Source organism: Streptomyces sp. NPDC003077 (assembly GCF_040611095.1).
Lineage (GTDB): Bacteria > Actinomycetota > Actinomycetes > Streptomycetales > Streptomycetaceae > Streptomyces.
In genome coordinates, this window is record NZ_JBEXNM010000055.1 from 1 (window position 1) to 57,671 (window position 57,671).

Annotated in this window: 45 protein-coding genes (1 of these 45 running past the window's edge); 11 read left to right on the top strand and 34 right to left on the bottom strand. The window is 71.4% G+C overall.

Features of this window, described 5'->3' with window-relative positions:
* Positions 1–425: 425 nt before the first annotated feature.
* The 3 genes from ABZX96_RS28565 to thyX form a co-directional block, all read right to left on the bottom strand.
* Positions 426–2,111 carry a ribonuclease J gene (locus ABZX96_RS28565; RefSeq protein WP_355549917.1) on the bottom strand — a complete coding sequence of 562 codons (1,686 nt, stop codon included), beginning with the start codon at positions 2,109–2,111 and terminating at the stop codon, positions 426–428.
* A 153-nt stretch (positions 2,112–2,264) separates the two neighbouring features.
* Complete coding sequence (gene dapA, locus ABZX96_RS28570; RefSeq protein WP_355549919.1) at positions 2,265–3,164, bottom strand: 4-hydroxy-tetrahydrodipicolinate synthase; 900 nt, start codon at positions 3,162–3,164, stop codon at positions 2,265–2,267.
* A gap of 221 nt (positions 3,165–3,385) precedes the next feature.
* Positions 3,386–4,147 carry an FAD-dependent thymidylate synthase gene (gene thyX / locus ABZX96_RS28575; RefSeq protein WP_355549921.1) on the bottom strand — a complete coding sequence of 254 codons (762 nt, stop codon included), beginning with the start codon at positions 4,145–4,147 and terminating at the stop codon, positions 3,386–3,388.
* Positions 4,148–4,381: 234 nt separating this feature from the next.
* On the opposite strand from thyX, the gene ABZX96_RS28580 reads away from it, so the two are divergent.
* Both ABZX96_RS28580 and ABZX96_RS28585 read left to right on the top strand, forming a co-directional pair.
* Positions 4,382–4,627, top strand: coding sequence for a hypothetical protein (locus tag ABZX96_RS28580; RefSeq protein WP_355549923.1), 246 nt, complete (start codon positions 4,382–4,384; stop codon positions 4,625–4,627).
* 122 nt (positions 4,628–4,749) lie between these two features.
* Positions 4,750–5,310, top strand: a complete 561-nt coding sequence (locus ABZX96_RS28585; protein ID WP_355549925.1) for a hypothetical protein — start codon at positions 4,750–4,752, stop codon at positions 5,308–5,310.
* 311 nt (positions 5,311–5,621) lie between these two features.
* Here the strand turns inward: ABZX96_RS28585 and ABZX96_RS28590 are convergent, their stop codons facing one another.
* The 6 genes from ABZX96_RS28590 to eccD all read right to left on the bottom strand — a co-directional run bounded on the left by ABZX96_RS28590 (position 5,622) and on the right by eccD (position 12,823).
* The gene (locus ABZX96_RS28590; RefSeq protein ID WP_355549927.1) at positions 5,622–6,074 is read right to left on the bottom strand and encodes a hypothetical protein; all 453 of its coding nucleotides are present in this window, start codon (positions 6,072–6,074) and stop codon (positions 5,622–5,624) included.
* Between the two features lie 14 nt (positions 6,075–6,088).
* Positions 6,089–6,844 carry a 4-hydroxy-tetrahydrodipicolinate reductase gene (dapB, locus tag ABZX96_RS28595; protein ID WP_355549929.1) on the bottom strand — a complete coding sequence of 252 codons (756 nt, stop codon included), beginning with the start codon at positions 6,842–6,844 and terminating at the stop codon, positions 6,089–6,091.
* 143 nt (positions 6,845–6,987) lie between these two features.
* A complete protein-coding gene (locus tag ABZX96_RS28600) occupies positions 6,988–8,367 on the bottom strand; it encodes a pitrilysin family protein (protein ID WP_355549930.1) in 1,380 nt (459 codons plus the stop codon).
* Positions 8,364–10,583: a polyribonucleotide nucleotidyltransferase gene (locus ABZX96_RS28605; RefSeq protein WP_355549932.1), complete on the bottom strand. Its 2,220-nt coding sequence runs from the start codon at positions 10,581–10,583 to the stop codon at positions 8,364–8,366. The genes ABZX96_RS28600 and ABZX96_RS28605 overlap by 4 nt, the downstream gene beginning before the upstream one ends.
* Positions 10,584–10,876: 293 nt before the next feature.
* Complete coding sequence (rpsO, locus tag ABZX96_RS28610; RefSeq protein ID WP_355549934.1) at positions 10,877–11,164, bottom strand: 30S ribosomal protein S15; 288 nt, start codon at positions 11,162–11,164, stop codon at positions 10,877–10,879.
* Between the two features lie 183 nt (positions 11,165–11,347).
* Complete coding sequence (gene eccD, locus ABZX96_RS28615) at positions 11,348–12,823, bottom strand: type VII secretion integral membrane protein EccD (RefSeq protein WP_355549936.1); 1,476 nt, start codon at positions 12,821–12,823, stop codon at positions 11,348–11,350.
* A gap of 326 nt (positions 12,824–13,149) precedes the next feature.
* Between eccD and eccCa the strand changes: the two genes are divergently transcribed.
* Positions 13,150–17,103, top strand: coding sequence for a type VII secretion protein EccCa (gene eccCa, locus ABZX96_RS28620; RefSeq protein ID WP_355549938.1), 3,954 nt, complete (start codon positions 13,150–13,152; stop codon positions 17,101–17,103).
* 150 nt (positions 17,104–17,253) lie between these two features.
* Here eccCa and ABZX96_RS28625 read toward each other — a convergent pair whose 3' ends face one another.
* Positions 17,254–18,111, bottom strand: coding sequence for a WXG100 family type VII secretion target (locus ABZX96_RS28625; protein WP_355549940.1), 858 nt, complete (start codon positions 18,109–18,111; stop codon positions 17,254–17,256).
* Positions 18,108–18,416, bottom strand: a complete 309-nt coding sequence (locus ABZX96_RS28630; protein WP_355549941.1) for a hypothetical protein — start codon at positions 18,414–18,416, stop codon at positions 18,108–18,110. The genes ABZX96_RS28625 and ABZX96_RS28630 overlap by 4 nt, the downstream gene beginning before the upstream one ends.
* Positions 18,417–18,754: 338 nt before the next feature.
* Here ABZX96_RS28630 and ABZX96_RS28635 point away from each other — a divergent pair, with 338 nt between their 5' ends.
* Both ABZX96_RS28635 and ABZX96_RS28640 read left to right on the top strand, forming a co-directional pair.
* On the top strand, positions 18,755–19,168 hold the full coding sequence (locus tag ABZX96_RS28635; protein WP_355549943.1) for a hypothetical protein: 414 nt from the start codon (positions 18,755–18,757) through the stop codon (positions 19,166–19,168).
* Between the two features lie 122 nt (positions 19,169–19,290).
* The gene (locus tag ABZX96_RS28640; protein WP_355549944.1) at positions 19,291–20,817 is read left to right on the top strand and encodes a hypothetical protein; all 1,527 of its coding nucleotides are present in this window, start codon (positions 19,291–19,293) and stop codon (positions 20,815–20,817) included.
* Positions 20,818–20,884: 67 nt separating this feature from the next.
* On the opposite strand, the gene ABZX96_RS28645 is transcribed toward ABZX96_RS28640, so the two are convergent.
* From ABZX96_RS28645 to ABZX96_RS28680, 8 genes are all read right to left on the bottom strand, one after another.
* Entirely contained in the window at positions 20,885–21,184 is a 300-nt protein-coding gene (locus ABZX96_RS28645) for a hypothetical protein (protein ID WP_355549946.1), read from the bottom strand.
* 659 nt (positions 21,185–21,843) lie between these two features.
* Positions 21,844–23,169, bottom strand: a complete 1,326-nt coding sequence (mycP, locus tag ABZX96_RS28650) for a type VII secretion-associated serine protease mycosin (RefSeq protein ID WP_355549948.1) — start codon at positions 23,167–23,169, stop codon at positions 21,844–21,846.
* Between the two features lie 92 nt (positions 23,170–23,261).
* On the bottom strand, positions 23,262–24,713 hold the full coding sequence (locus tag ABZX96_RS28655; RefSeq protein ID WP_355549950.1) for a hypothetical protein: 1,452 nt from the start codon (positions 24,711–24,713) through the stop codon (positions 23,262–23,264).
* Positions 24,714–24,715: 2 nt separating this feature from the next.
* Complete coding sequence (locus ABZX96_RS28660; protein ID WP_355549952.1) at positions 24,716–25,045, bottom strand: hypothetical protein; 330 nt, start codon at positions 25,043–25,045, stop codon at positions 24,716–24,718.
* A gap of 31 nt (positions 25,046–25,076) precedes the next feature.
* Positions 25,077–26,279 (bottom strand): type VII secretion-associated serine protease mycosin, encoded by a 1,203-nt coding sequence (mycP, locus tag ABZX96_RS28665; protein WP_355549954.1) that lies wholly within the window; start codon positions 26,277–26,279, stop codon positions 25,077–25,079.
* Between the two features lie 322 nt (positions 26,280–26,601).
* Complete coding sequence (locus ABZX96_RS28670; protein WP_355549956.1) at positions 26,602–26,895, bottom strand: WXG100 family type VII secretion target; 294 nt, start codon at positions 26,893–26,895, stop codon at positions 26,602–26,604.
* Positions 26,896–27,034: 139 nt separating this feature from the next.
* Complete coding sequence (locus tag ABZX96_RS28675; protein ID WP_355549958.1) at positions 27,035–27,358, bottom strand: WXG100 family type VII secretion target; 324 nt, start codon at positions 27,356–27,358, stop codon at positions 27,035–27,037.
* A 430-nt stretch (positions 27,359–27,788) separates the two neighbouring features.
* Positions 27,789–29,435 carry a type VII secretion protein EccB gene (locus ABZX96_RS28680; protein ID WP_355549960.1) on the bottom strand — a complete coding sequence of 549 codons (1,647 nt, stop codon included), beginning with the start codon at positions 29,433–29,435 and terminating at the stop codon, positions 27,789–27,791.
* A 348-nt stretch (positions 29,436–29,783) separates the two neighbouring features.
* On the opposite strand from ABZX96_RS28680, the gene eccE reads away from it, so the two are divergent.
* From eccE to ABZX96_RS28695, 3 genes are all read left to right on the top strand, one after another.
* Complete coding sequence (gene eccE, locus ABZX96_RS28685) at positions 29,784–31,004, top strand: type VII secretion protein EccE (RefSeq protein ID WP_355549961.1); 1,221 nt, start codon at positions 29,784–29,786, stop codon at positions 31,002–31,004.
* A complete protein-coding gene (locus ABZX96_RS28690) occupies positions 31,004–31,849 on the top strand; it encodes a hypothetical protein (RefSeq protein WP_355549963.1) in 846 nt (281 codons plus the stop codon). Before eccE ends, ABZX96_RS28690 begins: the two co-directional genes overlap by 1 nt.
* Positions 31,850–32,363: 514 nt before the next feature.
* The gene (locus tag ABZX96_RS28695; RefSeq protein ID WP_355549964.1) at positions 32,364–35,891 is read left to right on the top strand and encodes an SCO5717 family growth-regulating ATPase; all 3,528 of its coding nucleotides are present in this window, start codon (positions 32,364–32,366) and stop codon (positions 35,889–35,891) included.
* Between the two features lie 193 nt (positions 35,892–36,084).
* Here ABZX96_RS28695 and ABZX96_RS28700 read toward each other — a convergent pair whose 3' ends face one another.
* From ABZX96_RS28700 to rimP, 8 genes are all read right to left on the bottom strand, one after another.
* Positions 36,085–37,044, bottom strand: coding sequence for a bifunctional riboflavin kinase/FAD synthetase (locus ABZX96_RS28700; RefSeq protein WP_355549965.1), 960 nt, complete (start codon positions 37,042–37,044; stop codon positions 36,085–36,087).
* A 694-nt stretch (positions 37,045–37,738) separates the two neighbouring features.
* Positions 37,739–38,665 carry a tRNA pseudouridine(55) synthase TruB gene (truB, locus tag ABZX96_RS28705; RefSeq protein WP_355549967.1) on the bottom strand — a complete coding sequence of 309 codons (927 nt, stop codon included), beginning with the start codon at positions 38,663–38,665 and terminating at the stop codon, positions 37,739–37,741.
* Complete coding sequence (rbfA, locus tag ABZX96_RS28710; RefSeq protein WP_355549969.1) at positions 38,662–39,111, bottom strand: 30S ribosome-binding factor RbfA; 450 nt, start codon at positions 39,109–39,111, stop codon at positions 38,662–38,664. Before rbfA ends, truB begins: the two co-directional genes overlap by 4 nt.
* Positions 39,112–39,165: 54 nt before the next feature.
* Entirely contained in the window at positions 39,166–39,462 is a 297-nt protein-coding gene (locus tag ABZX96_RS28715) for a DUF503 domain-containing protein (RefSeq protein ID WP_355549970.1), read from the bottom strand.
* Positions 39,463–39,652: 190 nt separating this feature from the next.
* The gene (infB, locus tag ABZX96_RS28720; protein ID WP_355549972.1) at positions 39,653–42,742 is read right to left on the bottom strand and encodes a translation initiation factor IF-2; all 3,090 of its coding nucleotides are present in this window, start codon (positions 42,740–42,742) and stop codon (positions 39,653–39,655) included.
* Between the two features lie 149 nt (positions 42,743–42,891).
* Positions 42,892–43,179, bottom strand: coding sequence for a YlxR family protein (locus ABZX96_RS28725; protein WP_355549974.1), 288 nt, complete (start codon positions 43,177–43,179; stop codon positions 42,892–42,894).
* 342 nt (positions 43,180–43,521) lie between these two features.
* A complete protein-coding gene (gene nusA, locus ABZX96_RS28730) occupies positions 43,522–44,514 on the bottom strand; it encodes a transcription termination factor NusA (RefSeq protein WP_355549976.1) in 993 nt (330 codons plus the stop codon).
* A 2-nt stretch (positions 44,515–44,516) separates the two neighbouring features.
* Positions 44,517–45,077 (bottom strand): ribosome maturation factor RimP, encoded by a 561-nt coding sequence (gene rimP, locus ABZX96_RS28735; protein ID WP_355549978.1) that lies wholly within the window; start codon positions 45,075–45,077, stop codon positions 44,517–44,519.
* Positions 45,078–45,195: 118 nt separating this feature from the next.
* Between rimP and ABZX96_RS28740 the strand changes: the two genes are divergently transcribed.
* From ABZX96_RS28740 to ABZX96_RS28750, 3 genes are all read left to right on the top strand, one after another.
* Positions 45,196–45,780, top strand: coding sequence for a hypothetical protein (locus ABZX96_RS28740; RefSeq protein ID WP_355549980.1), 585 nt, complete (start codon positions 45,196–45,198; stop codon positions 45,778–45,780).
* 244 nt (positions 45,781–46,024) lie between these two features.
* Positions 46,025–46,609 (top strand): DUF4439 domain-containing protein, encoded by a 585-nt coding sequence (locus ABZX96_RS28745; protein ID WP_355549982.1) that lies wholly within the window; start codon positions 46,025–46,027, stop codon positions 46,607–46,609.
* A gap of 218 nt (positions 46,610–46,827) precedes the next feature.
* A complete protein-coding gene (locus ABZX96_RS28750) occupies positions 46,828–47,739 on the top strand; it encodes an aminoglycoside phosphotransferase family protein (RefSeq protein ID WP_355549984.1) in 912 nt (303 codons plus the stop codon).
* A 262-nt stretch (positions 47,740–48,001) separates the two neighbouring features.
* Here the strand turns inward: ABZX96_RS28750 and ABZX96_RS28755 are convergent, their stop codons facing one another.
* The 7 genes from ABZX96_RS28755 to ABZX96_RS28785 form a co-directional block, all read right to left on the bottom strand.
* A complete protein-coding gene (locus ABZX96_RS28755) occupies positions 48,002–49,702 on the bottom strand; it encodes a proline--tRNA ligase (RefSeq protein ID WP_355549985.1) in 1,701 nt (566 codons plus the stop codon).
* Positions 49,703–49,839: 137 nt separating this feature from the next.
* On the bottom strand, positions 49,840–50,376 hold the full coding sequence (locus ABZX96_RS28760; protein ID WP_355549987.1) for a GNAT family N-acetyltransferase: 537 nt from the start codon (positions 50,374–50,376) through the stop codon (positions 49,840–49,842).
* A gap of 287 nt (positions 50,377–50,663) precedes the next feature.
* Positions 50,664–51,509 (bottom strand): GNAT family N-acetyltransferase, encoded by an 846-nt coding sequence (locus tag ABZX96_RS28765; RefSeq protein ID WP_355549989.1) that lies wholly within the window; start codon positions 51,507–51,509, stop codon positions 50,664–50,666.
* A gap of 240 nt (positions 51,510–51,749) precedes the next feature.
* Positions 51,750–52,907 carry a flavodoxin-dependent (E)-4-hydroxy-3-methylbut-2-enyl-diphosphate synthase gene (ispG, locus tag ABZX96_RS28770; RefSeq protein WP_355549991.1) on the bottom strand — a complete coding sequence of 386 codons (1,158 nt, stop codon included), beginning with the start codon at positions 52,905–52,907 and terminating at the stop codon, positions 51,750–51,752.
* 134 nt (positions 52,908–53,041) lie between these two features.
* On the bottom strand, positions 53,042–54,346 hold the full coding sequence (locus ABZX96_RS28775) for a site-2 protease family protein (protein ID WP_355549993.1): 1,305 nt from the start codon (positions 54,344–54,346) through the stop codon (positions 53,042–53,044).
* Positions 54,343–55,653, bottom strand: coding sequence for a 1-deoxy-D-xylulose-5-phosphate reductoisomerase (dxr, locus tag ABZX96_RS28780; RefSeq protein WP_355549995.1), 1,311 nt, complete (start codon positions 55,651–55,653; stop codon positions 54,343–54,345). The genes ABZX96_RS28775 and dxr overlap by 4 nt, the downstream gene beginning before the upstream one ends.
* 489 nt (positions 55,654–56,142) lie before the next feature.
* Positions 56,143–57,671, bottom strand: the 3' portion of a protein-coding gene (locus tag ABZX96_RS28785) for an acyl-CoA dehydrogenase family protein (protein WP_355549997.1). It continues 391 nt past the right edge of the window; 1,529 of the gene's 1,920 nt are visible here — the last part of the coding sequence; the start codon falls outside the window, past its right edge; the stop codon is at positions 56,143–56,145.

Here is a 57,671-nt window from a genome sequence, read left to right on the forward strand (position 1 = left end):
TCTCACCGGGTTCTCGGGGCGCTTCCCTTCGGTCTTGCGTTTCCGACTCTATCAGATCCTCGCGGCCCTGATTTTCGCCGGTTCGCGGTCCGGGCGGGCCTTTCGGCCGCCTTTCTCGCGGTTTCCGACTCTATCAGATCCGGATTCCCGGGCCGCTTTCTCGTTACCGAGTCGCGGTCTCCGTGAATTCGTTTCCGAATTCCCGTCGGAGGGGTTTGGCCTTTCGGCCGGGCCCGACATTATCAGATTTCTCTGGGTCGGATTCCGCCTCGAATCGGGGCGCTCCGTACGCGCTGGCGTTCCGGGTTCCCCTTCGGCGGAGACGTAAACGTACTGGAGCGGGGCGCCCGGATGCAAATCCTGGCGCCCCGCTGCCGCTGAGCGCGGCACGGGCCATGACGGCCCGTCAGGTCACGGCACGTCCGTCAGACCTCGACGACCACAGGAAGGATCATCGGGCGCCGGCGGTAGTTGTCGGAGACCCACTTGCCGACCGCGCGGCGGACCAGCTGCTGGAGCTGGTGGGGTTCGGCGACGCCGTCCTGGGCCGCGCGGGAGAGCGATTCGTCGATCTTCGGAATCACGGCGGCGAAGTCGGCGTCGTCGATGCCCGAGCCGCGGGCCTGGATGTGCGGGCCGCCCACGATCTTCCCCGTGCTGCTGTCCACGACGAGGAAGACGGAGATGATGCCCTCGTCGCCGAGGATGCGGCGGTCCTTGAGGGAGGACTCGGTGACGTCGCCGACCGAGAGGCCGTCGACGTAGACGTACCCGGCCTGGACCTTTCCGACGATCTTGGCGACGCCGTCGACCAGGTCGACGGCCACGCCGTCCTCGGCGATGACGATCCGGTCCTTCGGGATGCCGGTCAGCGCGCCCAGCTCCGCGTTGGCGCGCAGGTGGCGCCACTCGCCGTGTACCGGCATGAGGTTCTTGGGCTTGCAGATGTTGTAGAAGTACAGCAGCTCGCCGGCCGAGGCGTGGCCCGAGACGTGGACCTTGGCGTTGCCCTTGTGGACGACGTTGGCGCCCCAGCGGGTGAGGCCGTTGATGACCCGGTAGACCGCGTTCTCGTTGCCGGGGATGAGCGACGAGGCCAGGATCACCGTGTCGCCCTGGACGATGCGGATCTGGTGGTCGCGGTTGGCCATCCGGGACAGCGCGGCCATCGGCTCGCCCTGGGACCCGGTGCAGACCAGCACGACTTCCTCGTCCGGGAGGTCGTCCAGCGCGCGGACGTCGACGACCAGGCCGGCCGGCACGCGCAGGTAGCCCAGGTCGCGGGCGATGCCCATGTTGCGGACCATCGAGCGGCCGACGAAGGCAACCCGGCGGCCGTACTCGTGCGCCGCGTCCAGGATCTGCTGGATGCGGTGGACGTGGCTGGCGAAGCTGGCGACGATGATGCGCTTCTGGGCGCCGGCGAAGACCTGGCGCAGCACGTTGGAGATGTCGCGCTCGGGCGGGACGAAGCCGGGGACCTCGGCGTTGGTGGAGTCGACCAGGAGCAGGTCGATGCCCTCCTCGCCGAGCCGGGCGAAGGCCGGCAGGTCGGTGAGGCGGCGGTCCAGCGGGAGCTGGTCCATCTTGAAGTCGCCGGTGTGCACGGCCATGCCCGCGGGGGTGCGGATGGCGACGGCGAGGGCGTCCGGGATGGAGTGGTTGACCGCGATGAACTCGCAGTCGAAGGGGCCGACGCGCTCGCGGTGGCCCTCTTCCACCTCAAGGGTGTAGGGGCGGATGCGGTGCTCCTGGAGCTTGGCCTCGATGAGGGCGAGCGTCAGCTTGGAGCCGATCAGCGGGATGTCGGGCTTCTCCCGCAGCAGGTACGGGACGCCGCCGATGTGGTCCTCGTGGCCGTGCGTGAGCACGATGCCGTCGATGTCGTCGAGGCGGTCCCTGATGGACGAGAAGTCCGGCAGGATCAGGTCAATTCCGGGCTGCTCCTCCTCGGGGAAGAGCACTCCGCAGTCGACGATCAGCAGCCGGCCGCCGTACTCGAACACGGTCATGTTGCGGCCGATCTCGCCCAGGCCGCCGAGGGGGGTGACCCGCAGGCCGCCCTTGGGAAGCTTCGGCGGTGCGCCGAGCTCGGGATGCGGATGACTCAAAAGACTCTCCTCACCACACGCGCCACGTCACCCTGAGGCACGTGGCGCGCATGACATTCGTGCACTTGCTGTTGTGTGGTCGTGCTAGGGACTGTTTCGGTCTGCTGTTGTGCGATGAACCGGCAGTACCGGTGGTTTTTCAGAAGTTCGTGGTCACAGGTGGACGCCACCGGCGACGAGATCCCGCTTGAGCTGCTCGGTCTCCTCCGGGGTCAGCTCCACGAGCGGCAGCCGCAGCGGGCCGCCGGGCAGCCCCTGGAGCGCGAGCGCGGCCTTCGTCGTGATGACGCCCTGCGTGCGGAACATGCCCGTGAAGACCGGCAGCAGCTTCTGGTGGATCTCGGTGGCCTTGGTGACGTCGCCGTGCAGGTGGGCGTCCAGGAGGGCGCGCAGCTCGGGGGTGACCAGGTGGCTCACGACGGAGACGAAGCCGACCGCGCCGACCGACAGCAGCGGCAGGTTCAGCATGTCGTCGCCGCTGTACCAGGCGAGCCCGGAGCGGGCGATGGCCCAGCTCGCCCGGCCGAGGTCGCCCTTGGCGTCCTTGTTGGCGACGATGCGCGGGTGCTCGGCGAGCCGGACGAGCGTCTCCGTGCTGATCGGCACGCCGGTGCGGCCGGGGATGTCGTACAGCATGACCGGCAGGTCGGTGGCGTCGGCGATGGCCGTGAAGTGCCGGAAGAGACCTTCCTGCGGGGGCTTGCTGTAGTACGGCGTGACCGTGAGCAGGCCGTGGGCGCCGGCGTCCCGCGCGGCGCGGGCGAGCTCCAGGCTGTGCTGGGTGTCGTTGGTTCCGACTCCGGCGACGACATGGGCGCGCTCGCCCACCACATCGACCACGGCGCGGACGAGCTGCGCTTTCTCCGCGTCACTGGTGGTCGGGGACTCTCCGGTGGTGCCGTTGACGACGATGCCGTCGTTGCCGGCGTCCACCAAGTGGGCGGCGAGCCGCTGCGTGCCGTCGAGGTCGATCGCGCCATCCTCCGTGAACGGCGTGACCATCGCGGTCAGCACCCGTCCGAAGGGGGTCTGCGGTGTGGATGTCGGAGCCATGGGTCCCACGCTACTCGTAGCTCACCGCGGGTTGCGCCCCTGGGAGCGGAGTTGTGGACTCCGGCACTGCCTGCTCGGGGGTTCAAGCAGTGCCGGGTCCGTTTCTTCAGCGTAGATGAAGTTCGTAAAACGCTGCAATCCGGACACCTGCCGGGGTGCCGTGCGGGTGGCACCCCGGCTGCCCGGCGCCCCTGACCGGCCGCCCGGCCTGGGGCATCGCCTTACGGGGCGATGCGGCCGTTGGCGTTGAAGGCGGCGTAGGTGAGCGGCATGAGCTTGGCCCATTCGGCCTCCATGCGCTCGCCGACCATCTCGATCTCGCGCTGCGGGAAGGAGGGGACGGCCGCGAGCTCGTGCTGCGTGCGCAGGCCGAGGAAGTGCATGAGGGAACGGGCGTTGCAGGTGGCGTACATGGAGGAGAACAGGCCGACGGGCAGCACCGAGCGGGCCACCTCGCGCGCCACGCCGGCGGCGAGCATCTCCTGGTAGGCGGCGTACGCCTGGCGGTAGGAGTCCTCCATCACCCGGGTGGTGACGTCGAGCTGCTCCTGGGTGCCCTGGACGAACTCGTACTTGCCGGGGCGGCCCTGCTGGACGAGCTTGCGCGAGGCGTCCGGGACGTAGAAGACCGGCTCCAGCTGACGGTAGCGGCCGGACTCCTCGTTGTAGGACCAGCCCACGCGGTGCCGCATGAACTCGCGGAAGACGAAGATCGGGGCGCTGATGAAGAACGTCATCGAGTTGTGCTCGAAGGGGCTGCCGTGCCGGTCCCGCATCAGGTAGTTGATCAGGCCCTTGGAGCGCTCCGGGTCCTTGCGCAGCTCGTCCAGGGACTGCTCGCCGGCCGTGGAGACGCGGGCCGCCCACAGCACGTCGCTGTCCGCGGCGCTGTGCTTGACCAGCTCGACCGTCACCTCGCTCCGGAAGGCGGGGGCGCCCTCGGCGCTGTCGGGTGCGGCGGTCTCGGCGGGGGTCTGGGACACCGGCGGTTCCTTCCATTCGTCTCTCGATGCGCGCCCAGCCTACGGCCCGCCACTGACAGTCCCGGAAAAGCGACAGGACGGAACAAGATCCAATAAAGCGGACCCCCGTCTACACCACAGGCCCGTCGGGTTGATATTTTTCACAGAAGCCACTGAAAACGGGCACTTCCCGGACGACACCGTCGTTGCACCGTGTGACAGTGCCCACTCCGAGGTTCCTAGGAGAGCCCGCCCATGTTCCGCCGCCGGCGAGAGCCCGTCCCGTTCGCCTTCGTCGCAGAGGCAGACCGGTACCGAAGCAACGTCGCACCGCCGCCGCGCGAGCGCGCGAGTCGCGCGCAGCTCGCGGGGCGTTCCCTTCTCGGCCTGACAGTGGTGGCCGGCCTGGTCGGCTCACTGCTGCTGGGGCTTCCGGCACTGGAGCAGAACACCTCCGGTGCGCGGACGGTCCATCAGTCCGAGGCGGCCAACGGTCACTGACCGCCACCCGATGAAACCCGGTCGCGGCCGGTCGAGTGGTTCCGGTTGATCACGAACGCTAGCCTCAGCGGTCACAGTCTCATCAGTGGCCCCATCTGAGGCCCCGCGAGTGAGGATCAGCCGTGCCCCTGTCCATTCTGACGGCCGACCGCGACCTCGACCCGGGCAGCGGCATCGCGCACACCGCACCGCTGCCCCACGACGAGCCCGATCACTGGCGCCGTCCCTACCGGCCAGGTCCCTGGCGGGTGGGGGCGGCGGCGGTGTTTTTGCTGCTGGCCTCGTTCGTCCTGCTCTCCGCGCTGATCATCGCGCTCGCCGACGCGCCGGCCGCCGCCCTGGTGTGCCTGGCCGTCGGTCTTCTGGTCATCGCCTTCGCGCTGCGGCTGCTGCGGGTCGGGGTGTGGGTCAGCCGGCACGGCCTGCGGCAGGTCGCGTTCTTCCGTACGACGACGGTGCCGTGGGACGCGGTCGGCCCGGTCCGTACGGCACAGCAGCCCGTGAAGTGGCTGGGTCTGCCGCGGACGGTGCAGGGCCAGGCCCTGCTGCTGGAGCGGACCGGCGGCGACGCGGCGACGCGGATACTGCTCACCGACCACAACGCGGACTTCCTGGCCCGCCCGGGGGCCTTCGACCGCGCGGCCGACGTGGTGGAGGCGTGGGCGGCGGAGTACGCGCGGTAGGGGACGTACGCATCGGCCGCGCGAGCGGGCGCGCGGCCGGAGTTTGCCCGCGCCGGACGCGCCTGTGCGCCCCGCCTGGGACGTCCGGGGCGGGGCGGGGACGCGCGGCTCCCGCCCACGCCGTCAAAGCGCGCCCCGCACGCGCGGCCCCCGCCCGTCAGCCCGTGCCGGAAGGCCCGCGGCACGTTCCAGATGGCCGCCGGTCCGTGCCGGGAAGCCGTTCCGGAAGGCCGTCGGCCCCTGCCGGGAGCCGGACCGGAAAGCCGTCCCGGATGCCCGTCAGCCCCTGCCGGAAATCCGGCGGCTTCCCCTCACGCCCGGACCGGCTTCCCGTCATGGAGGGCGATGGCCCGCTGCATCGCCTTGCGGGCGCGCGGCGTGTCGCGGGCGTCGTGGTAGGCCACGGCGAGCCGGAACCAGGTGCGCCAGTCGTCGGGGGCCCGCTCCGTCTCGGCGCGGCGGCGGTCGAAGACCTCGTCGGCGGAGTCACGGTCGATGCGGCCGGACGGCGTGCGCGCGAGCTCGTCGACGGGCAGTCCGCCCTCCGCCTCCAGCTCGCGGGCCAGCCGTCCGGCCTTGCGGGCGAACTGGGTGGTGTGCCAGAGGAACCACAGCCCGATGAACGGCATGACCAGGACGGCGACGCCGAAGAGGACGGTGACCGCGGTGCCCTGCTTGAGGAGCACGACGCCGCGGCTGCCGACGAGGACGAAGTAGACGACCAGGACCGCCGCGAGGACGAAGTAAGTGATCTTTGCGCGCACCGTCGGTCTGCCCGTCAGTCCAGGTCGAGGAAGTGTTCCAGGCCCACCGTCAGGCCCGGGGTGTCCACCACTCGGCGGATGCCGAGCAGCACGCCCGGCATGAAGCTGCTGTGGTGCAGCGAGTCGTGCCGGATGGTGAGGGTCTCCCCCACCCCGCCGAGCAGCACCTCCTGGTGGGCCAGCAGGCCGCGCAGCCGGACGGAGTGCACCGGGACGCCGGCCACGTCGGCGCCGCGCGCGCCGTCCAGCGCGGTGCTGGTGGCGTCGGGCTGCGGCGGGCAGCCGGCCTTCTCGCGGGCCTCGGCGATGAGCTGCGCCGTGCGGGCGGCGGTGCCGGAGGGGGCGTCCGCCTTGTTCGGGTGGTGCAGCTCGATGACCTCGACGGACTCGAAGAAGCGGGCGGCCTGCTGGGCGAACCGCATGGTCAGGACGGCGCCGAGGGAGAAGTTCGGGGCGATGAGCAGGCCGGTGGACGGGGAGTCGGCGAGCTGCCGCTCCAGGGTGGCCAGCCGCTCGCCGGTCCAGCCGGTGGTGCCGACGACGCCGTGGATGCCGTGCGCGAGGCAGTAGGCGAGGTTGTCCATCACGGAGTCGGGGTGGGTGAGGTCCACGGCCACCTGGGCCCCGGACGCCGTCAGCTCCGCGAGGTCGCTGCCCCGGCCCAGGCCCGCCACCAGCTCCATGTCCTCGGCGGCCTCCACGGCCCGTACCGCCTCGGAACCGATCCGCCCGTGGGCGCCCAGTACCGCCACCCGCAGCTTGTCGCTCATCTCGTTCCTGTCCTCGCTCGTTGTGGTCGACCGGCCCGCCCGGCCGGGGAACCTCCCCACCGGCTCGTCCGGTCGGAAAACCGCGCCGGTCACCGGTCGCGGACCGGCCGCCCGCCACGGGGACGGGCGGCCGGTCCGGTACCTCAGGCGACCGCCTGGTGCAGCCGATCGGCCTGCCGGTCCTTCAGCGGGCCGATGACGGCCAGGGACGGGCGCCGTCCCAGTACATCGCGGGCCACCTCGCGCACCTCGTCCGGGGTGACCGCCGCTATCCGGGCGAGCATGTCGTCGACCGACATCTGGGCGCCCCAGCACAGCTCGCTCTTGCCGATGCGGTTCATCAGCGCGCCGGTGTCCTCCAGGCCCAGCACCGTGGAACCGCGGAGCTGGCCGATCGCGCGGCGCACCTCGTCGTCGGTCAGGCCCTCGGCCGCGACCTGGTCGAGCTGGTCGCGGCAGATCTTGAGCACGTCGTCCACCTGGCTCGGGCGGCAGCCCGCGTAGACGCCGAACAGGCCGCAGTCGGCGTAGCCGGACGTGTACGAGTACACGCTGTAGGCCAGGCCGCGCTTCTCCCGGATCTCCTGGAAGAGGCGCGAGCTCATGCCGCCGCCGAGCGCCGCGTTGAGCACGCCCATCGCCCAGCGGCGGTCGTCCGTGCGGGCCAGGCCCGGCATGCCGAGGACGACGTGGGCCTGCTCGGTGCGGCGGTTGAGCAGTTCGACGCGGCCGGCCGTGCGGATCGTGCGGGACCCGGCGCGGGGCGCGACCGGCACCGCGTCGGTCCGCTCCAGCGCCCCGGCCCGTTCGAAGGCGCGCCGCACCATGCGGACGACCTTGGCGTGGTCGACGTTGCCCGCGGCGGCGACGACCAGGTGGGTCGGGTCGTAGTGCTTCTTGTAGAAGCGGCGGATCTGCTGGGGGGTGAGCGCGTTGATCGTGTCGACGGTGCCCAGGACCGGGCGGCCCAGGGGCGTGTCGCCGAGCATGGTGTGCGCGAACAGGTCGTGCACGCAGTCGCCCGGGTCGTCCTCGGTCATGGCGATCTCTTCGAGGATCACCCCGCGCTCGGCGTCCACGTCCGCCGCCTCGATCGTCGAGCCGGTCAGCATGTCGCAGACCACGTCGATGGCCAGCGGCAGGTCCGTGTCGAGCACCCGCGCGTAGTAGCAGGTGTACTCCTTGGCGGTGAAGGCGTTCATCTCGCCGCCGACCTCGTCGATGGCGGCGGAGATGTCCAGCGCGCTGCGCCGCTCGGTGCCCTTGAAGAGCAGGTGCTCCAGGTAGTGGGTGGCGCCGTTGAGCGTCGGGGTCTCGTCGCGCGAGCCGACGTGCGCCCAGATGCCGAAGGTCACGGAGCGGACGGAGGGCAGCGTCTCGGTGACGACGCGCAGGCCGCCGGGGAGGGTGGTCCGGCGGACCGTCCCGGCGCCGTTGGTGCCCTTGAGAAGCGTTTGGGTACGGGCGACGGCCCGCCCCTCCGAAGAGGTGCGGGCCGTCGCCTGCGAGCTACGGGACGTCACTTGGCGGCGTCGTCCTTCTTGTCGTCGTTGTCGTCCTCGCCCTCGATGACCGGCGTCAGCGACAGCTTGCCGCGCTGGTCGATCTCGGCGATCTCGACCTGGACCTTGGCGCCCACGGCGAGCACGTCCTCGACGTTCTCCACGCGCTTGCCGCCGGCCAGCTTGCGGATCTGCGAGATGTGCAGCAGGCCGTCCTTGCCCGGGAGCAGGGAGACGAACGCGCCGAAGGTGGTGGTCTTGACGACCGTGCCCAGGTAGCGCTCGCCGACCTCGGGCATCGTCGGGTTGGCGATGCCGTTGATCGTGGCGCGGGCGGCCTCGGCGGACGGGCCGTCGGCGGCGCCGATGTAGATCGTGCCGTCGTCCTCGATGGTGATGTCGGCGCCGGTGTCCTCCTGGATCTGGTTGATCATCTTGCCCTTGGGGCCGATGACCTCACCGATCTTGTCCACCGGGATCTTGACGGTGATGATCCGCGGCGCGTTCGGGGACATCTCGTCCGGAACGTCGATCGCCTCGTTCATCACGTCCAGGATGTGCAGCCGCGCGTCGCGGGCCTGCTTGAGGGCCGCGGCCAGGACGGAGGCCGGGATGCCGTCCAGCTTGGTGTCCAGCTGAAGGGCGGTGACGAACTGCTTCGTACCGGCGACCTTGAAGTCCATGTCGCCGAACGCGTCCTCCGCGCCGAGGATGTCGGTGAGGGTGACGTAGTGCGTCTCGCCGTCGATCTCCTGGGAGATCAGGCCCATGGCGATGCCGGCGACCGGGGCCTTCAGCGGCACACCGGCGTTCAGCAGCGACATCGTGGAGGCGCAGACCGAGCCCATCGAGGTCGAGCCGTTGGAGCCGAGCGCCTCGGAGACCTGGCGGATGGCGTAGGGGAACTCCTCGCGGGTCGGCAGCACCGGCACCAGGGCGCGCTCGGCGAGCGCGCCGTGGCCGATCTCGCGGCGCTTGGGGGAGCCGACGCGGCCGGTCTCACCGGTGGAGTACGGCGGGAAGTTGTAGTTGTGCATGTAGCGCTTGCGGGTCACCGGGGAGAGGGTGTCCAGCTGCTGCTCCATACGGAGCATGTTCAGCGTGGTGACGCCCAGGATCTGGGTCTCGCCCCGCTCGAACAGCGCGGAACCGTGCACGCGCGGGATCGCCTCGACCTCGGCGGCCAGCGTACGGATGTCCGTGACGCCGCGGCCGTCGATGCGCTTCTTCTCCTTGATGACGCGCTCGCGGACCAGGGTCTTGGTCAGCGAGCGGTACGCGGCGGAGATCTCCTTCTCGCGGCCCTCGAACTGCGGCAGCAGCTTCTCGGCGGCCAGCGCCTTGACGCGGTCCAGCTCGGCCTCGCGCTCCTGCTTGCCGGCGATGGTCAGCGCCTGGGCCAGCTCGTCGCGGACGGCGGCGGTCAGCGCCTCCAGGACGTCGTCCTGGTAGTCCAGGAAGATCGGGAACTCGCCGGTCGGCTTGGCGGCCTTGGCGGCCAGCTCCGACTGGGCCTTGCACAGGACCTTGATGAAGGGCTTGGCGGCCTCCAGACCGGCGGCCACGACCTCCTCGGTGGGGGCCTCGGCGCCGTCCTTGACCAGCTGGATCGTCTTCTCGGTGGCCTCGGCCTCGACCATCATGATCGCGACGTCGCCGTCCGGGAGGACGCGGCCGGCCACGACCATGTCGAAGACGGCGTCCTCCAGCTCGGTGTGGGTCGGGAACGCGACCCACTGGCCCTTGATCAGGGCGACGCGGGTGCCGCCGATCGGGCCGGAGAAGGGCAGGCCCGCGAGCTGCGTGGAGCAGGAGGCGGCGTTGATGGCGACCACGTCGTACAGGTGGTCGGGGTTGAGCGCCATGATCGTCTCGACGATCTGGATCTCGTTGCGCAGGCCCTTCTTGAAGGACGGGCGCAGCGGGCGGTCGATCAGGCGGCAGGTGAGGATCGCGTCCTCGGACGGCCGGCCCTCACGGCGGAAGAAGGAGCCGGGGATCTTGCCGGCCGCGTACATGCGCTCTTCGACGTCGACCGTCAGCGGGAAGAAGTCGAGCTGGTCCTTGGGGTTCTTCGAGGCCGTGGTGGCCGACAGCACCATGGTGTCGTCGTCCAGGTAGGCGACCGCGGAGCCGGCGGCCTGCTTGGCCAGGCGGCCCGTTTCGAAGCGGATGGTGCGGGTGCCGAAGGAGCCGTTGTCGATGACGGCCTCGGCGTAGTGGGTCTCGTTCTCCACCGGGAATATCTCCTCGTCTGCGTCCGCTGCCCGTATGGCAGGGGACCGTCGTCGGTGGAGCGCCGGGGTTGCGGGCCGGTCTTCGATCGAAGCACCCGGTGTACTGCCCGTACGGGGAATCATCCGGGGGCCACTACCGAGGACCGGCGGCTGAGGGGGCGCCCCACCTCTTCGCTGTCATGCGTGTTGGAACCAGACTACAAAGCTTCGCCGACAGCGGGGTGGCTGAAGCGTCCGGTGCGTATGGCAAAGGGAGCGGTTCCCGAGGTGGGAACCGCTCCCTTCACGACGTCTTACTTGGCGCCCGCCGCACCGCGGCGGATGCCCAGGCGCTCGACCAGCGCACGGAAGCGCGTGATGTCCTTCTTCGCCAGGTACTGCAGCAGACGGCGGCGCTGGCCGACCAGGAGCAGCAGGCCACGGCGGGAGTGGTGGTCGTGCTTGTGGGTCTTGAGGTGCTCGGTCAGGTCCGAGATGCGGCGGGTGAGCAGCGCGACCTGGACCTCGGGGGAACCGGTGTCACCCTCCTTGGTGGCGAACTCGCCCATGATCTGCTTCTTCGTGGCGGCGTCGAGCGACACGCGGAACTCCTCGTTTGTTTCGTGGCCCCTGAGCGTCCCTGGTCTTCTTCACAGGGAATCTTCGAATATGGACTCGATAGGGCCGTCCATCAGCCTACCAGGCACATCCGGCCCCCTGACCGGGTGGTCAGGGGGCCGGGGCGCGAACGGGTCCTCGCGTGGGGCCGGGCCGGGGCCCGCGCGTCAGGACGTCAGCCCGCGCACCGTCCCGTACACGTCCAGCACCGCCAGGCACAGCGGCACCAGGGACAGCAGCACCAGCCCGTCGAAGAGGTCCATGACGCGGCCCCAGAAGGGGGTGACACCCTTGCGCGGGACGATCAGGCCCACGCCCACCAGGATGGCGGCGCCGGCGGCGATGCTGGCGGAGAACCAGACGGTGCGGACGTTCAGCGGGCCGTCCTCGCCGAAGCGGATGAGGTCGGCGAGCATCTCGGCCGGCGGGTTCAGGGAGATGCCCAGGATCAGCAGGACGATCGTCAGGATGCCCGCCACCGTCAGGCACGCGACCTGCGCGGTGTAGTCGAACAGCCGGGCCCGCAGCATGATCGTGATGCCCGCGGCCAGGGCCAGGAGCTGGGCCCAGACGTTGTCGGAGAAGCCGAGGACGACGCCGGCGGCGCCGACGACGAGGGCCGAGCACCCCGCGACCAGGCCGAGCAGCAGTTCGTGGCCGCGCCGCGCCTGGTTGCCGATCTTGACGAAGTCCACCGACTCGGAGTCCGACGGCTGGCCGGCACTGTTGTCGTAGCTGCTGCCCTTGGCGATCTGGTCGGGCGACTTGTAGCCGATGGGCAGCCGGGCGAACCGGGCGGACAGCCCCGGCAGCCACGCCACCACGGCGATGGCGACCACGGCGGTGACGGCCGCGACCTCGCGCGCCTCGGCGCCGGTGAGGATGGCCGCGAAGACGGCGAGGGTGCCGATGGCGGCCAGCGACGCGGCGGCCACGAACGGGGAGTCGCCGCGCGGCAGCAGCACCACCAGGAGAACCGAGGCGATCAGTACGGTCACGCAGCCCACCAGCAGGTGCAGCCGCCCGGGCCCCTGCCCGTCGTCCACCGGGAAGATGCCGGAGCCGGCGAGCAGCAGGTGCGGCAGGGCGGCCAGGCCCAGCGCGATGGAGGAGGGGTGGTCGTCGTAGACGCGGGCGCGCACGCCGGCCAGCGTGACCAGGACGATGCCGGTGACGCCGGCGATGATGCCGGGCAGGCGGTGCATGTCGCGGTCGGCCGGGTTCGAGAACCACAGGGCGAAGGCCATCATCACCAGGAGCAGCACGCCGGCGCTGAGGCCGACGACGCTCATCAGGTCGTCGCTCCAGCGGTTGCGGTTGCGCTTGACCGCGGAGGCGACGGCGTCGGAGACGTCGTCGAACACCGGCAGCGGCAGCGACTCGGCGAACGGCCTCAGCAGCAGCAGGTCGCCGTCCAGGATCTGCTGCTGGGCGAGCGACTGGCCGGCGTCGAGCACCGTGCCGTCGCGGCGCACGAGGTGGTAGCCGGTCGGGGCACCCTCCGCCTGGGACTGGCCGGAGAGCCGCAGGATCTCCGGATAAATGTCGACGAGTGCGACGTCCTCGGGCAGTGCCACGTCGATCCGTGCGTCCGGCGCGGCGACGGTGACCCGGCAGAAGCCGGTGCCTGCGGTCGTGCTCACCTGGCGGTTCCCCCTATCCGTTGGGCGGTTTGTCGCGTGCGCGCCTTTTCCATTAGGCCGCCGTTCCGGACCTCATGTGCCCGTAATCGTCGCGGTCCCGGATATGCCCCCGTAATCGGACACGTATAGCCCGTTGTTTTACGGAGTGAGGCGCGCTTGCGGGGCGTCAGCGTACCCCTCTGCGAGCGCCCCGCCCCACCCACCCCGTGACTTGACGGTTGACAGTAGGATCAACGCCTGCGTCGGGCCATGGACTTGGCTCGGGGGACCGTCGAACCAACGGGGGCGGTCCGAATCTGCGAGAAGCATGAAGGACTGATGCCTCGGTGAGCGTCGTCATCGTCAAGCGCCCGCCCCGCGCGCTGCCACCCGAGATTCCCAGTGAGGAGTTGATGCTCGAAGCTCCTCCGGAATTGCCTCGCCTGGCCGAGGACAACATGCTGATGAACCTGCTGCCCATGATGGGTATGGCGTCGTCGGCGGGATTTCTCTTCATGGCCACGCAGCCGTTCATGAAGATCATGGGCGGTGTGATGGTGGTGTCCACCCTCGCGATGGCGATCGTGCAGATCGTGAAAGCGCGTCAAGGCCCTTCCGGGCAAATGCTTCAGGAACGGCAGGACTACCTCAAATACCTTACGCAAAAGCGTAAGGAAGTCCGCCGGACCGCACGCAAACAGCGCGACGCCCAGCTCTTCATCCATCCCGATCCCGGCCAATTGTGGTCGATCGTGGCCGAGGGCAAACGGGTCTGGGAACGGCGGGCGGGCGACGCCGACTTCGCGCAGGTCCGTATGGGGCTCGGACCGCAGCAACTCTCCACACCCCTGAAAGCGCCGGAAACCGCGCCGATCGACGAACTGGAACCCCTCACCGCCCACGCGATGAAGGAATTCCTGGACAAGCACGGCCACCTCGACAACCTGCCGCTGGCCGTCTCGCTGCGCGCCTTCTACCACCTGACGATCTCCGGCGACCCCGACACGGTCTACGGCTCGGCGCGCTCCATCGTCGCGCAGCTCGCCACCCTGCACTCCCCCGAGGACCTGGTGGTGGCCGTGGTCGCGGCGCCCGGCGCGCAGGCCGAGTGGGAGTGGACCAAGTGGCTGCCGCACGTCCAGCACCGGACGCTGGACGGCGCCGGCACCCGCCGCCTGATCGTCGGCGACCTCGGCGAGATCGAGGAACTGCTCGCCGAGGAGCTGGAGGGCCGCGGGCGCTTCAACCCGCAGGGCACGCCGGTCGCCGACACCCCGCACGTCGTGATCGTGCTGGACGCCGGCGAGGTGCCGATGGACTCGGTGATCGCCGGGGCCGAGGGCCTGCAGGGCGTCACCATCCTGGAGATCGTCCCCGGCGACCTGGACGAGATCCGCGGCGGCCTCGCCGTCCAGGTGTGGCCCGGCAAGCTGGTGCTGGAGGCCGCGGGCGGCGCCGTCTACAACGGCGTCTGCGACACGCTGTCGGTCGCCGAGGCCGAGGCGCTGGCCCGTCAGCTCGCGCCGCTGCGCGCCGGTTCGGGCGCCGACGGCGAGGAGCCGCTGCTGTCCAACCTGGACTTCACCGACCTGATGAACATCGGCGACGCCGGCTCCGTCGACGTCTCCCGCACCTGGCGCCCGCGCACGCTGCACGAGCGGCTGCGGGTGCCCATCGGCGTCGACAAGGACGGCCAGCCCGTCATGCTCGACCTCAAGGAGGCGTCGCAGGAGGGCATGGGCCCGCACGGCCTGTGCGTCGGCGCGACCGGTTCGGGCAAGTCGGAGGTGCTGCGCACGCTGGTGCTGGCGCTCGCGGTCACGCACTCCTCCGAGACCCTGAACTTCATCCTCGCCGACTTCAAGGGTGGCGCCACCTTCGCCGGCATGGCCGACATGCCGCACGTCGCCGCCGTCATCACCAACCTCGCCGACGACGTCAGCCTGATCGACCGCATGCGCGACGCGATCACCGGTGAGCTCCAGCGCCGTCAGGAGCTGCTGCGCTCGGCGGGCAACTACGCCAACATCACCGACTACGAGAAGGCCCGCGCGGCCGGCGCCCCGCTGGACCCGCTGCCGTCCCTCGTCATGGTGCTCGACGAGTTCAGCGAGCTGCTGACCGCCAAGCCCGACTTCATCGACATGTTCATCCAGATCGGCCGCATCGGCCGTTCGATGGGTGTGCACATGCTGCTCGCCTCGCAGCGCCTGGAAGAGGGCAAGCTGCGCGGCCTGGACACCTTCCTGTCCTACCGGCTGGGTCTGCGCACGTTCTCGGCGGCCGAGTCCCGGACCGCCATCGGCGTGCCGGACGCCTACCACCTGCCCAACCTCCCCGGCTCCGGCATCCTCAAGTACGACACCGAGACGATGGTGCAGTTCAAGGCCGCGTACGTGTCCGGCCCCTACCGCGGGCCGGGCGCGAACGGCGGCGGGGGCGGCCGGCGGACACACCGCCGCCCGGTGCCGTTCACCGCGGCGCCCGTCCTCCAGCAGATCGTCGAGGAGGCCCTCCCGGAGGAGCCGATCGCGCCCCTTCAGGACGACGCGCTGGCCGACACCGTCCTGGACGTCATCGTCCAGCGGATGCAGGGCCAGGGCCCGCCGGCCCACCAGGTGTGGCTGCCGCCGCTGAACGAGCCCTCCGCCGTCAACCAGCTCCTCCCGGCGCTCACCGTCACCCCCGAGCGGGGCGTGCACGCCGCGGAGTACACGGCGCTCGGCAAGCTCGTGGTGCCGGTCGCGCTGGTCGACAAGCCGTTCGAGCAGCGGCGCGACGTGATGTACCTGGACTTCTCCGCCGGCGCCGGTCACGGCCTGTTCGTCGGTGGCCCGCAGTCCGGCAAGTCCACCCTCATCCGGACCGCCATCACCTCCTTCGCGCTCACCCACACCCCCGCCGAGGTGCAGTTCTACTGCCTCGACTTCGGTGGCGGCGGCATGCTCGCGCTGGAGAACCTGGCGCACGTCGGCGGCGTCGCCTCCCGTCTGGACGCCGAGAAGGTGCGCCGGACGGTCGCCGAGGTCGTCGGCATCCTCAACGAGCGCGAGGAGTTCTTCCGCGCCCATTCCATCGACTCGATGGGGACCTACCGCCAGCGCCGCGCGGCGGGCGCCTACCCCGACCAGAAGTGGGGCGACGTCTTCCTCATCATCGACGGCTGGGGCACCTTCAAGACCGACTACGAACAGCTCGACCCGGTCATCCTCGACCTCGCCAGCCGCGGCCTGGGCTTCGGCGTCCACCTGATCCTGGGCGCCTCCCGGTACACCGAGGTCCGCCCCGCACTGCGCGACCTGCTCCTCAACCGCGTCGAGCTGCGCCTCGGCGACCCCATGGAGTCCGAGTTCGACCGCAAGCGCGCGGAGAACGTCCCCATGGGCAAGCCCGGCCGCGGCCTCTCCCCCGAGAAGCTCGACTTCCTGGCCGCGCTGCCGCGCCTGGACGGCGTCGGCGACCCGGAGACGCTCTCCGACGGCATGGCCCACCTGGTCGCCACCGTCAACGAGCACTGGCAGGGCGAGCCCGCCCCGCGCGTCCGAATGCTGCCGACCATGCTCCACGTCAACGAACTGCCCAAGGGCAACGACTACCCGGAGCACGGCATCGCGATCGGCGTCGACGAGACGACGCTCTCCCCGGCGTTCATCGACTTCGAGACCGACCCGCTGCTGGTGATCTACGGCGAGAGCGAATCCGGCAAGTCCTCGCTGCTGCGCCTGATCGCCAAGCAGATCTCCGAGCGCTACACCTCGGAGAAGGCCCTCATGGTCGTCGCCGACTACCGGCGCGCGCTGCTCGGCGAGATCCCCGACAGCCACCTGTACAAGTACTGCGCCGCCGGACCGCAGCTCCAGGAAGTCATCACCGGCCTGGCCGGATCCCTGGGCCGCCGGATGCCCGGCCCCGACGTCACGCCGGAGCAGCTGCGCAACCGCAGCTGGTACGACCTGCCGGACGCGTTCGTCATCGTTGACGACTACGACCTCGTGGCCACCAGCAGCGGCAACCCGCTCCAGCCGCTCCTGGAGTACCTGCCCTTCGCCCGTGACCTGGGCCTGCGCCTCATCCTGGCGCGCAGCTCCTCGGGCGCCGGCCGCTCCTCCTTCGAGCCGGTCATGCAGCGCACCAAGGAACTGGGCGCCCAGGGCCTCATCCTTTCGGGTGACCCGAGCGAGGGCCCGCTGATGGGCAACGTCAAGGCCACCAGCCTGACCCCGGGACGCGCGCACTTCATCACGCGCAAGCGGGGGGCTCAGCTGGTGCAGACGGGATGGTTGCCGGCCAATGGGCGGTGACGGGGGCCGGCCGTGAGGCCCTGTAGCAGGTTGTGAAGGACGAAGCGCCGCTCCCGGGGGTCCGGGGGCGGCGCTTCGGTGTGTGCGGGGTTTGTGGGGGGTTTGTGGGGGGCCGTGGGCTTTGTCGGGGGGCGTGGCGGTCGGGCGGGGTCAGCCGAAGGCGCCGTGGCGGGGGGTGTCGGGGCGGTCGGCGTTCCGGGGGGCGGGGGTGTCGGGGGTGGGCTGGGCCTCTACGAGGGAGCCGGTGGGGGGTTCGGTGAGTGAGTCGGGGGTGGCTTGTGCCGGGGAGTCGGTTGTGGGCGGGGCTGGCGAGTCGGTTGTGGGCAGGGCTGGTGGTGCGGACAGGGCTGATGGGGCGGGCGGGGGCTGTGTGTCGGCCTCGCCCTTACGTGCTGACTCGCCCTCGTCCGTACGTGTCTCCTCCCCCGTACGCGTCCGTGCCCCTTCTCCGGTCCGCGTCCCTTCTCCCGTCCGCACCCCTTTCGCGACGCCCGCTCCGCCGCGTCGGGTAGCGGCTTCCGGTGGGCCGAAGGGGTCCGGCCCCTGGGGCGCGTCCGAGCCTGGCCACTGGGCACGCAGCGGGGGACGCTGCCCCTGCCCCCGGCCCGCGCCCCGCCGTCCGCCGAACACGCCGCCCAGGGACGAGGCCATCTGCCCCAGCGCCATCAGGCCGTACGCGGTCTGCTGCCCTGCGCCTTGCGCGTCACCGGAGGACGAGTCGGCCGCCCGTGCGGGCTCGTCCCCGTCCCCGTTCTGGTCCGCGCTTCTGTCCGCGGCGCTCTCCAACTCGGCCGCGGTCTGCGTGAAGACAGGGAGCGACGCCTCGACCGCGTCCTTCAGCCGGTGCCAGTCCGCCGTGAACGCCTCGCCGGACGGCCCGTGCCAGTCGCCGGCCGCCGTGCCGACCCGCCGGTCGAGGTCCCGTACGAGTTCCCGCATGTGCTCGCCCATGTCATGCCAGGCGGCAGCCGCCCCGCTCAGGGCCTCCGGGTCACGCCGCGCCGTCATCGCACCCTCCGGATCGTCTCCGCGAGCTCGTCGTCGGCCGCCTGGGTCCGGGCCGCGGTCTCCTTGATGCCGTCGCCGACCTCCGCGAGCCGTTCCCGCAGCAGGACGAGCGCGCGTTCCGCCTCCTCGTACAGTTCCCGGTACGGGCGGGCGGCCTCCGCCGACCCGAATGCGGCGCTCAGCGCCTCGGCATCGGTCCACCTCCGAAACGCGGTGAGCCGCCGACCGAGATCATCGGCGGACGTCTCGAAAGACGCACCGAGTCCCCGCAACTCCTCGATATGCATACGGACCTCGTCGGACATTCCCTCTCCCCGTTCGGCGCCGAATTCGACGGCGCGGCGCCACTGCCGTAAGTGGCCCCCAGGTCTAGCACACACGCAGAGCAACGGACTTGCCCCCTCGGCACTCCAGCAGCACGCAGGCCCCGAAATATGCGGAACCGACAACGAAAACAAGGAACAGGCGCGAGAATAATCCGGACCAATATCCCGGAATGCCGATATTCCCCTGCCCGCGACGCCCTGCGCGTATGCGTTTTGCAGGCGTTTCGTGCGTGTTTCGCACAGGTCATTAGACTCAGGTCGCCGACACGGCGCTCGCCATCACCACACCGGCCGTCACGCTCCGATGGGGAACGAACATGAACGACGCGCGACAGATCCGCGACGAGGACCTGATGGACGTCGCCCACGACCCCGAACAGGCCCGCCGCCTGCGAAAAGCGCTGCTGACCCTGGCGGACAGCCCGAAAGCGGGCGCCGCACTCCAGGAAATGGCCCAGGAAGTACTTTCCGGACGACTCGGCATGAAGGACGCCCTGCGGTCCCCCGCGTACATGGACGCCCTCGATGAACGCGTCCGGCAGATCAAGCGCGCCGCGGAGGACCAATCGCCCGACGAACGCAAGGCGTCCCGCGAACAGTTCGCGCGCTGGCAGCGCGAACAGGACCAGGCAGCGGAAGAACAGGAACGCCCCGCTCGGAACAGCGCCCCGAAGGCGCCCTTCACGCCCTCACCACACCACCTCCGGGGCGGAAACAGCCCCCGCCGATAGCCCCGCGCGTGGCCCATGGCGACGCCCCGTCACGACCCGCCAACGGAAAGCGCGAACGCCCGGGTTGCTAAGGTGCCCGATTCCCTGTCACGGCGAGAGCAGGCAGAAGAGAACGGATCAAAATGCCACAAATTCGATTGCTGAACAATGGGGTGCGGATCACCGCGGGGGTGTTCTGCCTGCTCTTCTTCCTGCACACCGTGTTCTGGCTCGGCCGCGACGTCGTGGAGGTCGGCCTCGGATCCGTGCTGGGCACCTGGATCAACGGCCCGGGTTCGGGCACCGCCCCGGTGACCGGCCCCTACGACGTGGGGCTGGCCATCGCTCAGGCCACCGCGTTGTGGGCGGCGTTCGCCGGCCGGCGTTCGGCAGGCGGATTGCTCGCCGCGACGACCGTCGCAACGCTCTTCATGCGTCTGCAGGCAACGATCAGTACGGGCAGTCACACGTCCGACGACCAGTGGTTCCTGCCGCAGGCGCAACCCGACGAACCGACGCTGGGCAACGTCTTCCTGTCGACAACCCTCATCACCTTCCTGGCCTTGATCGCCTGCGTCGTGCTGCCCACCGGACTCCGCGGCTGGCCGAAGGCAGCGGCGACGCCGGGATTCCCGGGGGCACCGGTGCCAGGGCCCCCGGGCGCACCGATCACCCCCAACGGCCAGGACGGGGACGCGCCGCAGCGCCCGGCCAAGACGGCAGGCACGGTGAGCGGCCTGCTCTTCGGCGTCCTCTCCTTCTGCTCCGTCCTCGGCATCGGCACCCTGGTGTGGGAGTTCCGGTCCAGCAGCATCCTGGGCGCGGTCTTCACCGGCCACGGGCCCTTGACCAGGCTGCTGGGCCTCTCCCCGGGCTGGTCCCTGCTGATGTTCGTCCCGCTGTACGCCGTCGGGGCACTGCTCTCCCTGACCCGGCGGGTCTCCGCCCGCGGCTTCGCCCTCGGCCTGGCCCTCATCGTCCTGCCGGCCTCATGCGTCGCCCTGTGCTCGTACTTCTCCAACGGGGTCTACTTCTCGCTCGCCGAAGGCGAGCCCCTGTTCGCCGGACTCCTCAATCGAGTGCAGTTGCTGGTGGAGGTCTTCGGGACGATCGCGGTACTGATCCTGATGGGCCGCTCTGGCGAGCCGGTCACCCCGGGCATGCCACCCGTAGGGGCCGGGCTGCCGGCGTCCGGATGGGGCGTGCCGGGGATGCGGGGTCCCGGGGTGCCCATGGGAGCAGTGGGAATGCCGAACGGTGGTGCGACTGGTCCGTACGGCAACGGTGCGGGGACCGGGCCGTACGGAGCTCCGGTCGGCAACGGTCCGGTGGCCGGTCCGGTCGGCAACGGTCCGGCGGCCGGTCCAATCGGCAACGGTCCGGCGGCCGGTCCAATCGGCAACGGTCCGGCGGCCGGGCCGTACGGGGCTCCGGTCGGTCCCTATGGCGGCGGAGTTCCGTACGGAGGCACGCCGACCCCGCACCACACGGCGCCCAGCCCCCAGGGGCCCATGCCCGGCCCGTACGGCAACTCGTCCATGCCGCCGCAAGGCGCCCCCGTGCCCCCGCCCCCGGCCTACCCGCCATCCGCCGCACGCCCGGCCGGCGGCGCACCCGCGACACCCGATTCGCCCCCCTCCCCAGGCACATTCGGTCCTCCGACGCCCTGACAGGGTCCCTCTCCACCGGCTATCGACCGCGCCCACCCCACCAGACGGGGCGCGGCCGACCAGCCCCTCAGGGCAACAACAACCAATCCGCCCCCACCGCGGCCACCAGCCCACCCACCAGCAACCACGTCCCCACCCGAGTCCGCCCATGCCGACTCAGCTCGATCACAATCCCGCACAGCACCAAGGCGGCCCCATACACACCGACCACCAACACCGACGTCCGACTGAGCAACCGCACCACGAGCACCACACCCACCACAGCCATCAAGACCGCGGCAACCACCACCCGCAACCGCCGCGCCTGACGCGGCGTCAGCCCGTTACGTGGCTCTTCGGAGGGCGCCTGATCGGCGGGTACGTCCATGGGCCGGAATGGTAATCGCTCGAAGGTGTCATGGCCTGCGGGGCCGCTGGTGTCGCTCTATGGGGTTACTGGGCGCGGGTCACTGGGCACGAGCGCGCCAACTTGCCGTAGAAGCCCTCCATTCAGACGACTGCCACCGCCTGAGCATCCACGTAAACGCCCTCACTGGCCCGGTGGGCGCTGAGGCGGACTCGGAGGCTGATAACCCGTCGGTCCATTCTCATGCTGGTGCATCGGATACTGCTGCATCGGATTCTGTGACGGAAAACCATAGCCATAGCCCTGGGGGGCAACATAACTGCCAACGCCGCCCAACGGTGGGACATGACGGCGCTTATGCCTCCGAATGGCAACGACGATGATGGGGACCGTCACCAAGATCCCTACGCCGACAATAATGCCGAAAAGCCCAATAATGGTCAATCTTCCGCCACCTTTCGAAGAGTACCCGAATTATTTTCGCAGGCCTGACATCTCACAGACTTTTCATGAGAGAGTAGCACTTCCAGGGATCGCAGGACCCGCCCTTTCCACCGGGAGAAGTGTTCGCGGGGAAAGCGGGTCAGCGCCTCAGCCGGGAACACGAAAGGGCGCATAGTCCCAGCATCCCCGACCTACAGTGATACCGAGAATATGCGCCCCTACTCGAACGACGGTGCCTACTGTGTCGGCGGCCGGTTCGGCGGAGCCGGCGGCTGATAAGGCCCCGGCTGCTGCTGATAAGGACCGGACTGCTGGTATGGCCCCGGCTGCGGCGGAAAATACCCAGGCCCACCCGGCCCACCAACACCGGGCCCCCCGGGCGGCGGACCATCTCGCCGCTTCTTCTTACGCCGTACCACCAGCAGCACGATCCCACCGATGACGAGCAAGACGACGCAGCTGAATCCGATGATGCCCAAGACCGCGCTCGTGTCGCTCGCTGCGTCCTCCGCCGCCCACTGATTTTCCCTCTCCTCCTGCGTCTTAGCCGCCTGCCCGTCCGACTGAGCTTCCGGCTCTTTCAGCGGGCCATTCTTGGAGCCTGCAGGGATGTCGTCAGTCAATGCTTCGTACGGGCGGATCACTCCGTAACCGTAATAGGGATCGGGAAGGTCACTACCCGATACACCTGTCGGCATACGCGCCGTCCGCGTAAGTCGATTAGCGATCTGACCGGCTGTTAGTTCAGGGAACTTGGCGCGCAAAAGGGCCGCAGCACCCGACACAAAAGCGGTCGCATCGGAGGTACCGCGTGTTAGCTGGTACGACTCACTGGCCGCCGCGGACCTAATCGTCACTCCGGGAGCGCTGAGGAGGAGGTGCGGCCCATAATTAGATCGCTCCCATACCTTTCCATTTTTGTCGACCGCTCCCACAGCAAGAACCCCGGGTTCGGCAGCAGGATAATAGGGGTTTGCCGATCCGTTATTTCCGGCCCCTGCTACCAGCAGCACGTCCTTCTTGGCAGCATACGCAATGGCTTCTTTCTCATCATCACGCAGTGAGCCCACGCCCGCGAAGGACATGTTGACTACTTTTGCTCCGTGGTCGACCGCGTAGCGAAGTGGACCAGCCACACCATCCCGGTAAGAATTCCCGTCCGTGTCAGTGTCTTTGATGGCCAGTATTTTCGCGTCGGGCGCCAGACCCTTGACCCCGAGAGACCCAGCAGGTCCATGACCATGTCCAGCGATAATAGAGGCAATCGCCGTACCGTGGTCATTCTTGGTTTCCTGGTCCGCCGGATCTCCGGTGGAGAAATTTTTTCCGGGGAGCACGTTGCCGCGCAGATCAGGATGGTTTCCGTTGATCCCGCTGTCGATCACTGCAACGGTGACGCCTTTGCCGGTGGACTCCTGCCACACTTTCTCTGCCTGCAGAGAAACGAGCGCCCACTGTTCTTGTCTGATCTGATCTGCCGAAGCGACCGGTGCGGTACCGACGAACAGCGCCCCCGTCACCACCGCGCAACCCGTCGTGCGAAGCGCCCGCGTCAAGCTCAAGCCGTCACACCCTCTCTTGGCAAGACGGGGCCCTCAGCCAGCAAAGCCTCGGGCCCCAGCACGTCTCTGCCACTCATTGGACAGATCGGCTCCTACTCAATGACCTTCGGCGCAACGTTACGCTCCGGCGTCCAGGTCTCCTCGTCTTCCACGAGGTAGTCGGGGCGCTCGCCATTGGGGCCCCTGTCCTTGGCCTTGCCGCCATGCGCCCCCGGCGCCCCTGCCATACCCGTGGCGCGCTGACCGGCAGCCTCGCCCGCTTGTGTGCCTCCTCGGCTCCGGTGCAGGCCCGAACCCCCCTGGGCCCCGCTACCAGACGGGCTTCCCACGGTGCTCCCCGCAGCGATGCCTGCCTTCCGTCCGAGAGCGCCTCCGCCCATGGCGCCGGCACCCCCGACCACCCGGCCAATCCCAGCGCCACCTCCAGCACCTCCGGGCATACCCGGACGTGCTGTCCGCCCGCCGGCGCCGAGCCCGCCGACGCTCCCTACCCTGCCAACGGGCATGCCAGGGACGCCCGGGTTCGTCTGTCCAGGGCTCAGCTGACCTCCGGAATTGCCGCCCCCACCCGGTACGCCAGGAACCCCAGGCGAACCGCCCGGAATTGTCGGTGTCACCCGGTCACCACCGGGGGGAGTTCCCGGCAGGCCATCAAGCCCAGTGCCGATGCTGGGGAGCTGTGACGGGCGCAAGGTCTTCGGAGTGCTGCCCACACCGCCTGAGATGCCAAGCTGACGTGGCGCTTCCACTGCGCCAGGAGACTTATACCCGGGGCCCTTGCCCGAAGGCACCACCGTACTGGGAGTGGTGCTCCGGGGCGGCTTGACGACACTGTCGGGCAGGGGAACGAACGGAGGAGGAGGCAGCGTGTCATCGCGCGGCGGCACTTCTCTCTCGCCGACCTGCCCAACCGGTGGCTTGCCGATAGAGGCTGCGCTGGACCGGTAAGACGCCCCCAGATGCTCCATAATGATGGCGGTCTGAAGCTGGCGTTCCTTGCCCTCGGAGAGCTCACCGGAGTTGCCGTCAAGGACCGCCTGGGTGGATTTACCGCTGCTCAGCTCGTTGTTCGCCTTGGTGTCGTCACGTCCGCCCTTCTGCCCGAAGGTGACGACCTTGAGCGCGTAGTTGCCTACCGCGTCCATGTTGCTCTCGGTGCCGGTGGGCTTCTGCATGGCGTCGACTTTTTCCTTGTAGTCGCTTAGCGACTTGCTCACGCCCTCCATCACCACTTGCATGTTGTCTGCGTACGGAGCGGCATTCGCGATGTTCTGGCTGATCTTCTTGGCGTACTCTCGGAAACCTTGTGCCGCCTTGCCGCCCCAGTGCTCCAGAACCTCGTCGATCGCGTCGTCGAACTCCTTCTTCAGGCCGCCTCCACCCTTTGGGCCCACCAGCCATTCACTGATCTTCTTCCACGCCATGGCGATGCCGTGGACCGCGCCCGGGTCAGCGTTCGCCACCATGGCCTTGAGTTCGTCCATGTCGTAGCGGAAGAAGTCGGTGGTGTGCTCGGCGTGAAAGCCCCCGTCTTTCTTGGTCATCCTTACTTCCCTTCGGGATTCAGAGCGTTGGTGACGTCGTATTCACGATCGTGGTAGGCGTCCCGGGCCTTGGCCGTCTTCACACTGAGGTCCTGAATGAGGTCACTGATCAGCTTGAGGACGAAATCCTCCATGTACGACTTCATCTCGTCATGCGCCCGCCGCAGCTCCGCTTCCTCTCCGAAGCCCTTGCCGAGCGCACCCGCCGGCAAATATGTGCTGTAGCCGGCCATTCCCTTGGCCTCCGTCATGGCCTTGAGCACACCGCCGAGCTTGCGCCCTACTTCGTCCAGTGCTTCGAGATCGACGTAATACTCGTCCCTGCTGCCCATTACTGCCTTCCCCGTGAGTGTTCTTGTGAGCTTATGCGTGGTGCTTGCGCCGCCAGTCGCGCAAGGCGACGGACGAGCCCGCGACGGCGGCGACGGCGAGGGCGCCGCCGCCGAGGATGTAGATGGCGATGCGGGTGCGGCGTTCCTCGGGGCTTTCGCCGATGGTGAGGGACGCTGACTGGATGTTGGCGCCGGTGTTGACGGCGTTGTCCGCGGCGGAGTCCGGTGTGGGCGGGCCGGTCGGCTTGGTGTCGTCCTTCAGGGCCGCCACGGGGTCGATGACGCCCCAGCCGATGTTGTGGTCCCGGTCCTTGCGGACGCGGTCGGCGGTCTTCTCCAGCTGCCAGATGACTTCCTGGGGCTTCCACCTGTCGGGGCCCTTGTGCCGGCCGATGATCAGGGCGGCGGCGCCTGCGGCGTAGGGGGCGGCGAAGCTGGTGCCCTGGTCGACGCAGTTGCCGCCGTTGGGGACCGTGGAGACCATGTCCACGCCGGGGGCGGCGAGGTCGACGAAGGAGCCGGCCTGGGAGAAGGGCGCGCGTTCGTTGTTGCGGTCGGACGCGGCCACGGCCATGACGTTGGAGTTCCGGAAGGCGGCGGGGTACATGTTCTGTTCCTCGCCGCTGGCGCCGCCGTTGCCCGCGGAGGCGACGATCAGAACGTTCTTCTTCTCGGCGTTGTCGACCGCCTGCCGGAGCGTGATCAGGCTGGACTCCGGCGCGTTGGTGCCCTGGGAGATGTTGATGATGTCGACCCCGGCGGCGACCGCGTCGTTGATGGCCTTGGCCAGGGCCGGGGCGGTGCCGCCCTTTTCCTCGTTCGTCTGCTGGTACGGCACGATCGTCGCCCCGGGGGCGATGCCGAAGAAGCCGGAGCCGGGCTTGGGGCGGGCCGCGATGATGCCGGCGACCTTCGTGCCGTGGCCGACCTGGTCGTCGTCGGGCTTGCCCCCGACGTAGGACTTGCCGCCCGCGCCGAGGGCGGGCTTGATCTGCTGGTTGCCCGCGTCGACGCCGGTGTCGATGACGGCGACCCGGACGCCCTCGCCCATGCCGTGCGCCCACATCTGGCGGGTCAGGAGGCGCTGGAGCGACCAGGGGGTCTCTTTGATGTCGTCGGTGCCGAAGGTGCACTGGCCGCTGTTGAGCGGCACGTTCGGGTCCGCGACCGCCGGCGCGGCGGACGCGCAGGACAGGCCGACGGCGCTGGCGGCACCGACCAGCGCCACCGCCACGCGTCGGCGGTGTCCGGCTCGGTGACCATTGGCGCGAGATCCCACGGGTGTCTGCTCTCCAGTGATGAGGGGGCGGGAGGGAGAGGAGGAGAAAGGAGAGAGGGAAAAGGAAAGGAGGAGCGCACGAGGAGGAGGGGCGCACAACGACGGAATGAGGGCGAGCGCGTCGATCCGGTGCGCTCGCCCTCATTCACTACTGTGCGAGCCTTCGCGGCTGCTCAGCCGTGGTGCGTCTCCGTCCGTCCGACGGCTTCGGCTTCGTCGGTCTCACCCGGGCGTACCGGGGTGGCCGACGGCGCCGGGGCCGTCCGCGGTGAACGGATCAGCCGCCCCAGATGCCGGCGTTCTTCTGCTCGGTGCTCTGGTAGTTCTGCGCCGCGGTGTCCAGCGCCTTGGCGATGGCCTCCAGCGTGGAGTGGAGGGACGCGGCGCGCTGGTCCCACTCGCGCTGGCGGGCCTGGTACCCCTCCTGCGCGGCACCTTCCCAGCTGGCGGCGATCTTCTTGACGCCTGCCTCCAGCTCGTCGAGCTGGCTGCGGATGTTGTTGGCCGTGCCGCGCACGTCGGCGGCGGCCTGCGAGATCGTCGAGAAATTGACGAGGATCTGGCCGGACATGTGATCTCCCCGGGGAGTTGTGAGGACTGGTCGATTCACGCGCCGCGGCGGGCCGCCGGTGCGGCGGGCCGGGTGACCGGCCGGCCGTCGGCCCTGCGCCGCGGCGGGGCGGTGCGCCGCGTGACGCGGCGCGGCCCGGTCATCCGAACGGCGAGGCCTGCGCGGAGATCTGCGAAATCGACTGCTGCTGCTCGTTCTCCGAGGCCACGTAGTTCTTCGTGGTCGCGTCGATCGCTTCCTTGATCTCGCTCAGCAACTGGTTCAGACGCGTGGCGTCGTCGTTCACCTGAGTCTGGAGCTGGTGGTACGAGGTGGCGGCGGCGCCGCGCCACCCCGAGGTGATGCCTTCGACGACCCCGTTCAGGCGCTTGATCTGCCCCTGAATCGACTCGTTGACCGAGGCGATACGGCCGCTGAAGGCGACCATCTCCGCCTCAGTGGTTGTGAACTGCTGACCAGCCATAAGTCAACGTCCCCCATGAGACTCGTACGTTGATCCGCGGGGCGCCGGTGACGGCGCCGCACGGTAGGCGTCTTCTGTTGAAGCCTTCCGCCACTTTAACCACTCTGTACGTCCGGCCCAACCGCGGGGTGGACGTTGTGACGCGATCACAACATTGCCAACTACGCACCTCGGAGCGGTGTTTCACCGATTCGCGAAACGGAATCGGACAGAAGCCTTTATTGGGCTATTCGACCAGAAAAGAGAATCGGGGTGGGAGGAATCCCGAACGGGATCACCTCGGGACGGGCCGGACGCACAACGGAGAAGGCGTGACCGGAGAAGGCGTGACCGGAGAAGGCATGGGTGAAGACGGCACGGGTGAAGAAGGCGCGGGCGGAGAAGACGTGAACGGAGATGGCGCGGACCGTGAAGGCCCCGGCGAACCCGATCAGGAAGTCTGCGGCTTCTTGGCGCTCGCCACGTCCAGCGTCGGGCCTTCGGACAGGAGCTCCGACCACGCCTTGCTGACCGTCGGCGGATGCACGTTCTCGTATCCGAGGTGGATCTGGGACTGGTTCTGTTCCTTTTCCGCGTTGCCCGCCTTCGTGGCGCTGTCATTGTTGCGCGGAACGGCGTAGCGCAGACCGGTGTCCGTGACGAGGTAGAGCGTTCCGGTTTTCTCCAGCGCGTTCACCTGCTGGTACAGCAGTCCACTGCCCGGAGTCACGTACGAGGTGGCGCCCGGGGCGATCTTCGCGGGGTAATCCTTGCCGACCCAGGTCGACATCTTCGGGACGGCGCCGTCGAAACCGAGCGCCTTGCCGGCACCGTTCGCGTAATCCACGGAAGTGCCGTGGTAGACGCTGCAGCTGACGTTCGCGCCGTTCGCCGCGTCGCCGATGTGCGTACCGCCCCGGGTGGCGTCGGCGTTGGCCATGCCGACGACCTCCTGGGGCCAGGGCAGCGGCATCTTCGTCTTCGGGTCGGATCCGAAGTACTGGATGGCGCGGCCGTCGCCGTCGAGCATGGGCGTGATGCTGGAGATGGCGACCTGCTTCGGCTCCATCTTCTGGCTGTTCCTCGTCACCTTCTGCGCGTTCGGGCCTTCCATGAGCAGCTTGGCGACGAAGTTCGACACCTTCTGTACGCCTTCCTTGAGGACGACGTACTTCTCCTGGGACTCGTTGGCCTGCAGGATGCTGCCGATGACGTTGGCGTCCTTGGGCACGCCCGGAGCGTTCGACTGCCCGCCCGCGTCCGGGACCACCGGCATCCCGATCGGCACCGGGCTCTTGATGAGCGTCTCCATCCACTCCGCGGAGACCTGCTGCGGCTGGGCGTCCTGGAAGACGACGCGCCGCAGCATGTCGTCGAGCTGCTGCTTCTGAGGCGCCGGCACCGGAATCCGCCCGCCCATGCTGGAGTCGAAGGTGAAGGCCACACCGTTCTCGTCCACGAGGTACTTCTCGCCGTGCGGGTCCTGCACGTAGAGCGCCTGGTGGAGGTCGAGCCTGCCCTTGTCCTCGACGAGCTTCTTGTCCTTGCCGCCGAGGACGAAGACGGCCTGCTGCGCCTTGCTGTTGGTGCCGCTCCCCGGGCGCGAGCACACGGCCCAGTACTTCGGCGCCTCGGCCTCTTTGGCGGTGGGCAGACGGTCCGGGGCGTACGGAATTCCGATGGCCGGACCGTGCGGAATCTTTCCGTCGAGTTCCGATTCCTTGACCTTTACGACCTTGAACTTCTTCGGGTCGAGAAGGAGCTTGGCCGAAGCGAGGTTGAGGATGGGGTGCAGCAGTTTCTGGTTCCGGCCCTTTTCGTCCTTGCTGTTGAGGACGACATAACGCGTGGTGGACTCGTCGCCGACGATGACGTTCTGCGCCGGCTTGTCCCAGCCTTTCGGCGCGACGGGTTTGAGGACACCGCAGGCACCGAACCCGACAACGATCACCACGCCGAGAAGGACGCTGGGCAGCACGGTCTTGAGCGGTCGCGGAGCGCTTTCGATCGATCCGTTCGGCAGCGGCTTCAGAAATGCGGCAGTCGTCCGCTTTCGCGCGAACGAATACGCATTCAGCTCGTCCCGACGTGATGCCATTGTCGCTATTTCTCCCCGCCTGTCGGATCCATCGTGGACCGCACCCGGCACTCGCGCCGCAGCGCCCTCTACTATGCCGTGTGTCGATCGACCCGTACCGTACGGGTGCCACCTTCCACGACACCAGTCTCGGCGTCGGTCACGGCGCTCGGAGGCCACACCACCAGTAGAGGAGCAGGCCGGGGGATGTCCAGCGCCACCAGGGCTCGACGCCGCAATGGGCGGCAACAACAGCAACAGCCTTCCGCCGCACCGCATTATGCGGAAAACGGGGGCCCAAACGGGATGGCACCGGGCAATGCGGGAAATGGCCGCGATTCCGCGGAACGGTCCGCGACCGCCGGACCGGTGGCCCCCCGGCTGCGTGCCCAGGCCGGGAACATCGGTGGCGTCCGGGTCCAGCAGCTCGCCCTGGTCGAACTGGCCGCCGCGCTCCTCCTGGTGGGCTGGTCGCTGGAGAACCCGATCGCCCTGGGCGTCGCGGGCGTGGTGGCGGTGGTGCTGATCGTCCTCGCGGTGGGCCGACGGCGGCGGATCCCGCTCCCGGAGTGGATCGTCACCGTGCGGGCGATGAAGGGCCGCGCCAAGCGCAGCGGTTCGGCGTCCACGGCCGGCGTGGACCCGGCGTTCGCCCCCGTGGTGGAGTGCGACCCCGCGCTGCGCACCTACGAGTACACCGACCCCGAGCAGCGGGCCATCGGCTTCGTCGGGGACGGCACCTTCCTGACCGCCCTGGTGCAGGTGGACGCCCGGGACGAACCGCTGCGCCCGCAGGGCGGCGGGCGCGCGCTGCCGCTGGACGTGCTGCACACCGCGCTCGACGTCGAGGACATCCACCTCGAATCGGTGCAGTTCGTGCAGTACCTCCAGCCCGCGCCCGCGCCGCACCTTCCCGAGCAGGCCGTCGCGGCCCGCTCGTACGCCCCGTTGCAGGCGCAGACCCGCACCCCGGCGCTCCAGCTGACGTGGATCGCGCTCAAGCTCGACCCCGAACTGTGCGCGGAGGCCATCGAAGCGCGCGGCGGCGGGATGGAGGGCGCCCAGCGATCGCTGCTGCGCGCCGCCGACCAGCTCGTGAGCCGGCTCTCGGCGCGCGGCGTGCGCGCGCGGGTGCTCGCCGAGCGCGAGGTCGTGGCCGCGATCGGCACCGCGGTCTGCGTCAGCCCGCGCGCCGCCAGCGGCGCGATGGGGCGCGACGGCCGGGCGGCCCGCCGCACCCAGGAGACGCCCCGCGCGCTGCGCTGCGACGACCGCTGGCACACCACCTCCTGGATCGGCCGGTGGCCGCAGCTCGGGACGGGCGGCACGCCGCTGTCCGGCATCGTCCAGGAGCTGACCGGCACCCGCGCCATGGCGAGCACCTTCGCGCTGACCGCCTCGCACGGCAGCGGCCGGGCCCCCGCCATCTCCGGCTACGTCCGCCTGTCGACCCGCAGCGAGAGCGAACTCGACGCCGCCCAGCAGGAGTTGGAGCGGCGCTCCGGCACGCTGAAGGTCGGCCTCGTACGGCTGGACCGCGAGCAACTGCCCGGCCTCCTGGCCACGCTCCCCCTCGGAGGTACCCGCTGATGGCCACGCCCACCTACCAGCCGCGCACCGACCAGAGCGGTTCCGGCTGGCGCAACCCCACCGGCGGCCCCACCGCCGCCACCCGTCGGCGGCCCTCGCACCAGCCCCGCCCCGACGAGCGGCGCACCGCCCCCACCGGCCCCAAGCCGCAGCCCGGCTTCGGCCTGCGCGGCCCCCGGCGCAACCCGCACGTCCTGACGGCGGAGTCGCTGGCCTCCCTGGACCTGCCGGTCGGCGACGACGGCGTCGTCATCGGCGTCGACCCGCAGAACCAGCCCGCCGTACTGAGCCTGCTGCGCCCCACCCCGCTCGAAGTGGTGCTGGTCGGCAGCATGTGGATGGCGCAGGTGCTGGCGCTGCGCACGGTGGCGACCGGCGCCCGGGTGGCCGTCGAGACCGCCCGGCCGCCGGCCTGGGCGCAGATGGCGCAGGCCGCGGGCGGCGGCCAGCAGTGCGTCTCGGTCCACGACGTCCGGCAGATCGCGCCGCAGGGCCCCACGGTGTCCAGCCCGGTCCTGGTGGTACGCGACATGGGCGCCCGCCCGCCGCGCAACCAGCTCGCGCCCAGCCCCTGGCAGTCCGTCCTGACGGTGCTGCCGTTCCTCGGCCCGCGCTCCCCGCAGATGATGGCCCGCGCCGACCTCGTCGGGCTCCAGCGGCTGTCCCCCGAGGAGGCCGAGGTGGTCACGCGCGTGATGCGGCTGCCGCGGCAGATCGGCGGCGTGCTGCCGACGCTCAGCGACAACGCCATGCTGTGGTGCACCCGCGACAGCCACCAGTTCGTGATGACGCAGCCGACGGACGCGGAGACCGGTCTGCTCGGTGCGGCGCGGCGGATGGACTGAGGGGGCGGCGGACGGTTCGGGGGTGGTTGCCCTCGGCGCGGCGCTCGGCGCTCGGCGCGATAGGGGCGGGACGGCGGTGCGGCCGGTCCCGCCCCCTTTCTTTTTTGGGTTTCGGGGGCGGATCCGTGCCGGGGTCGTGGAGAGGGTCGTCTTTACGGGGATCGGTGGGGCCTGTGTGACGGGTGGGAACGCCGACGAGTCGGCCGTTCCCCGGGGTGCTCGCGGACTGACGCCGCGTCGGGCGCGGGCGGGTCCGTGGGGCGCGCCCGCTGGTGCGCCGGTGCCGTGTGAAGACGGAGGGACAGCGGCTGCCGTTCGCGGCCGTCTCTTGATTAGGCTGTACGGAGAGCCGCAGGAGCACACCGGTCGGCTGCCGGTACGGGGATGGAGAAAGTCAAGTGTTGGCGCAATCCGGGGCTTCCGGGGCGGCGTGCTCCGACGTCCGCCACATCCGTTTGATCCGCCTGTATCCGGTCTTGCCGTTCAGGTGCGTTTCAGTACACCAGGAGGCACAGTGAACGAGCAGGAGGCTTTCCGTCCGGACGGGAGCGATCCTGAGGACGACCAGTCCGAGTTCGACCTGACCGGCGAATTCAAGATCGATTTCGCGGCGCCGGCCTGGTATGCGAGCAACGACTCCAGCGGTGGTGGCGCGAGCGCCGCCGCCCCGCCTCCCACACCCGCACCCGCGACGCCGCCGGCCTCTGCCGCGCCGACCCCGCCGCCGCCCACGGGAGCTCCGTTGGGGGTGCCGGGGCCGCCTGCGCAGGGAGCCCCCTTCGCGGGTCCGCAGGGTGGGGCCCCGGGCGTGCCCGGCGTCCCGGCCCCCGCACCGGCGCCACACCCCGCGGTCGCGCCCCCGGCCCCGCCGAACGCCGCCCCGCACTCCCCCGCCCCGGCTTCCACGCCGGTGGCGGGCGGCGCTCCCGCGCCCCTCGCGCCCCCGGCCGCGCCGGACGGCGTGCCGCCGGCCTACGCGGCGCCCGCGCCCTCTCCTGTGGCTCCCCAGACTCTCGAAGCTGCCGCCGCCCCGCCCGGATTCCCCTCGCTGCGGCCCCAAGAGGACGGTTCCGGCCCGGTCGGTGACGGAGGTTCGGGCGGCGCGCAGCCGACCCCGGCCGCCCAGCCGGAGACCGCCGCCCAGCCGTCTCCGGGCACCCGCCCCGCCGAGGCCGCGCACGCCGAACCGGCCGAAGGCGCGTCGGCGTCCGGCGGGCCCGCATCCGGTGAGGGCGCGTCCGATATCGCGTCCGCAGCCCCCGCCTCGTCCGACGCCTCGTCCAGTGCCATCGCTTCGTCCGACGCCGCGTCCGATGCCTCGGCCACCGCCGACGCGTCCCGCTCCGGCGGCGTCCGCAGCGGTACCGGCGCGGACCCCACCGCCGCGCTCTGGGCCGACGACCCCACCCCGGCGGCCGAGCAGCCCCGGACGGCGACGCCCGAGACCGGGCAGCCGCAGGCCCCCGAGGGGACCGGCCCCGCGTCCACGAGCCCGGAAGCGCCCGAGCAGCCCGAGTCGGCCTCCGCCGCACAAGGGTCCACGTCCGCCCCCGAGTCCGCGCCCACCGCGCCCGCCCAGCACCCGTCTCCCGAAGGCGCGGACCCCGGGCCGGGCGCGGACGCCGGGACGGCCGCGAACGCGGGCAACACCGCGGCTCCGGAATCCGGTGCCCCCGCGGCGCCCGAGGCCCCGGTGGCCTCCCCGGTCGCCCCCGGTCCGTACGCCCCGAACACCGCCCCCGCCCAGCAGCCTGGCCCCGGGCAGCAGATGCCACAGCAGATGCCACAGCAGATGCCGCAGCAGGGCGCGCCGTGGGGTGCCGCGCCGGAGGGGCAGCAGGCCGGTGCGCCCGTACCGGTCGGCCTGCCGCCGCTGCCGCCGGAGTTCCAGCCCGCCGACCCGCGGGCCGCCCAGCTGCAGGGCCGGCCGCAGCCGTACCCGACGGCGGAGGGCGGGCCCTACCAGGGCGCCCCGCAGCAGGCCGCGGCCCCGCACGCACAACAGGGCCAGCCGCAGCCCGCGCCCGGCGTCCCGCAGGCGCCCACACCGCAGACCGGTTACGGAGCTCCGCAGACGCCGCAAGCCGGTTACGGAGCTCCTCACCCCTACGGCACCCCGCAGGCCGGTTACGGATATCCGCAGCCCGCCTATGGTTACCCGCAGCAGCCCGTCCAGGGCGCCGGGGCCCCGCTCCCGCCGCAGGCCCCCACGCCGTACGGGCAGCCCGACGCGTCCCCCAACTCGGCCGCGCAGCAGGCGGGTTACGGCTACCCGCAGACCGGCCCCGGCCGGCCGCCGCACGGCGCGCCCCAGCAGGCCGACCCGCGCCAGGGCGTGCCCCAGCAGCAGGGCTACGGCTACCCGCAGCAGTTCGACGCCCAGCCGAACCAGCCGCACCAGGCCCCCGCACCACAGCAGGGCTACGGCTACCCCCAGCAGCCCACGCCCCAGGCGAACCAACCCCAGCCCCACCAGGCCCAAGCCGGGCACCAGCCCCAGCCCCAAGACCCGCAGGCCCAAAGCCAGCAGCAGCCCCAACAACCCCAGCCCTACCCCCCGTACCAGCAACCGGCCCCCACCCAGCCCCCCGCCGACCCCAACGCCCAGGGCACCCCGGCCAACCCGGCCGTCACCCCGGCCAACCCCTCGACCGGCACCCCGGCTGCCAACGCCCCCGCCTACGGCGCGTACGCCCAGCCCGCCCAGTCCCCCTACTCCCAGCAGGGCTGGTCGCAGCCGGGGCAGCCGCAGCAGCAGCGGGCCGCTCCCGGCGCGCCGCTCGGCTACAGCGCGGCCGTCGAGCTGACCTCGGACCGGCTGCTGCGCAACCAGCCCAAGAAGAAGAAGCCGGGTGCCAACGCCCAGCCCTCCCGCTTCAAGCTCGGCGCGAAGAAGGAGGAGGCGGAGCGGCAGCGGAAGCTGGAGCTGATCCGTACACCGGTGATGTCCTGCTACCGGATCGCGGTGATCAGCCTCAAGGGCGGCGTGGGCAAGACGACCACGACCACCGCCCTCGGCGCCACGCTGGCCTCCGAGCGCCAGGACAAGATCCTGGCCATCGACGCCAACCCGGACGCCGGCACGCTCGGCCGCCGGGTGCGCCGCGAGACCGGTGCGACCATCCGCGACCTCGTCCAGGCCATTCCGCACCTGCACAGCTACATGGACATCCGCCGGTTCACCTCGCAGGCGCCCTCGGGCCTGGAGATCCTGGCCAACGACGTGGACCCGGCCGTCTCCACGACCTTCAACGACGAGGACTACCGCCGGGCCATCGACGTCCTCGGCAAGCAGTACCCGATCATCCTCACCGACTCGGGCACCGGCCTCCTCTACAGCGCGATGCGCGGGGTGCTGGACCTGGCCGACCAGTTGATCATCATCTCCACCCCGTCCGTGGACGGCGCGAGCAGCGCCAGCACCACGCTGGACTGGCTGTCCGCGCACGGCTACGCCGACCTGGTGCAGCGCGGCATCACCGTCATCTCCGGGGTCCGCGAGACCGGCAAGATGATCAAGACCGAGGACATCGTGGCGCACTTCGAGACGCGCTGCCGGGGCGTGGTGGTCGTGCCGTTCGACGAGCACCTCGCGGCCGGTGCCGAGGTGGACCTCGACATGATGCGGCCCAAGACGCGGGAGGCGTACTTCACGCTCTCCGCCCTGGTCGCCGAGGACTTCTCGCGCACCCAGCAGGCGCCCGGCGGGTGGGCCGGCGATCCGCACGCCGGGCAGCAGATGCCCGGTGATCCGCACGCCCAGCCGCCGCACGCCGGGCAGCCGATGGCCGGCGGTCCGTACGCGCCGCAGCAGCAGCCGTACGCGCCGCAGCCCGGCCAGGAAGGGCAGCCCGCGCAGGCTCCGCAGCCGCAGCCGGGGCAGCCCGCACCGGCCGGCTACCCGCCGCAGCAGGGCGGCTGGCATCAGCAGCCGCCCGCCCAGGGACAGCAGCCGCCGGCCGGCTGGCAGCAGCCCGCGCCCCCGGAGGCGCCGGAACAGCAGGCCTTCCCGCCGGGCTGGCAGCAGCAGCCCCCGGCCTGACCCGGGGCACACGAAAGGGGCGGGGCCCGGCATCCGAAGATGCCGGGCCCCGCCCCTCGTTCGTCCGTCAGGTCCAGGACCGCTCAACCACGCCCGCCCCGGGCCGCTTTCGCCCGCGTCCGGCCGACCGGAAAGAGAGCCGTAAAGGAGTGCCACGGACCCCCGGGAACGCCCCGGAGCCTTCCGGAAAGCCCTACGCCCCGGCCTCGTCCTCCGCCGCGACCAGCTCCCGCGCCTGCTTCACGTCGACCGCCATCCGCTCCAGCAGCGCGTCCAGCGTCTCGAACTTCTCCTGGCCGCGGAGGTAGGCGAGGAAGTCCACGGCGACGTGCAGCCCGTACAGGTCCAGGCCCACGCGGTCGATGGCGTACGCCTCGACGGTGCGCACCTTGCCGTCGAACTGCGGGTTGGTGCCCACCGAGATCGCCGCGGGCATCGCCTCGCCGTCGGCGTGCAGCCAGCCCGCGTACACGCCGTCGGCGGGGATCGCGGTGTGCGGGAGGGTCTCCACGTTGGCGGTGGGGTAGCCCAGTTCCCGGCCGCGCTGGGCGCCGCGGACGACGACGCCCTCGACGCGGTGCGGACGGCCCAGGACCTCGCGCGCGCCCGCCATGTCGCCGGCCGCGACCAGCCGCCGGGTGAGCGTGGAGGAGAACGGCTCGCCGCCGCCCGCCTCGCCGCGCTCGTACAGGTCGATCACCTCGACCTCGTAGTCGTAGGTCTCGCCCAGCTCGGCGAGGGTGCCGACGTTGCCGGCGGCCTTGTGGCCGAAGCGGAAGTTGGGGCCCTCGACGACGACCTTCGCGTGCAGCTTGTCGACCAGCGCCTTCACCACGAAGTCGGCCGGGGACAGCTTGGAGAACTCCTTGGTGAACGGGAGGATCAGCACCGCGTCCACACCCAGCTCGGCCATCAGCTCCGCCCGCCGGTGGTGGGCCGCGAGCAGCGGGGGGTGCGTGCCGGGACGCACGACCTCGCTGGGGTGCGGGTCGAAGGTGACGACGACGGCCGGTATGCCCAGTTCGCGGGCGCGGGCCACCGCCCGTCCGATGATCAACTGGTGCCCGCGGTGCACGCCGTCGTAGGAGCCGATGGTGACGACGCTGCGTCCCCAGCCCTCGGGGATGTCCTCCAAGCCACGCCAGCGCTGCACTGTGCCTGCTCCCGCCCGAACTCTTGTCTCCACTGCGCCCTTACGGCCTTACGCAGGTCTAAGGGTGCCATGCCGCGCGGCCGGTCACGCGCGAAGGGTGCCCTCGCTCGTGTTACGTGCGGCACGCCGGGCCGGGCCGCGCCCACCCGGCCGCGCCGCCTTCGTCCGCGTCCCACGACGTACGCGCCCTACGGCGGGCGTGCGCGCCCCTGGAGACGGCGCGGGCGCCGTCACGAACGGCTCATCCGGCGAAAGCGCCCCCTTCGCGCCCGTTCTTCCTCCCACGCGCCTGCCCGTTCGAGTGACAGACGGGGGTTGAACGGATAAACACACAAGGGGGTAGGGAGGAGGACCGTGGAACGCGGGCCCACCGTGAACGGACGGGACCCGCGCTCCACGGGGCCGAGCCATCGGACGGCCCGCGACGACGGACCCCACCCGGCGGCGTCCGAACGCCCGGCACCACGCCCGCCCACCACCGGACCGGCACACGGCCACAGGCCACACGGCACACGGCACACGGCACACGGCACACGGCACACGGCACACGGCACACGGCACAGCAAACGGAAACCGCACCGCGACCGACAGCCGCACCCCCGGCCGGGAAACGGCACCGCCCCCCGAAAACGCCGACGGGCGGGCTCGCGGCACTCCCACGAACCCGCCCGTCCTCGCCCGAGGGCGACGGCTCCTACTGCCCGAACACCGCCAGGCTCTTGGCCTTCCCGCCCTGGTTCTCCAGCAGCGCCAGGAACGTCCCGTCCGGTCCGAAGGCCGCCACCGGGCCGGTGCCCTCGAAGCGCGGCATCGGGACGCGGGCGCCGTTGAGCAGCAGCCGCGCCTGCGGGGCGGGCACGTTCCAGCGGGTGAACGCGGCGTCGGCCGCCTCGCCGATCGGCATGACGGGCAGCTCGGCCTCGGGGTCGTCCACGGCGGCCTGGAGCTGCTCCAGCGTGTGCGCCCGGTCGAGCTTGTACGGGCCGACCCGGGTGCGCCGCAGCGCCGTCAGGTGGCCGCCGACGCCGAGCGCCGCGCCCAGGTCGCGGGCGAGCGCCCGGATGTACGTACCGGAGGAGCACTCCACCGAGACCAGCAGGTCGGTCACGGGGGTACCGTCCCCGGCCTCGGTCTCGTGGACGGAGTGCACGACGAAGGAGGAGACGGTCACCGGGCGGGCCGGTATCTCCACGTCCTCGCCGGCCCGCATCCGCGCGTACGAGCGCTTGCCGTCGATCTTGATCGCGCTGACCTTCGACGGCACCTGCATGATGGCGCCGCTCAGCTCCGCCACCCCCGCGTCGATCGCCTCACGGGAGAGCCCGTGCGCCGCCTTCGACGAGGTGATCTCGCCCTCGGCGTCGTCGGTGACGGTGGCCTGGCCGAGCCGGATGGTGCCGACGTACTCCTTCTCCGTCAGCGCCAGGTGGCCCAGCAGCTTGGTGGCCCGCTCGATGCCGAGGACGAGGACGCCGGTGGCCATCGGGTCCAGGGTGCCGGCGTGCCCGACGCGGCGGGTGCGGGCCATGCCGCGCATCTTCGCCACGACGTCGTGCGAAGTGAAGCCGGACGGCTTGTCGACGATGACAAGACCGTCCGGCCCGGTGTTCTGGTGCTTCATTCGGCAGCGGTGTCCTCGTCGTCCTGGCCCGGCCGGCGGTACGGGTCCGCCTCGCCCGCGTACGTGGCGCCCGAGGACGCCTGGCGCACCGCGGCGTCCGAGGCACGCGCCCGGTCGAGGAGGTCCTCGATCGTCTTGGCGTTCTCGGGGAGCGCGTCCGCGACGAACGTCAGCGTCGGCGTGAACTTCACACCGGCCGCCGCGCCGACCGCGGAGCGCAGGATGCCCTTGGCGCTCTCCAGGCCCGCCGCCGCGCTGGCCCGGTCCTCGTCGTCGCCGTAGACCGTGTAGAAGACCGTCGCCTCCCGCAGGTCGCCGGTGACACGGGTGTCCGTGATGGTCACGTGCGTGCCCAGCCGCGGGTCCTTGATGCCGCGCTGGAGCTTTTGAGCGACCACCTCCCGGATGAGGTCCGCCAGCTTCTTCGCCCGCGCATTGTCGGCCACTGGTCCGTCTCCTTCTTGTCTTCCACCATTGTGCTCTTGGCGCCGCCGACGTGCTCAGTCGTCGTGGTCGCCGTGGAACCGCCGCCGCACCGACAGCAGCTCCACTTCCGGACGTGCGGCGATCAGGCGCTCGCAGCGGTCCAGTACGTCCGACAGGTGCCCGGGATCCCCGGACACCATCGCGAGGCCGATCGTGGCCCTGCGGTAGAGGTCCTGCTCGCCGACCTCCGCCGCGCTCACCGCGTACTTGCGCTGGAGCTCGGCGACGATCGGGCGGACGACGGACCGCTTCTCCTTCAGCGACCGTACGTCGCCGAGGAGGAGGTCGAAGGACAGCGTCCCTACGTACATGCGTAACGGGTCAAGCCACCCGTGGGGCCTTCGGTGTACGTGTCCTGTGAACCGTACACGCAACGGACGGGGCCGATCGACGGAAATACTGCTCCGCCGACCGGCCCCGGTCGCCCGCCCGCTCCGCGGTCACCGTCTCCGGTGGGCCGCGTCACGGGCGGGCCGTGGTTCGCTGGTCAACCCCGCGGGGTCAGCCGCGCGGCTTCTCCCGCATCTCGTACGTCGCGATGACGTCGTCGATCTTGATGTCGTTGAAGTTCCCGAGGTTGATACCACCCTCGAAGCCTTCGCGGATCTCGGTGACGTCGTCCTTGAAGCGGCGCAGACCGACGATCGTGAGGTCCTCCGCCACGACCTTGCCGTCGCGGATGAGGCGCGCCTTGGTGTTGCGCTTGACCTCGCCGGAGCGGATGAGGACACCCGCGATGTTGCCGAGCTTGGAGGAGCGGAAGATCTCGCGGATCTCCGCCGTACCCAGCTCGACCTCTTCGTACTCCGGCTTGAGCATGCCCTTGAGGGCCGCCTCGATCTCCTCGATCGCCTGGTAGATGACCGAGTAGTACCGGACGTCGACGCCCTCGCGCTCGGCCATCTGCGTGGCACGGCCTTCGGCGCGCACGTTGAAGCCGATGACGATCGCGTCGGAGCCGGACGCCAGGTTGATGTCGGACTCCGTGACCGCACCGACGCCGCGGTGCAGGACGCGGATGTCGACCTCCTCGCCGACGTCGAGCTGGAGCAGCGAGGACTCCAGGGCCTCGACCGAACCGGACGCGTCGCCCTTGATGATGAGGTTGAGCTGCTGCACCTCGCCGGCCTTGAGCACCTTGTCCAGGTCCTCCAGGGAGACCCGGCGGGTGCGCTTGGCGAACGCGGCGTTCCGCTCGCGGGCGGCACGCTTCTCGGCGATCTGACGGGCCGTGCGGTCCTCGTCGACGACCAGGAAGTTGTCGCCGGCGCCCGGGACGTTGGTCAGACCCAGGACCAGGACGGGGGTCGAGGGACCCGCTTCCTCGACGTTGTTGCCCTTGTCGTCCAGCATCGCGCGGACGCGGCCGTACGCGTCGCCGGCCACCATCGTGTCGCCGACCCGCAGGGTGCCGCGCTGGACCAGGACGGTCGCCACGGCGCCGCGGCCACGGTCGAGGTGGGCCTCGATCGCGATGCCCTGCGCGTCCTGCTCCGCGTTGGCGCGCAGGTCGAGCGAGGCGTCCGCGGTCAGGATGACCGCCTCCAGGAGCTGGTCGATGTTGCGGCCCTCGCGGGCGGAGATGTCGACGAACATCGTGTCGCCGCCGTACTCCTCCGCCACCAGACCGAACTCGGTCAGCTGGCCGCGCACCTTGGTCGGGTCCGCGCCCTCGACGTCGATCTTGTTGACCGCGACCACGATCGGCACGTCGGCCGCCTTGGCGTGGTTCAGGGCCTCGATCGTCTGCGGCATGACACCGTCGTTGGCCGCCACCACGAGGATCGCGATGTCGGTCGACTTGGCACCACGGGCACGCATGGCGGTGAACGCCTCGTGACCCGGGGTGTCGATGAAGGTGATCCGGCGCTCTTCCTCGTTGACCTCGGTGGAGACCTGGTAGGCACCGATGTGCTGGGTGATGCCGCCGGCCTCGCCCGCGATGACGTTCGTCTTGCGGATCGCGTCGAGCAGTCGGGTCTTTCCGTGGTCGACGTGACCCATGACGGTCACCACCGGCGGACGCGCGACGAGCATCTCCTCGCCGCCCTCGTTCTCGCCGAAGTCGATGTCGAACGACTCCAGGAGCTCGCGGTCCTCCTCCTCCGGGGAGACGATCTCGACGACGTAGTTCATCTCCTGGCCGAGAAGCTCCAGCGTCTCGTCGGAGACCGACTGCGTCGCGGTGACCATCTCACCCAGGTTCAGCATGACCTGGACGAGCGACGCCGGGTTGGCGTTGATCTTCTCCGCGAAGTCCGTCAGCGAGGCACCGCGCGACAGGCGAACCGTCGCACCGTTGCCGCGCGGCAGCATGACGCCGCCCACCGACGGGGCCTGCATGGCCTCGTACTCCTGGCGACGCTGCCGCTTGGACTTGCGCCCACGGCGCGCCGGACCGCCCGGACGCCCGAAGGCACCCTGCGTGCCACCGCGGCCACCCGGACCACCGGGACGACCGCCGAAGCCGGGACGACCGCCGAAGCCGCCGCCACCACCGGGGCCACCGCCACCGGGACGACCGGCGAAACCGCCACCGCCACCGGGACGACCGCCGCCGCCACCGGGACGGCCGGCGAACCCGCCGCCACCCGGACGACCGGCACCCGCGCCGGGACGGCCGGGGCCACCCGGACCGCGGCCACCCGGGCCGGGGCGCGGGCCCGCGGCGGGGCTCTTGGGCATCATGCCCGGGTTGGGACGGTTGCCGCCCGGACGGGGACCGCTCTGGCCCGCGCCCTGCGGACGGGGCATGCCGCCCGGGGTCGGACGGTTGCCGCCCGGAGCCTGCGGACGCGGAGCGCCCTGGCCGGCGCCCTGCGGACGCGGACCGCCGGGACCGCCCTGGCCGCCGGGGCGCGGCGCGCCACCGGGCCGGGGGGCCTGCGGACGGGCCATGCCCGTGGAGCCACCGGAGGTGAAGGGGTTGTTGCCCGGACGCGGACCGGACGGGCGGTTGCCGCCGGGGCGCGGGGCGCCCTGGCGCTCACCGGCCGGGCCGGGGCGCGGGCCGTTGCGGCGCTGGTCGCGCTGCTCGCCACCGGGACGGCCGGGACGCGGGCCGGGGGTGGCACCACCGGGCTTCGGGGCCGCCGGGGCCGGGGCGGACGGCGGGGCCTGGAACTCCGGCTGCGCGGGCGCGGCCGGGCCGGGCTTGGGCGCCGGGGCCTTGGGGCCCGGCGTGGGACGCGGACCCGGGGTCGGGGCGCTGCTCTTGGGGGCCTGCGGCGCCTCGGGGGCGGCCGGGGCAGGCGCGGCCGGGCCCGGCTTGGGGGCGCCCGGCTTCGGGGCAGCGGGACGGTCCCCCGCTGCGCGGGAGGGGCCCCCAGCCTGCGCCGGGGACGGCGCGGACGGGGTGGGGGCACCACCCGGGCGACCGGGGGTGGGCGCCTTGCGCGGCGCGGGCTTGCCGGCGGCACGGCCGTTGCCGTTGCCCGCCTGGAAAGCGTCGGTCAGCTTACGAACAACCGGCGCCTCGATGGTCGAGGACGCCGAACGGACGAATTCACCAAGTTCTTGGAGCTTGGCCATGACGACCTTGCTCTCCACTCCGAACTCCTTGGCGAGTTCGTATACCCGGACCTTAGCCACTTCGCTCCTTCTAGGTCCGGGTGTCCGCCGGACCGTCGCTACTTCATGGGCGTACTCATCGCGTACTCATCGAGTGCTCATCGCAATCTCGACCTACTTCCGACTCGCGAGGTACCTGACCGCACGGTTCTCCGTGCGCTGTGCTGTTCTTACGGTGTTGCCTGATCAAGGTGTTCGACGTACTGGCGCAACGCCGTGGCGTCGAACGGTCCCGGGCCCCTGAAGGCCCGGGGGAAGGCCCGGCGGCGGACCGCCAGGTCGAGACAGGCCCGTGTCGGGTGCACGTAAGCACCCCGGCCGGGCAGCGTACCGCGAGGGTCGGGGGCACACTCGCCCTCGATCGCCACGATGCGCAGCAAATCACCCTTGACCGCTCGCTCCCGGCATCCCACGCAGGATCGCTCAGGGCATGCGCGGGCACGCGTCCGGCCAGACACTGGTTAAGTCTACCTCCCCGCGAGGACCTCACCCCTATGGGGTAATGCCCGAACGGTCGCTCGTCATTCCCGTCAGGCCACTCTGATCACGAGTGGCCTCTCACCGATCCGTTCCGATCGGTCACTTTCCGCAGGCGGGGCGGCTTTTGATCAAGGCCGCTCACCAGCCGCTTCGGATCCGTTCCGGACCGCTTCCGGTCCGCCCGGGACCGTTCCGGCCGCCGATCCTGATCGTTTTCGGCCGATCGACGCCCCGGGACCGCCGCGGTTCCCTGCGACACGGCCCTGCGGCCGTGCCACCTTCCCCTCAGCGGTCCCGTCAGTGGTCCGTGCGGGCCGGGTTCAGCCCCGGTCCGCCGGCTGCTCGGTGTCCGGGCGGATGTCGATCCGCCAGCCCGTGAGGCGGGCGGCGAGCCGGGCGTTCTGGCCTTCCTTGCCGATGGCCAGCGAGAGCTGGTAGTCGGGGACGGTCACCCGCGCCGAGCGCGCGGCCAGGTCCACGACCTCCACCTTGCTCACCCGCGCCGGGGACAGCGCGTGCGCCACCAGCTCGGCCGGGTCGTCCGACCAGTCCACGATGTCGATCTTCTCGCCGTGCAGCTCGGCCATCACCGCGCGCACCCGGCCGCCCATCGGGCCGATGCAGGCGCCCTTGGCGTTCAGGCCGGAGCGGGTGGACCGGACGGCGATCTTCGTGCGGTGGCCGGCCTCGCGGGCGATGGCGGAGATCTCCACCGAACCGTCCGCGATCTCCGGGACCTCCATCGCGAAGAGCTTCTTCACGAGGTTGGGGTGCGTGCGCGAGAGCGTCACGGACGGGCCGCGCACGCCCTTGACCACGCGGACCACGTACGAGCGCAGCCGCGTCCCGTGCGAGTAGTCCTCGCCGGGGACCTGCTCCTGCGTGGGCAGGATGGCCTCCAGCTTGCCGATGTCGACCAGGACGTTCTTGGGGTCCCGGCCCTGCTGGACGACGCCGGTCACCACGTCGCCCTCCCGTCCGGCGTACTCGCCGAAGGTGATCTCCTCCTCGGCGTCCCGCAGCCGCTGGAGGATGACCTGCTTCGCGGTCGTCGCCGCGATCCGCCCGAAACCGGACGGGGTGTCGTCGAACTCCCGGGGCTCGGCGCCCTCTTCGAGGTCCGCCGGGTCCTCCTTGGCCCAGACCGTCACGTGCCCGGTGGCGCGGTCCAGCTCCACCCGGGCCTGTCGGCGGCTTCCCTCAGTGCGGTGGTACGCGATGAGGAGGGCCGACTCGATGGCCTCGACCAGCAGGTCGAAGGAGATCTCCTTCTCTCGCACCAAACCCCGCAGGGCACTCATGTCGATGTCCACGGTTACGCCTCCTCCTGGCTCTCGTCGCTCCGGCCGTCGCGCCGCTCGTCGAGCCGCCCGTCGTCCTTGCCGTCGTTCTTCTTGTCCTGCTTGCGGTTGAATTCGATCTCGACCCGCGCACGGTCGATCTCGTCGAACGCGACCCGGCGGGTGGTGGGCTTGCGGCCCTTGACCCCCGGGACCTCCAGGTCCAGGCCCTCGTCGTCCACGGCGGTGATCCGGGCGACCAGTTCGCCGCCGTCCTTCAGGCGCGCCTTGACGAGCCGGTCGACGGCGCGGCGGTAGTGCCGCGGCTCGGTCAGCGGGCGGTCCGCGCCGGGAGAGGTGACCTCAAGGGTGTACGGGGCGCCGCCCATCGCGTCGGAGTCGTCCAGCACCTGGGAGACCTCGCGGCTCAGCGCCGCGCACTCGTCCAGCTGGACGCCGTCGTCGGAGTCGACCACGATTCTCAGCACACGCCGCTTGCCTGCCGGAGTCACCTCGATCTCTTCCAGATCCAGGTCTCGCGCGACGACCAGCGGTTCAAGCAGTCCGCGCAGCCTCTCGCTCTGGGTGGTGCTCATCCGGGTGACTCCTCGGCCGCGTGTGCTGTTGTGGGAAGGTCGCGTGTCGGGTCAAAGCCTATCTGTTCCGGCGGGGTACTGACGATTCGGTGGCCGGGCACGGATACTCTCGCCTGCGGTGATCACCGCCGACGACACCGGGGAACCCGACGAAGGGGACGTGCGCGACGTGCCGCTCACACGCAGGACCACCGTGCTGGCCGGCGCCGCGCTCGCGGGCGCGGCCGTCCTGGCGGGCTGTTCGGACGACGCCGGAGAACGCCGCGGCACCGGCTCCGAGGACAACGCGGCGGCCGACCGGCTGCGCGACCGGGCCGCGCGCGACAGCGCGGCGCTGCTCGCCCACTACGACGCCACGCTCGCCGCCCACCCCGCCCTCGCCCCGCGCCTGAAGCCGCTGCGCGCCGAAGTGGCCGCGCACGTCGGGGCGTTCGGCGGTTCCGCGAACGCCTCGCCCTCGGCGAGCGCCCGGCAGCCGTCCGGCCGGGCCCGCCCGGCGCCGTCCCCCTCCGCGTCCGCGCCGACCGTCCCCGAGGACGCCGCCAAGGCCCGCGCCGCCCTCGCGGACGCCGAACGCCGCACCGCCGACGCCCGCACCGCCGCGCTCGCCGACGCGCCCCCGGAACTGGCCCGGCTGCTGGCCTCCGTGGCCGCGGCCGGAGCGGCCCATGCCTATCTGCTGACATCGGGGGGCGGGGCGTGAGGGGTGCGCCTGAGGGTGCGGGCCGGGGCGGGGACGCGCCTCGGGCGTCGGGCCGGGCCCGGGACGCGGGGAGCTGCGGGAGCACGGGCCGGGCCGGGGCGGTGGACGGGTTACACGGCACCGGCCGGGCCCGGGCCGTGGGAAGGCCCCGGAACACGCACCAGGTCCACGGCGCGCGCACGCTTCGGGGCGCGGGCAGGCTTCGGGGCGCGGCGGGCGCCCCGTACCCGGGAAGGGAAGCGGGATGAGGACGACGGGGACGCTGAGCGCCGAACTGCGCGCGGGCACGGCGGGCCGGACCCCCGAAGGGGCGCGGGCGGACGATCCGCGCGCCGCCGAGTTGCACGCGCTGCAGGCCGCGCTGGCGGCCGAGCACGCCGCCGTCTACGGGTACGGGGTGGTCGGCGGGCGCGTCGGCCGGGACCGCCGGGCCGAGGCCCACGAGGGGTACGACGCGCACCGGGCCCGCCGGGACGCGCTGCACCGCGGGGTGCGCGACCTGGGCGGCACGCCGCGGGCCGCCGCCGCCGCGTACGCGCTGCCGTTCGCGGTGGAGGACGGCGCCGCCGCGGTCCGGCTGGCCGCCGAACTGGAGGACCGGGTGGCCGCCGTCTACGCCGACCTGGTCCGGGCCGCGCGGGGCGCCCGGCGCCGGGAGGCCGCGGGCGCGCTGCGCGAGGCGGCGGTGCGGGCGGTGCGCTGGCGCGGCGGCGGCGTAGCCTTCCCAGGGCTCGCGGAACGGGCCGCGCCCGGCACCCCGTCGGGCACCCCGTCCGGCGGCGCCCGGCCCTCCCCGGCCGGCATGGACGCGGGCACCGACGGCGCCTGACCGCTCGCCGGCGGCCGGCCCGGACGCCGCCCACGCGGCCGTACGGGCCACCGGCCCGCGGCACGGGCGGCGGCACCGACGGCGGCCACCGGCCCGGCACGGACGGCAGAACACCGGCCCGCGCGGCACGGACGGCAGGTCGCCGCCCCGGAGACGGGCCGGTGGGCCGGTCGTCCGGCCCGCGGCCCCAGCACACGCACGAAAGGGACGGTCCCAGCATGGCAACGGCACCCATCGAACCACCACGGCGGCTGGCCGACGGGCTCAGCGGGGACCCGGAGAGCCCCGTCCGCGTATGGCTGGCCGCGCTCCCCGAACTCGTCCGGAACCAGCTCGCCGCATGGGACCTGACGCTCGACCGCGTGCCGGAGCCGGGCGGCCGGAACGGCTTCGTGGCCCTCGTCCGGCAGCAGGACGGCACCCCGGCCGCGCTCAAGATCCCGGTGCCGGGCCGGACGTCCGCGCACGAGGGCGCCGCGCTGGCCCGCTGGGACGGCTGGGGCGCGGTGCGCCTGCTGCGCTCCGACGCCGCCACCGGCGCGCTCCTGCTGGAGCGGCTGCGCCCCGCGGTGTCGCTGCGCTCGCTGCCGGAGGCCAAGGCCATGCTGGAGGCGGCGGGCACGGTACGCCGCCTGTGGGTGGCGCCCGCCGGGGACGACCCGTTCGAAACGGTCGCCGGGCGCACGGACGAGGACGTGGAGGCGCTGCGCCTCGCCGGGTCGCTCACCGCGGCGGCCGGGCCGCTCCTGGACGAGGCGCTGGAACTGCGCCGCGCGCTGCCCGCCGACGCCCCCGAGGAACTGCTGCTGCACGGCGCCTTCCGGCAGGGCAAGGTCCTGGCCGGCGACCGCGTGCCCTGGCTGGCCGTGGGCCCCTCCCCCGTGCTGGGCGAGCGCGCGTACGACCTGGCCGGGCTGGTCCTGGACCGGTGCGAGGACCTGGCGGCCGGCTCCGGCGCCGCCTCGGCGGCCCGGCGGCGGGTGGCCAGGCTGGCCGACTCGCTGGAGGTGGACCGCGACCGGCTGCGCGCCTGGTCGCTGTACCGCGCGGTGGACGGGGGCGCCCGCGAGTACGCGGCGGGCGACCGGCAGCGCGGCGAGGTGCTGCTGGAGTTCGCCACCTGGTTGTGAGGGACCGGGGCGCACCGGGCCTCGTGTGACGGCCGTGCGGCGCTCTCCGGCACCCCGGAGGACGCCCCGGTGCGGGCCCCGTACGGACGAGACGGGACGGACCGGCGTCGCCGGGGGCGGCGGCCCGGTCGTCTCCCGCACGGACCACCCCGTACAGACGTACAGACCGCACGGACCGGAAGACGAAACCCGGCGCCCCCACCACGGCACGAAGCCGTCGTGGGGGCGCCGGGTGAGGTGTTTGTGCCCGGAAAGCCAGGGATCAGGCGCCGAGCCGCGCCACGGCCTCCTCCACCGTCAGCTCCTCGCGCTCGCCGGTGCGGCGGTCCTTCAGCTCCACGATGCCCTCGCCCGCGCGGCGGCCGGCGACCAGGATCGTCGGGATGCCCAGCAGCTCGGCGTCGGTGAACTTCACGCCCGGGGAGACCCCGGCCCGGTCGTCCACCAGGACGCGCAGGCCCGCGGCGCCCAGCTTCTCGCCGACCTCCAGGGCCAGCTCGGTCTGCTTGGCCTTGCCCGCGGCGACGACGTGCACGTCCGCCGGGGCCACCTCGCGCGGCCAGCACAGGCCGGACTCGTCGTGGGTCTGCTCGGCGAGGGCGGCCACCGCGCGGGAGACGCCGATGCCGTACGAGCCCATGGTGACGCGGACGGGCTTGCCGTTCTGGCCCAGGACGTCCAGCTCGAAGGCGTCCGCGTACTTGCGGCCGAGCTGGAAGATGTGGCCGATCTCGATGGCGCGGTCGATGCGCAGGCCGGCGCCGCACTTCGGGCAGGGGTCGCCGGGCTCGACCACGACCACGTCGAGGTAGTCGTCCACCTCGAAGTCGCGGCCGGCGACGACGTTCTTGGCGTGCTTGCCGGGCTTGTTGGCGCCGGTGATCCAGGCGGTGCCGGGGGCGACGCGCGGGTCGGCGATGTAGCGGAAGCCCTCGCCGGCCAGGCCCTGCGGGCCGACGTAGCCGCGCACCAGGTCCGGGCGGTCGGTGAAGTCCTCGGCGGTGACCAGCTCGACGACGGCCGGGGCCAGGTGCTCGCCCAGCTTGCCGAGGTCCACCTCGCGGTCGCCGGGGACGCCCACGGCGACGATCTCGCCGTCCACCTTGACCAGCAGGTTCTTCAGGGTCGCGGAGGCCGGGACGCCCAGGTGCTCGGCGAGCGTCTCGATGGTGGGGGTGTCGGGGGTGTCCAGCTCCTCCACCGGGCCGTGCCCGGCGCCCTCCACCGGCGTCACCTTGACCGTGACGGCCTCGGTGTTCGCGGCGTAGTCACACTCGGGACAGTCGACGAAGGTGTCCTCGCCGGCCGCGGCCGGGGCCAGGAACTCCTCGGACGCCGAGCCGCCCATGGCGCCGGAGACCGCCGAGACGATGCGGTAGTCCAGGCCGAGGCGCTCGAAGATGCGGGTGTACGCCTCGCGGTGCAGGCGGTAGGACTCCGCCAGGCCCTCGTCGGTGGTGTCGAAGCTGTACGAGTCCTTCATCTGGAACTCGCGGCCCCGCAGCACGCCGGAGCGGGGGCGGGCCTCGTCGCGGTACTTCGTCTGGATCTGGTAGAGGATCACCGGCAGGTCCTTGTAGGACGTGCACTGGTCCTTGACCGTGAGGGTGAAGATCTCCTCGTGGGTGGGGCCGAGGAGGTAGTCGGCGCCCTTGCGGTCCTTGAGGCGGAAGAGCAGGTCGCCGTACTCCTCCCAGCGCCCGCTGGCCTCGTAGGGCTCCTTGGGCAGCAGCGCCGGCAGCAGGACCTCCTGGCCGCCGATGGCGTCCATCTCCTCGCGCACGATGCGCGAGACGTTCTCCAGGACCTTCTTGCCCAGCGGCAGCCAGGTCCAGATGCCGGCGGAGTTGCGGCGGACGTACCCGGCGCGTACGAGCAGCTTGTGGCTGGCGGTCTCGGCGTCGGCCGGGTCGTCGCGCAGCGTCTTGATCATCAATCGGGACATGCGCTGGACCTGGGCCATGGTGATTCTCCTGCGTAAGAAAGGTGACTGCCAGGAGGTTAGCCGCCCGGGTCGGGCGCACGGAAATGCGAATGCGGCCGAGTGGCGAAACGGCGGCGGGTCCGCGGGCCCGGACGGGCGGGGGGAAGCGGCCCCTTTCAGCCCCGGCGCAGCGGCAGCGGGGCGCCCATCACCGCGTACGGCGTCGGGGCGCTGGGGAACAGGACGCGCCGGGCGATGTCCCGGTAGCCCAGGGACCGGTACAGGCCGCGGGCCGGGCTGTCGGCGTCGATCGCGGACAGGATGCTGCGCGGCTCGCTCGCCTCGTCCGTGATGCGGGTGATCAGCGACCGGCCGATGCGGCGGTTCTGGTAGGCGGGGTGGACGTGGAGTTCGGTGATGACGAACGAGTCGTCCAGCCAGTGGTCCAGCTCCCGCGCCCGCAGGTACGGCTCGACGACGGTGGACCACCAGTGCGTCCGGTCGTTGGGCATCCCGTACACGAAGCCGACGAGGCGGCCCTCCGGCGTGGTCGCGCCCAGCGCGCGGGCGCCGGGGCAGGTGAGGTGCCGCAGCACGATGTGGCGGCGGACGCCGACCTCCTCCTCGCTGAGGCCGAAGGCGAGCGCCTGGACGGCGAGCGCCTCGTCCACGCGGGCAGCGAGGTCCAGTGGCCCGACCGCGACGTCATTCATGGTCGGGAGCGTACAAGGCGCACCGCCCGAAGACGATCGGCCGGGCGGGGAGCCGCGCCCGGGGTGGCCGGGACTCGTCCTCCGGCGGCCGGAGCGCTGCGGCGGAGCACCGCACCGCCGTGCCCACGGGGACGGGACGGCCCTGCGCCGGGACGGGACGCGACGGGTGCCGAAACGTTCCGGCACGGCCCCGGACGAGACCGGCGACGGCACCTTCCCAAGTCGGCACAGACTGCCCATCGCCAGGGGCAGAAACGTTTCTGCATCCAGCGATCCAAGAAGACGCCTCAGAACAGCACACTCATGAAGGCCCCGACCTCCCGGAACCCCACCCGCCGGTACGCGGCCCGCGCGGCGGTGTTGAAGTCGTTGACATAGAGGCTGGCTATGGGCGCGACGTCGGCGAGCGCGTAGCGCAGCACGGCGGCCATGCCGGTCTCGGAGAGGCCCTTGCCGCGGAATTCCGGGGCGACCCACACGCCCTGGATCTGGCAGGCCCGCTCGGTGGCGGCGCCGATCTCGGCCTTGAAGACGACCTTGCCGTTCTCCACGCGGGCGAAGGAGCGGCCGGAGCCGACGAGCTCGGCGACCCGGGCCTGGTAGAGCAGGCCGCCGTCCCCGGCCAGCGGCGAGATGCCGACCTCCTCGGTGAACATGGCCACGCACGCGGGCATGATCAGGTCCATCTCGTGCTTGCGGACCCGGCGGACGTACGGATCGGGATCGATCTCCGCGGACGGCTCGGTGGCGACCATGAGCGGCTGGTGGGCGCGGACCTCGCGGGCCGGGCCCCAGTGCGGCTCCAGGAGGGCCCACAGCCCGGCGGTGGCCTCCGCCGGGCCGACGATGGACGAACAGCGGCGGCCCTGACGCCGGGCGCGTTCGGCGAAGCCGCGTACCGCCTCGGGCCCGGCGCACACCGGGACGAGGTTGGCGCCCGCGTAGCACAGGGACTCCAGCCGGCCCCCCGCGTACCAGCCCCACATCTCGCCGCCGAGCCGCCACGGGTCGAGCCCGGCGACGCGGACGCGGGCGGAGACGAAGGCGTTGGCGACCGGGTCGCGGTCCAGGACCGCGAGGGCCTCGTCGAGTTCGCCGGGATCGAGGACCTTGGTGGTCGTGGACGTCAGCACGTGGTGGACAGCCTCACCGGTACGGGCCTGGGAGGCCAGGCGGGGAGCAGGTCTTGGCACTGTACCTCCACCTGCGCGGCGGCACTCGGCTCGCGGCCCGCCCCTCCCCGGCGGGCGCGGCATACCGGCCGCGACGTCCGGTGACGGCGGGTGGCGGACGGGCCGCGGTGGGCCCTGGGCACGGCACGCGAGAGCCCCGCGTCTCCCGCCGGCGGGAACGCGGGGCTCAGGACCAGGTCGTCAGCCGGCCACGGAGACGGCGGGCTCGCCCGAGGCGACGCCGTCCTTGCGCATCTGCTCGGCGATCTTCTGGGCTTCCTCGATGAGCGTCTCGACGATCTTCGACTCCGGAACGGTCTTGATCACCTCGCCCTTCACGAAGATCTGCCCCTTGCCATTGCCCGACGCCACGCCCAGATCCGCCTCACGCGCCTCACCGGGACCATTGACCACGCACCCCATCACGGCGACCCGCAGCGGCACCTCCATGCCCTCCAGACCCGCCGTCACCTGATCCGCCAGCTTGTACACATCCACCTGCGCCCGCCCGCACGACGGACATGAAACGATCTCCAACCGGCGCTGGCGCAGGTTCAGCGACTCCAGGATCTGGATGCCGACCTTGACCTCCTCCGCCGGCGGCGCCGACAGCGAGACCCGGATCGTGTCCCCGATCCCCTCGCTCAGCAGCGCCCCGAACGCCACCGCCGACTTGATCGTCCCCTGGAACGCCGGCCCCGCCTCCGTCACGCCCAGGTGCAGCGGGTAGTCGCAGCGCTGGGCCAGCAGCCGGTAGGCGTTGACCATGACCACCGGGTCGTTGTGCTTCACCGAGATCTTGATGTCCCGGAAACCGTGCTCCTCGAACAGCGAGCACTCCCACAGCGCCGACTCCACCAGCGCCTCCGGGGTGGCCTTGCCGTACTTGGCCAGCAGCCGCCGATCCAGCGACCCCGCGTTCACCCCGATCCGGATCGGCACCTTCGCCGCCGACGCCGCCTTGGCGATCTCCTTGACCTTGTCGTCGAACTGCTTGATGTTCCCCGGATTCACCCGCACCGCCGCACACCCCGCGTCGATCGCCGCGAAGACGTACTTCGGCTGGAAGTGAATGTCCGCGATCACCGGGATCTGCGACTTCCGCGCGATGACGGGCAGCGCGTCCGCGTCATCCTGCGTGGGGCAGGCCACCCGCACGATCTGGCAGCCCGACGCCGTCAGCTCCGCGATCTGCTGCAACGTCGCCCCGATGTCCGACGTCCGCGTCGTCGTCATCGACTGCACCGACACCGGGGCGTCCCCGCCCACGGCGACCGAGCCGACCTGGATTTTGCGGCTGACACGGCGGTCGGCCAGCTTGATCGGCACGTCCGGCATACCCAGCGAAATGGCAGTCATCTGGCGAGCAACCCCAAGGGAGAGAAATCAGGAGGGATCGAGGTCCCGGAATCGGCGGGCGCCTCCATTCCCCGAGATTACGGCACATCCCCAACGCCGGGCACATCGCGCCCCGGAAGCCGGGGCGCGACCCCTCATCCCGCCAGCTTGACCGGATTCACCACGTCCGCCACCAGCACCAGCAGCGTGAAGCAGATGAAGATCCCGGCGACGACGTAGGCGACCGGCATGAGCTTGGCCACGTCGAAGGGGCCCGGGTCGGGGCGCCGGAAGACCTTCGCGAAGGCGCGGCGCAGCGACTCCCACAGGGCGCCCGCGATGTGCCCGCCGTCCAGCGGGAGCAGCGGCAGCATGTTGAACAGGAACAGCGAGAGGTTGAACCCGGCGACGAGGAAGAGCATCGTCGCCACCCGCTGCTCCGGCGGGATGTCCAGCGAGAAGACCTCGCCGCCGACGCGGGCCGCGCCGACCACGCCCATCGGGGAGTCCTGCTTGCGCTCGCCGCCGTTGAAGGCCGCGTTCCACAGGTCCGGGACCTTGGAAGGCAGGTGCACCAGCGACTCGACGCCCTGCTCGACCATGCCGGTCATCCGGTCCACGGACTGGCCGAAGGACTGCTGGACGACGCCGGTGGCCGGGGTGAAGCCGAGGAACCCGGCGGTGACGAACTCGTCGCGGACGTAGCCGCCGCGCCCGTCGGTCTTGGCGACCTTGTTCTCGATCAGGTTGGCGTGCAGCTCGCGGCGGGCGCCGTCGCGCTCGACGGTGATCGTGGCGGGGCCGGTGGTCTCGCGGATGTGCTCCTGGAGGGCGGCCCAGTCCGGGACGGGCTCGCCGTCGAACGCGACGATCTTGTCGCCGGCGCGCAGTCCGGCGGCCTTGGCCGGGGAGTCCTTGGCGCCGGAGGGGCACTTGTCGGTCTTGGCGGAGGCGGCGATCACGCAGTCGGAGACCGAGCCGACCTGGGTGGTCTGGGTGTTGATGCCGAAGCCCATCAGGACGCTCATGAAGATCGCGACCGCGAGGACGAGGTTCATGAACGGCCCGGCGAACATCACGATGACGCGCTTCCAGGGCTTGCGGGTGTAGAAAAGCCGCTTCTCGTCGCCGGGCTGGAGTTCCTCGTACGCGGCCGAGCGGGCGTCCTCGATCATGCCGCGCCAGGGGGAGGTGGAGCGCGCCTGGAGCCGTCCGTCGTCGCCCGGCGGGAACATGCCGATCATGCGGATGTAGCCGCCGAGGGGAATGGCCTTGATGCCGTACTCGGTGTCGCCCTTGCGGCGGGAGAAGAGTGTGGGCCCGAAGCCGACCATGTACTGCGGCACCCGGATGCCGAACATCTTGGCCGTCGTGAGGTGCCCCAGCTCGTGCCAGGCGATCGAGAACAGCAGGCCGACGACGAAGACGACTATGCCGAGGATGGTCATCCACACCGTCATGCGCGGACCTCCGATGCCGTACGTGCCGCGCGGGCGGCGAGTTCTCGGGCGCGGGCGCGCGCCCAGGTCTCCGCCTGCAAGACGTCCGCGACGGTGAGGGAGGTTCCCGGGGCGGACACCGTGGCGCCGCTCGTCCCGGTCTTCCCCGTGACCACTCCCGTTGCCAGGGCCTCGGCGACGACCTCAGCGACCGTATCGACAATCCCGGTGAACGGCAGCCCGCCGGTCAAAAACGCGTCCACGCACTCCTCGTTCGCCGCGTTGAAGACCGCCGGCGCCGTGCCCCCCAGCTCGCCCACGTGGCAGGCCAGCGGCACGGACGGGAAGGCCTCCGCATCCAGCGGGAAGAACTCCCAGGTGTGCGCCTTCGTCCAGTCCACGCCGGGCGCCGCGTCCGGGACCCGCTCGGGCCAGCCCAGGCCCAGCGCGATGGGCATCCGCATGTCCGGCGGGCTCGCCTGGGCGAGGGTGGAACCGTCCGTGAACTCCACCATCGAGTGGATGTAGGACTGCGGATGGACGACGACCTCGATGCGCTCGAAGGGCACGTCGTACAGCAGGTGCGCCTCGATGACCTCCAGCCCCTTGTTGACCAGGGTCGCGGAGTTGATCGTGATGACCGGGCCCATTGCCCAGGTGGGGTGCGCGAGCGCCTGCTCGGGCGTGACCGCGGCCAGCTCCCGCCTCGTCCGCCCCCGGAACGGGCCGCCGGAGGCGGTCACCAGGAAGCGGCGGATCTCCGAGCGCGGCCCGCCCAGCATCGCCTGGAAGAGGGCCGAGTGCTCGGAATCCACCGGGACGATCTGGCCGGGGGCGGCCAGCTCCCTCACCAGCGGGCCGCCGACGATCAGCGACTCCTTGTTGGCGAGCGCCAGCGCCCGGCCCGCCTTCAGGGCGGCGAGCGTGGGCGCCAGGCCGATGGAACCGGTGATGCCGTTCAGGACGGTGTGGCAGGGCGAGGCCGCGATCTCGGTGGCCGCGTCCGGCCCGGCCAGGATCTCCGGCAGCCGCTCCCCCGCCCCGTACCGCGCCGCCAGCGCCTCGCGCAGCGCCGGGACGACGTCCTCGCGGGCCACCGCCACCGTGCCCACCCGCAGCCGGTGCGCCTGCTCGGCCAGCAGCTCGACCCGGCCGCCCGCCGCGGAGAGCGCGGTGACGCGGAACCGGTCGGGGTTGCGCAGCACCAGGTCGATGGCCTGGGTGCCGATGGAGCCGGTGGAGCCGAGGATGACGATGTCGCGCGGGCCGTCGCCCGCGGCACCGGCCGGGGCGAAGCGCAGATGGGGGTCAGCGAGGAGGTCGGTCATGGGGCCATTCTCGCCCCCTCGGGACGGGCGGGGGGCACGGACGGCGAGGGCGGGGGCGAGCGGGCCGGGGCGGTGTGAGTGATGCCACGGCAGGGTGGGGGCGCGGGGGCTGGTCATCGGGGGGCGATCTCGGGGGCCGGGGGGGCTCTCGCGGCTCGCCGGCCGTCGTTCGGAGGCCGGGGCGGAGGAGCGCCCGGGGGTGTGATGACGCGTCCCGGGCCCCTCCCCTCCGGGGTAGCGGAGGGGAGGGGCCCGTCCTTCCGGTCGGAGGAGGGGACGGGCCCCTCCGGTCAGGGGAGCCCGCGGTCCTTTCGGTCGGCCGAGCCTGTGGCCCCTCCGGTCAGCAGGGGCGGCGCTCCTTCCGGGCGGCGGGCCCCGCGATCCTTTCGGTCGGCCGAGCCTGTGACTCCTCCGGTCAGCAGGTACGGCGCTTCTTCCGGGCGGCGGGCCCGGCGCTCCTTCCGGGCGGCGGGTCGGGCGGCCTCGCCGTCAGCGGATCGGGCGGTGGACGTTCTCCCGGCGGGACGGGCCCGGGGTGGCGTCGGCGATCCAGGGGCCGTCGCCGCTGGGGTCGACGACGCCGTCCTCCAGCCAGGTGTACGCGCCGCCGAGGACGCCGGAGACGACCTTGCGGTCCACGTCGTCGGTGTTGGTCCACAGCCGCGCGAAGAGCTCGTCGGTGCGGATGCGGGCCTGGCGGCAGAAGACGTCGGCGAGCTGGTGCGCCTCGCGGCCGTGGGCGCCGTCGACGCGCGCCTGCTCGGCGCGGACGCAGGCGGCGCTCATCGCGAACAGCTCCGCGCCGATGTCCACGATCCGGCCGAGGAACCCCTGCTTGGTCTCCATCCGGCCCTGCCACCGCGACATGCCGTAGAACGTGGCGCGGGCCAGCTTGCGGGCGGCCCGTTCGACGTACCGCAGGTGGGTCGCGAGGTCGCCGAACTCCGCGTAGGACTTCGGGAGCTGGCCGGGACCGGCAACGAGCTTGGGCAGCCAGCGGGCGTAGAAGGAACCGGCCTTGGCGGCGGCCCGGCCCTTGTCCGCCAGGGACTTCTCGGCGTCCACGAGGTCACCGGCGACGGCGAGGTGCGCGTCCACCGCCTCGCGGGCGATCAGCAGCCGCATGATCTCCGACGAGCCCTCGAAGATCCGGTTGATGCGCAGGTCGCGCAGGATCTGCTCGGCGGGGACCGCGCGCTCGCCGCGGGCCGCGAGGGAGGCGGCGGTCTCGAACCCCCGGCCGCCGCGGATCTGCACCAGCTCGTCCGCCATCAGGCAGCCCATCTCGGAGCCGTACAGCTTGGCCAGGGCGGCTTCGATGCGGATGTCGTTGCGGTCCTCGTCCGCCATCTGGGAGGAGAGGTCGACCACGGCCTCCAAGGCGAAGGTCGTCGCCGCGATGAAGGAGATCTTGCCGCCCACGGCCTCGTGCTTGGCGATCGGCTTGCCCCACTGCTCGCGGGCCGCCGACCACTCGCGGGCGATCTTCAGGGCCCACTTGCCGGCGCCGACGCACATCGCGGGCAGGGAGAGCCGTCCGGTGTTCAGGGTGGTCAGTGCGATCTTCAGACCGGCGCCCTCGGGGCCGATGCGGTGCGAGGCCGGGACGCGGACCTGGTGGAAGCGGGTGACGCCGTTCTCGATGCCGCGCAGGCCCATGAAGGCGTTGCGGTTCTCCACCGTGATGCCCTCGGAGGACGCCTCCACCACGAAGGCCGTGATGCCGCCCTTGTGGCCCTCGCTCCTGGGCACGCGGGCCATGACGACGAGGAGGTCGGCGACCACGCCGTTGGTGGTCCACAGCTTCACGCCGTCCAGCACGTAGCTGTCGCCGTCGGGGACGGCGGTGGTCGCCAGGCGGGCCGGGTCGGAGCCCACGTCGGGCTCGGTGAGCAGGAACGCCGAGATGTCGGTCCGGGCGCAGCGCGGCAGGAAGGTGTCCTTCTGCTCCTGCGTGCCGAAGATCTTCAGCGGCTGCGGGACGCCGATGGACTGGTGGGCCGACAGCAGCGCGCCGA

What these genes read in the sequence shown, in the direction of transcription:
- ABZX96_RS28645 (WP_355549946.1), bottom strand. Translation starts at nt 21,184, where the DNA reads ATGGACGTACCCGCCGATCAGGCGCCCTCCGAAGAGCCACGTAACGGG.
- ABZX96_RS28630 (WP_355549941.1), bottom strand. Translation starts at nt 18,416, where the DNA reads ATGTCCGACGAGGTCCGTATGCATATCGAGGAGTTGCGGGGACTCGGT.
- dapA (WP_355549919.1), bottom strand. Translation starts at nt 3,164, where the DNA reads ATGGCTCCGACATCCACACCGCAGACCCCCTTCGGACGGGTGCTGACC.
- dapB (WP_355549929.1), bottom strand. Translation starts at nt 6,844, where the DNA reads ATGAGCGACAAGCTGCGGGTGGCGGTACTGGGCGCCCACGGGCGGATC.
- truB (WP_355549967.1), bottom strand. Translation starts at nt 38,665, where the DNA reads ATGAAGCACCAGAACACCGGGCCGGACGGTCTTGTCATCGTCGACAAG.
- ABZX96_RS28640 (WP_355549944.1), top strand. Translation starts at nt 19,291, where the DNA reads ATGCCACAAATTCGATTGCTGAACAATGGGGTGCGGATCACCGCGGGG.
- ABZX96_RS28660 (WP_355549952.1), bottom strand. Translation starts at nt 25,045, where the DNA reads ATGGGCAGCAGGGACGAGTATTACGTCGATCTCGAAGCACTGGACGAA.
- ABZX96_RS28745 (WP_355549982.1), top strand. Translation starts at nt 46,025, where the DNA reads ATGAGGACGACGGGGACGCTGAGCGCCGAACTGCGCGCGGGCACGGCG.
- ABZX96_RS28775 (WP_355549993.1), bottom strand. Translation starts at nt 54,346, where the DNA reads ATGACGGTGTGGATGACCATCCTCGGCATAGTCGTCTTCGTCGTCGGC.
- ABZX96_RS28750 (WP_355549984.1), top strand. Translation starts at nt 46,828, where the DNA reads ATGGCAACGGCACCCATCGAACCACCACGGCGGCTGGCCGACGGGCTC.
- dxr (WP_355549995.1), bottom strand. Translation starts at nt 55,653, where the DNA reads ATGACCGACCTCCTCGCTGACCCCCATCTGCGCTTCGCCCCGGCCGGT.
- ABZX96_RS28760 (WP_355549987.1), bottom strand. Translation starts at nt 50,376, where the DNA reads ATGAATGACGTCGCGGTCGGGCCACTGGACCTCGCTGCCCGCGTGGAC.
- ABZX96_RS28625 (WP_355549940.1), bottom strand. Translation starts at nt 18,111, where the DNA reads ATGACGGCGCGGCGTGACCCGGAGGCCCTGAGCGGGGCGGCTGCCGCC.
- ABZX96_RS28755 (WP_355549985.1), bottom strand. Translation starts at nt 49,702, where the DNA reads ATGGCCCAGGTCCAGCGCATGTCCCGATTGATGATCAAGACGCTGCGC.
- ABZX96_RS28675 (WP_355549958.1), bottom strand. Translation starts at nt 27,358, where the DNA reads ATGGCTGGTCAGCAGTTCACAACCACTGAGGCGGAGATGGTCGCCTTC.
- ABZX96_RS28655 (WP_355549950.1), bottom strand. Translation starts at nt 24,713, where the DNA reads ATGACCAAGAAAGACGGGGGCTTTCACGCCGAGCACACCACCGACTTC.
- rimP (WP_355549978.1), bottom strand. Translation starts at nt 45,077, where the DNA reads ATGAGCACCACCCAGAGCGAGAGGCTGCGCGGACTGCTTGAACCGCTG.
- ABZX96_RS28670 (WP_355549956.1), bottom strand. Translation starts at nt 26,895, where the DNA reads ATGTCCGGCCAGATCCTCGTCAATTTCTCGACGATCTCGCAGGCCGCC.
- ABZX96_RS28715 (WP_355549970.1), bottom strand. Translation starts at nt 39,462, where the DNA reads ATGTACGTAGGGACGCTGTCCTTCGACCTCCTCCTCGGCGACGTACGG.
- ABZX96_RS28635 (WP_355549943.1), top strand. Translation starts at nt 18,755, where the DNA reads ATGAACGACGCGCGACAGATCCGCGACGAGGACCTGATGGACGTCGCC.
- ispG (WP_355549991.1), bottom strand. Translation starts at nt 52,907, where the DNA reads ATGACTGCCATTTCGCTGGGTATGCCGGACGTGCCGATCAAGCTGGCC.
- ABZX96_RS28580 (WP_355549923.1), top strand. Translation starts at nt 4,382, where the DNA reads ATGTTCCGCCGCCGGCGAGAGCCCGTCCCGTTCGCCTTCGTCGCAGAG.
- ABZX96_RS28680 (WP_355549960.1), bottom strand. Translation starts at nt 29,435, where the DNA reads ATGGCATCACGTCGGGACGAGCTGAATGCGTATTCGTTCGCGCGAAAG.
- ABZX96_RS28690 (WP_355549963.1), top strand. Translation starts at nt 31,004, where the DNA reads ATGGCCACGCCCACCTACCAGCCGCGCACCGACCAGAGCGGTTCCGGC.